At 42.3% G+C, this 57,671-nt stretch carries 46 protein-coding genes and 1 tRNA gene (1 of these 47 running past the window's edge); all 47 read right to left on the reverse strand.

The features are described 5' to 3' along the window. Positions 1-77: 77 nt before the first annotated feature. Positions 78-935: a hydroxyethylthiazole kinase gene (locus EO124_RS05200; protein ID WP_127058644.1), complete on the reverse strand. Its 858-nt coding sequence runs from the start codon at positions 933-935 to the stop codon at positions 78-80. 44 nt (positions 936-979) lie between these two features. After that, positions 980-1,774 carry a bifunctional hydroxymethylpyrimidine kinase/phosphomethylpyrimidine kinase gene (gene thiD, locus EO124_RS05205; protein WP_127058645.1) on the reverse strand — a complete coding sequence of 265 codons (795 nt, stop codon included), beginning with the start codon at positions 1,772-1,774 and terminating at the stop codon, positions 980-982. Between the two features lie 506 nt (positions 1,775-2,280). Then, a complete protein-coding gene (locus tag EO124_RS05210) occupies positions 2,281-4,173 on the reverse strand; it encodes a type I glutamate--ammonia ligase (RefSeq protein ID WP_127058646.1) in 1,893 nt (630 codons plus the stop codon). A 133-nt stretch (positions 4,174-4,306) separates the two neighbouring features. Continuing rightward, the gene (locus EO124_RS05215; RefSeq protein ID WP_021842084.1) at positions 4,307-4,762 is read right to left on the reverse strand and encodes a GatB/YqeY domain-containing protein; all 456 of its coding nucleotides are present in this window, start codon (positions 4,760-4,762) and stop codon (positions 4,307-4,309) included. A gap of 21 nt (positions 4,763-4,783) precedes the next feature. Next, positions 4,784-4,963 carry a 30S ribosomal protein S21 gene (gene rpsU / locus EO124_RS05220; RefSeq protein WP_004695751.1) on the reverse strand — a complete coding sequence of 60 codons (180 nt, stop codon included), beginning with the start codon at positions 4,961-4,963 and terminating at the stop codon, positions 4,784-4,786. Positions 4,964-5,171: 208 nt separating this feature from the next. Beyond that, positions 5,172-5,519, reverse strand: a complete 348-nt coding sequence (locus EO124_RS05225; RefSeq protein ID WP_021842083.1) for a histidine triad nucleotide-binding protein — start codon at positions 5,517-5,519, stop codon at positions 5,172-5,174. 119 nt (positions 5,520-5,638) lie between these two features. Beyond that, positions 5,639-6,937 carry a tRNA (N(6)-L-threonylcarbamoyladenosine(37)-C(2))-methylthiotransferase MtaB gene (gene mtaB / locus EO124_RS05230; RefSeq protein ID WP_127058647.1) on the reverse strand — a complete coding sequence of 433 codons (1,299 nt, stop codon included), beginning with the start codon at positions 6,935-6,937 and terminating at the stop codon, positions 5,639-5,641. A 142-nt stretch (positions 6,938-7,079) separates the two neighbouring features. Next, on the reverse strand, positions 7,080-7,823 hold the full coding sequence (locus EO124_RS05235; protein WP_127058648.1) for an RsmE family RNA methyltransferase: 744 nt from the start codon (positions 7,821-7,823) through the stop codon (positions 7,080-7,082). A gap of 267 nt (positions 7,824-8,090) precedes the next feature. Further along, the gene (locus EO124_RS05240; RefSeq protein WP_127058649.1) at positions 8,091-8,939 is read right to left on the reverse strand and encodes a 50S ribosomal protein L11 methyltransferase; all 849 of its coding nucleotides are present in this window, start codon (positions 8,937-8,939) and stop codon (positions 8,091-8,093) included. Between the two features lie 41 nt (positions 8,940-8,980). Next, entirely contained in the window at positions 8,981-10,159 is a 1,179-nt protein-coding gene (gene dnaJ, locus EO124_RS05245; protein WP_021842079.1) for a molecular chaperone DnaJ, read from the reverse strand. Between the two features lie 18 nt (positions 10,160-10,177). Next, on the reverse strand, positions 10,178-12,034 hold the full coding sequence (dnaK, locus tag EO124_RS05250; RefSeq protein WP_127058650.1) for a molecular chaperone DnaK: 1,857 nt from the start codon (positions 12,032-12,034) through the stop codon (positions 10,178-10,180). A gap of 117 nt (positions 12,035-12,151) precedes the next feature. Then, on the reverse strand, positions 12,152-12,691 hold the full coding sequence (gene grpE / locus EO124_RS05255; protein WP_438873615.1) for a nucleotide exchange factor GrpE: 540 nt from the start codon (positions 12,689-12,691) through the stop codon (positions 12,152-12,154). A 76-nt stretch (positions 12,692-12,767) separates the two neighbouring features. Continuing rightward, positions 12,768-13,790 (reverse strand): heat-inducible transcriptional repressor HrcA, encoded by a 1,023-nt coding sequence (gene hrcA, locus EO124_RS05260; RefSeq protein WP_127058652.1) that lies wholly within the window; start codon positions 13,788-13,790, stop codon positions 12,768-12,770. Between the two features lie 306 nt (positions 13,791-14,096). Further along, a complete protein-coding gene (locus EO124_RS05265; protein ID WP_127058653.1) occupies positions 14,097-16,028 on the reverse strand; it encodes an OPT family oligopeptide transporter in 1,932 nt (643 codons plus the stop codon). A gap of 396 nt (positions 16,029-16,424) precedes the next feature. Continuing rightward, positions 16,425-17,075 (reverse strand): potassium channel family protein, encoded by a 651-nt coding sequence (locus tag EO124_RS05270; protein WP_127058654.1) that lies wholly within the window; start codon positions 17,073-17,075, stop codon positions 16,425-16,427. 64 nt (positions 17,076-17,139) lie between these two features. Next, complete coding sequence (locus EO124_RS05275) at positions 17,140-18,513, reverse strand: TrkH family potassium uptake protein (protein ID WP_241230675.1); 1,374 nt, start codon at positions 18,511-18,513, stop codon at positions 17,140-17,142. Positions 18,514-18,762: 249 nt separating this feature from the next. Next, positions 18,763-19,386, reverse strand: coding sequence for an NAD(P)/FAD-dependent oxidoreductase (locus EO124_RS05280; RefSeq protein ID WP_127058655.1), 624 nt, complete (start codon positions 19,384-19,386; stop codon positions 18,763-18,765). Between the two features lie 252 nt (positions 19,387-19,638). Then, the gene (locus EO124_RS05285; RefSeq protein WP_127058656.1) at positions 19,639-20,364 is read right to left on the reverse strand and encodes a hypothetical protein; all 726 of its coding nucleotides are present in this window, start codon (positions 20,362-20,364) and stop codon (positions 19,639-19,641) included. Between the two features lie 226 nt (positions 20,365-20,590). Beyond that, a complete protein-coding gene (locus tag EO124_RS05290; RefSeq protein ID WP_127058657.1) occupies positions 20,591-21,175 on the reverse strand; it encodes a hypothetical protein in 585 nt (194 codons plus the stop codon). A 150-nt stretch (positions 21,176-21,325) separates the two neighbouring features. Continuing rightward, positions 21,326-21,401, reverse strand: a tRNA-Ala gene (locus tag EO124_RS05295). Between the two features lie 152 nt (positions 21,402-21,553). Continuing rightward, positions 21,554-22,732, reverse strand: coding sequence for a radical SAM family heme chaperone HemW (gene hemW / locus EO124_RS05300; protein WP_127058658.1), 1,179 nt, complete (start codon positions 22,730-22,732; stop codon positions 21,554-21,556). Positions 22,733-22,826: 94 nt separating this feature from the next. Continuing rightward, positions 22,827-24,629, reverse strand: coding sequence for a translation elongation factor 4 (lepA, locus tag EO124_RS05305; RefSeq protein WP_021841011.1), 1,803 nt, complete (start codon positions 24,627-24,629; stop codon positions 22,827-22,829). A 281-nt stretch (positions 24,630-24,910) separates the two neighbouring features. Then, positions 24,911-25,972: a tRNA 2-thiouridine(34) synthase MnmA gene (gene mnmA, locus EO124_RS05310; protein WP_127058659.1), complete on the reverse strand. Its 1,062-nt coding sequence runs from the start codon at positions 25,970-25,972 to the stop codon at positions 24,911-24,913. 339 nt (positions 25,973-26,311) lie between these two features. Beyond that, positions 26,312-27,559: a methionine gamma-lyase family protein gene (locus EO124_RS05315; RefSeq protein ID WP_127058660.1), complete on the reverse strand. Its 1,248-nt coding sequence runs from the start codon at positions 27,557-27,559 to the stop codon at positions 26,312-26,314. 37 nt (positions 27,560-27,596) lie between these two features. Further along, a complete protein-coding gene (miaA, locus tag EO124_RS05320; protein WP_127058661.1) occupies positions 27,597-28,529 on the reverse strand; it encodes a tRNA (adenosine(37)-N6)-dimethylallyltransferase MiaA in 933 nt (310 codons plus the stop codon). 83 nt (positions 28,530-28,612) lie between these two features. Further along, a complete protein-coding gene (locus EO124_RS05325; protein ID WP_127058662.1) occupies positions 28,613-29,290 on the reverse strand; it encodes a class I SAM-dependent methyltransferase in 678 nt (225 codons plus the stop codon). A 136-nt stretch (positions 29,291-29,426) separates the two neighbouring features. Next, positions 29,427-31,610, reverse strand: coding sequence for a DNA mismatch repair endonuclease MutL (gene mutL / locus EO124_RS05330; RefSeq protein ID WP_127058663.1), 2,184 nt, complete (start codon positions 31,608-31,610; stop codon positions 29,427-29,429). After that, entirely contained in the window at positions 31,610-34,342 is a 2,733-nt protein-coding gene (gene mutS / locus EO124_RS05335) for a DNA mismatch repair protein MutS (protein ID WP_127058664.1), read from the reverse strand. The genes mutL and mutS overlap by 1 nt, the downstream gene beginning before the upstream one ends. Before the next feature lie 113 nt (positions 34,343-34,455). After that, positions 34,456-35,766, reverse strand: coding sequence for a tRNA (N6-isopentenyl adenosine(37)-C2)-methylthiotransferase MiaB (gene miaB / locus EO124_RS05340; protein ID WP_127058665.1), 1,311 nt, complete (start codon positions 35,764-35,766; stop codon positions 34,456-34,458). 131 nt (positions 35,767-35,897) lie between these two features. Next, entirely contained in the window at positions 35,898-36,746 is an 849-nt protein-coding gene (locus EO124_RS05345) for an Asp23/Gls24 family envelope stress response protein (RefSeq protein WP_021841019.1), read from the reverse strand. A 111-nt stretch (positions 36,747-36,857) separates the two neighbouring features. Further along, on the reverse strand, positions 36,858-37,679 hold the full coding sequence (locus EO124_RS05350) for a PHP domain-containing protein (RefSeq protein WP_164726556.1): 822 nt from the start codon (positions 37,677-37,679) through the stop codon (positions 36,858-36,860). A gap of 81 nt (positions 37,680-37,760) precedes the next feature. Further along, positions 37,761-39,479, reverse strand: a complete 1,719-nt coding sequence (locus EO124_RS05355; RefSeq protein WP_127058667.1) for a proline--tRNA ligase — start codon at positions 39,477-39,479, stop codon at positions 37,761-37,763. 4 nt (positions 39,480-39,483) lie between these two features. Then, on the reverse strand, positions 39,484-40,563 hold the full coding sequence (ispG, locus tag EO124_RS05360) for a flavodoxin-dependent (E)-4-hydroxy-3-methylbut-2-enyl-diphosphate synthase (protein WP_127058668.1): 1,080 nt from the start codon (positions 40,561-40,563) through the stop codon (positions 39,484-39,486). 14 nt (positions 40,564-40,577) lie between these two features. Beyond that, the gene (gene rseP, locus EO124_RS05365) at positions 40,578-41,597 is read right to left on the reverse strand and encodes an RIP metalloprotease RseP (RefSeq protein WP_127058669.1); all 1,020 of its coding nucleotides are present in this window, start codon (positions 41,595-41,597) and stop codon (positions 40,578-40,580) included. Between the two features lie 8 nt (positions 41,598-41,605). Beyond that, on the reverse strand, positions 41,606-42,751 hold the full coding sequence (locus tag EO124_RS05370) for a 1-deoxy-D-xylulose-5-phosphate reductoisomerase (RefSeq protein WP_127058670.1): 1,146 nt from the start codon (positions 42,749-42,751) through the stop codon (positions 41,606-41,608). A gap of 161 nt (positions 42,752-42,912) precedes the next feature. Continuing rightward, a complete protein-coding gene (locus EO124_RS05375) occupies positions 42,913-43,725 on the reverse strand; it encodes a phosphatidate cytidylyltransferase (protein ID WP_021841027.1) in 813 nt (270 codons plus the stop codon). 1 nt (position 43,726) lies between these two features. After that, positions 43,727-44,503 (reverse strand): undecaprenyl pyrophosphate synthase, encoded by a 777-nt coding sequence (gene uppS, locus EO124_RS05380; RefSeq protein ID WP_127058671.1) that lies wholly within the window; start codon positions 44,501-44,503, stop codon positions 43,727-43,729. Next, positions 44,481-44,741, reverse strand: a complete 261-nt coding sequence (locus tag EO124_RS05385) for a hypothetical protein (protein ID WP_021841029.1) — start codon at positions 44,739-44,741, stop codon at positions 44,481-44,483. Before EO124_RS05385 ends, uppS begins: the two co-directional genes overlap by 23 nt. Continuing rightward, entirely contained in the window at positions 44,741-45,301 is a 561-nt protein-coding gene (frr, locus tag EO124_RS05390) for a ribosome recycling factor (protein ID WP_021841030.1), read from the reverse strand. The genes EO124_RS05385 and frr overlap by 1 nt, the downstream gene beginning before the upstream one ends. After that, positions 45,301-46,029: a UMP kinase gene (gene pyrH, locus EO124_RS05395; RefSeq protein ID WP_021841031.1), complete on the reverse strand. Its 729-nt coding sequence runs from the start codon at positions 46,027-46,029 to the stop codon at positions 45,301-45,303. The genes frr and pyrH overlap by 1 nt, the downstream gene beginning before the upstream one ends. Positions 46,030-46,098: 69 nt before the next feature. Next, positions 46,099-46,779, reverse strand: a complete 681-nt coding sequence (tsf, locus tag EO124_RS05400) for a translation elongation factor Ts (protein WP_021841032.1) — start codon at positions 46,777-46,779, stop codon at positions 46,099-46,101. A gap of 271 nt (positions 46,780-47,050) precedes the next feature. After that, positions 47,051-47,833, reverse strand: coding sequence for a 30S ribosomal protein S2 (gene rpsB, locus EO124_RS05405; RefSeq protein ID WP_127058672.1), 783 nt, complete (start codon positions 47,831-47,833; stop codon positions 47,051-47,053). A 544-nt stretch (positions 47,834-48,377) separates the two neighbouring features. After that, the gene (locus EO124_RS10175) at positions 48,378-50,327 is read right to left on the reverse strand and encodes a YadA-like family protein (protein ID WP_164726557.1); all 1,950 of its coding nucleotides are present in this window, start codon (positions 50,325-50,327) and stop codon (positions 48,378-48,380) included. A 307-nt stretch (positions 50,328-50,634) separates the two neighbouring features. Next, on the reverse strand, positions 50,635-51,954 hold the full coding sequence (locus EO124_RS05425; RefSeq protein ID WP_127058673.1) for a gluconate:H+ symporter: 1,320 nt from the start codon (positions 51,952-51,954) through the stop codon (positions 50,635-50,637). A gap of 54 nt (positions 51,955-52,008) precedes the next feature. After that, the gene (locus EO124_RS05430; protein WP_127058674.1) at positions 52,009-53,565 is read right to left on the reverse strand and encodes a gluconokinase; all 1,557 of its coding nucleotides are present in this window, start codon (positions 53,563-53,565) and stop codon (positions 52,009-52,011) included. A 43-nt stretch (positions 53,566-53,608) separates the two neighbouring features. Continuing rightward, entirely contained in the window at positions 53,609-57,289 is a 3,681-nt protein-coding gene (locus EO124_RS05435) for a PolC-type DNA polymerase III (protein ID WP_127058675.1), read from the reverse strand. Positions 57,290-57,325: 36 nt separating this feature from the next. Then, positions 57,326-57,671: the final stretch of a VanW family protein gene (locus EO124_RS05440; RefSeq protein ID WP_127058676.1), read on the reverse strand. It continues 1,058 nt past the right edge of the window; only the last 346 of its 1,404 coding nucleotides appear in the window; its start codon lies beyond the right edge, outside the window — the gene reads right to left on this strand; its stop codon occupies positions 57,326-57,328.

Genomic DNA, 57,671 nt, shown 5'->3' on the forward strand with positions numbered 1-57,671 from the left:
TTGCGGACTTAAAATCTTGTGTACCACAAATAAAATATACCTTTAACTCTTCGGCCTTAAAACTATTTTTCATCAGTTTACGCCTCCACATCCGAATCCTGAATCCGATACAAAGCATTCAAGAATTCAATCTGAAAACTACCCGGTTCAACCTTGTTATATAAATGTTGACATTCTGTCTCCGCCATTTCACCGGCTATTGAATAGGCTTTGAGCCCCCATAAGGCAGAATTAAAGATCTCATCGTCTTGTAGTTGTGTAGAACCAATAAAGGCGCCTAAAAAGCCGCCCAATAAGCAGCCTGTGCCGACAACGAGCGGCATCATGGATGAGCCATGTTCAAATTCTACCGTCCTATTGCCGTTCGAAATACCGTCAACCGGCCCCGTGGCAATGCTTGTTACGCCAAATAACTTAGCGCATTGTTCAGCTAGCTTACCCGGATTAGCTACGCCTTCACTGTCGACGCCCTTAGTCGCTATTGCTTGTTCTTCTGATTCCATGTCAGCAGCATCATTCGTTGCTAACGGGTCAGTTTTTAATTTTTTCAACTTTTCACTGACTAAAGAAGCAATCTCACCGGCATTGCCGCGAAGCAAAGTAATCGTATGCTGCTCCAATAAATCCATAGCAATTCGTTTGCGAAAAGCACCGGCACTGCACGCTACTGGGTCTAATACAACGGGCACATTTAGTTTATTGGCTAATGCTACTGCTTTTTTATAAAAAGCCGCTAACTCCGGATTTACGGTCCCAATATTTACCAATAACGCCTTAGCATATGGCAATAAGTCTTCCAAATCCTCCATGCATGAACTCATGGCCGGCGACGCGCCCACAGCCAATAAGCCGTTGGCGGTAAAGTTTTTTACCACATCGTTGGTTAAACAAATTACGAGCGGATTTTGCTCCCGTAATAATTTAATATATGACATAACTCTTCATTCCTATATATTAATCAATAGTTAAAAGGATTTTCTTACACAATAACCATGTGATTTACCGGCCCATGACCTTTGCCAAGACCCGGATTTTCTTTGATGGCTTTGCTGATGAAATCCTTGCCGATGCCAACGGCCTCTACCAAAGATTTTCCTTTAGCAAGTTCCGCCGTAATGACAGCGGAGAACGTGCAACCTGTGCCATGGGTATTCGGCGTATCATAGCGCGGACTTTCAAAAGTAACGAGTTTTTCACCCTTAATATACAGATAATCCTTCGCTGTTTCGCCAAAATGGCCACCTTTGATAATAACGGCTTTAGGACCCATTTCATTCAAAACGAACTGCGCTGCTTTTTCAACATCAGACTCGCTTTCAATGGCAAAACCTACCAAATATTCTGTTTCCGACAAATTAGGCGTCACCAATGTGGCTACCGGCATTAATTCCGCTTTAAATTGGTCGCGTGCCTGTGCATCAATAAGATGATCGCCACTGGTAGCCACCATAACCGGATCCATTACATACGGTACGGAACCGTCCACATATTTGCGAATAATGCGCATCATATCCACATTCGAAATCATGCCTGTTTTTAGAGCTAATGGTGGAATATCTTCAAAAACACAAGCAAGCTGCGCTTCGAGCATTTCCAAATCCACATTCTGAATGAGACGAACGCCCTTTGTATTCTGTGCCACCACACTCGTTACAGCCGCCATGCCATACACCTGACGAGCCTGAAACGACTTCAAATCCGCCATAATACCGGTACCACCGGACGGATCCGTGCCGGCAATCGTTAACGCTGTAGGAAAGCTATTCTTATTCATGTTGTCCTCCAATACGTGAGCCCGGGACTCTCCTTAATCCCGAGCCAAATACGAATACGGTACAACCCAATACTTACTACTATTTTACGTTATTCAGAGAAATAATTCAAAACAATTTATCTTCGGTTCTATATTCAGCCATCTCCCTTAATACTCCTTTTGATAAAGTTAATCCTCTAACTCACCCCTAACCTTTATTTGCCCAACGCCTCCCCCTCAGCCCCGATATTCTTTCTGCCCTGCCCCTTGTTCGCAAGAACTTAGGGCGTGTTGCAAGGAGATATTTTAGGATGTTGCGACTTTCACTGAAGTTGATGCACTATTATTAAGGAAAACAATACAGGTCCTCTAAGCAGCGACTTTGTTCGTAAGAACTCGGAACTGCGAGAGGACCTGTATTGCTTTCCTATATATTGTTGATTCTCATAGAAAGTCGCAACAAACGACTAACTTACTTCTTGCTCACGCCCTAAGGAATACGAACCCAGCGCCGGCAAAAGAATATTTTATAATACGTTGCGTGTATATTCCGCATATTTCGCTTCCAAATCAAGCATTTTTTCATTCATTTCCATCTGCAATTTAGAAGCTGTATCATAGTCACCTTCAGCGATAGCCTGACCGATGCGAGTGAATAAAGATGTATTGGAACCGGTGTCTTTCGCTAAATAGTAACGCATATCATTAATTGCATCCCAACGGGAGATGTCTAAACCGTCATCACCATGGATTGGTTTCATAGCGCGGATTGTGTTGATGTTAGCCGGAATCAAACGATTGATTAATTCTAATTTCCAACGGTTCAAAATACCGGCAATAAAGGATTCCATAAGGTCTTTGGCAAAAGCACCGCCATTAACCAAAGCTTCTACTTTAGCAGGATTGTTTTTGAAGCCTAAGATGTTTTCCCAAACAGTAGCCGGTGGCACACCGTAGCGGCTGTTACGTTCTTCTTCGGTGTAATCTTCAAATACATTCTTTTCAGAACGATATGCACGACCTGTTTCTAAGTAATCTGCCGAATCTTCCGGATTCTTGGACAATTCAGCCAATAATTCATCCGGTGTTTTGCCGGAGGTAATTACATAGCGCAAACCGTCAAGCACGGCGGAATAAATCAAGGCAATGGCTGTATAAGTATTGGTATAAGGGTTTGGCGAACGAAGTTCGAAACGAGTGGCCATAGGGTTACCGATATCGCGAATCAAACCGCAAAGGATAGTACGGTTACGGCTAGGTTCATCCGGCTGATTACCTAAGGATGTAACGATACAAATCGGTGCTTCAAAGCCCGGTTTTAAACGATTCAAGGAGTCGGTTGTGGACGTAATGAACGGGTTAATAACCTCGTAGTTTTTAAGAAGCCCCATAATAGCTCCGAGACCGAGTGGGCTCAAGAAAGCTTTTTTCATATCTTCAGGAGAGAACAAGTTAACCATTTTGCCGTTTTTCATTTTAGCCATCAAGCCGAAATGAGTATGTTCCCCGGAACCGGCTACGCCGATAATAGGTTTTGCCTGGAAGGTAACATCAAGGCCGTTTTCACGGAACACTTCGCGCACGATGATACGAGCTTGTAATTCGTTATCGGCTGTCTGTAATGGATTACCGGTGTATTTCCAGTCGATTTCGAGCTGTTCCAATACATGGTCCATATGGCCTTCGTCGTCGATTTTACCTTTAACGCCGCCAACTTCTTTATGGCCCATTTCAGCGTTTAAGCCGTATGCATCAAGCATTTCAACGGCCTGTTCCATAGCGGTACGAACGGTGCCATGCGTACGCTGCCAATACTGTTCCTGTAATTTTTGAGAGGTGGACAATTCTTTGGTGCTTACTACTTTGGATGGTGTTTTTACCCAAAATTCCAATTCCGTAGCGGTTGTGAAAACTAAGTCCGCAATGTCATCCACGTTCACATGTTCCATGCCTTTAACTTTGTTGTTTTTCAAAAGAGCCATCACTTCAGCTTTAACAAAGTCTAAAGTTTCTTTCAAAATGGAACGGGAGTCTACATAACGTTCATTGTGCATCAAGAAAGCCGGAATACGAAGGGTACCGGTTGGTAAACCTGTTGCCGGATCGATGTTTTCATAGTTGTAATCGATGAACCAGTTAACACTTGGATCGCCCCAAATATCTACGCGGGCGTTGTTCAAGGTAGCAATCCCGGTCAACACAACGGAGGAACCGTCAGTTTGTACGGCACGGCCTTCAAAGAATGATTCATAGTCATCGAAGAACATAGCGATAGGAATTTTTTCATCCGTATCATTACCGGCTAAATCTACGCCTACCAAGGACACGAATTTAATTTCCGGATGCTGTTCCAAGAGGGCCAGCACCCCTTCTTTACCATACTGACCTGCGGGAATGTAATACAACAATTCATTTACCATAAGAATTCCTCCTTCTAAAAATGCAAAAAGACCCCTCGACACTGTCATACAACAATGTTCAAGGGGTCTTCATTGACCTAATATTATCTTTAAGGGTATATTAACATACTCACTTTAGTATGTCAACAAAAGGTTAACCGTTAACCTTTGCAATTTCTTCTCGTACAATCGTATTAACTAATTTGCCATCCGCTTTGCCTTTGGTTTCAGGCATTACCTTACCCATTACGTCACCCATTTTCACAGGTGCCGTTAAGCTGCTGATAGCATTGACTACGATAGTTCGAATCTCGCTTTCACTCAGTTGAGCCGGCAAATATTTCTTCAATATTTCCATTTCTTCTTTAGTCTGGGCCACGAGATCGTCACGCTGACCTTTTTCAAACTCAGCCAGTGAATCTTGACGCATTTTCATTTCTTTGGCCAAAATTCCCAGTATATCTGTATCGCTAAGCTCACGCTTTTCGTTAATTTCTGTATTTTTAATTGCACCGTTAACCATGCGGATTACCGATAAGGCTACTTTACCCGCTTCGCGAGCTTTCATAGCTTCTTTCATGTCCGCCTTTAACTGTTCTTTTAAGGACATACCGTGCCTCCAAGATAAATCTTACGCTCTGAATTTGCGCTTACGTGCAGCCTCAGATTTTTTCTTTCTTTTTACGCTTGGTTTTTCGTAGTGTTCGCGTTTTCTTACTTCAGATAAAACACCCGCTTTTTGGCAGGAGCGTTTAAAACGGCGAAGAGCACTTTCAAGCGTTTCGTTTTTACCGACTTTAATTTCAGACATCTATATCCCTCCCTCCAATTATTCGATGGAAGTGCAGGTATTTACTATACGCACATAAAGATATTATAATGTTTGACACTATGTTTGTCAATATTTGAACATCATTATGCACTGTATTTATGCAACTTTTTTACAATAAATCGGTATAAAAAATCATGATATGTAAGTCTGAAATTCATATACCTGTTACAAGTTTGATTGTTATTCGTTAAATTTCAGGCCAACCTAATTCCTGACCACCTAAAATGTGAGCATGCAAGTGGAATACGGACTGACCTGCTTTGGCGCCGGTATTGAATACAACACGATAACCATCAGCAGAAAGACCCGCTTCTTTAGCTACTTCTTTGATGAATGGCAAAATACCTTCCACATAAGCTGCTTTTTCATCAGTCAAATGAGCGATGTTGGCTACATGATTTTTAGGAATCACAAGAATATGTACCTTGGTTACAGGGTTAATATCGTGAAAAGCTAAAAATTTATCGTTTTCCAATACTTTGTTGCAAGGAATTTCACCTTTAATAATTTTACAAAAAATACATTCGTCGCTCATGCGTCATCGCTCCTTTGGTAAGAATACGGATTTAAATTTGATAACTGCCTACACAAAAACTTCGCTGGTTCAATCTTAATCATGACTATCAATAATCATGGTATACAGGCTAAAATCGATTATTCAATAATTAAAGTTTCACCGTCAAAATCTGTAACGGTGCCGCCTATGATTGTCCCTACGTCGTGTGCAGTTGTCCCTTTCTTTATTTTACCGTGAATATATTCATTCGTAAAGCCCAGATAATAACCGTCTTCTTCACGTTCAATGAGGATTTGGGCCGGTTTGCCGATCATTTGTTCCGCAAAGTTTTGCAAACCTTTTTGTCCAAGACTATTCAAAAGAGCCACACGCGTCTTTTTAACCGCTTCCGGTACCTGGTCTTCCATGGTAGCGGCCGGTGTACCTTCGCGCTTAGAATATGGGAACGCATGAATATGGGTGAAGCCGATTTCTTCTACAGTTTTCATAGTTTCTTCGAAATCTTCGTCCGTTTCACCAGGAAAACCCGCAATGATATCGGTTGTAATGGCAAGGCCCGGAATACGACTGCGTAAACGGGCAATTAGATCTTTAAATTCCTGAAGATTATAATGACGGTTCATGAGTTTTAAAATATGGTCGGAACCGGCTTGGAGCGGCAAATGTAAATGCGTACAGAAGCGTGGTTCGTTTGCCATTAAGTCAACCAACTCTTCCGATACTTCCACCGATTCAATAGATCCCAAACGAATACGTTCTAAGCCCGGAATGTCCAGCAATGCCTTCACAACGCTTGCTAAATTAGGTTTTTCAGGCAGTTCAATACCGTAATTGCCGAGATGAATCCCGGTCAGCACAATTTCATGGTAACCATGTTCTACCAATCGTTTAGCTTCTTTTACAATATCTTCTATGCGACGGGATTTCAATTTACCGCGGGTGTACGGAATGATACAAAAAGTACAGTAGTTATTGCAACCTTCCTGGATTTTCATAAAAGCACGGGCCTTGTCGATTTCATTACCGTAAAGCGGCATTTCTTCAAACGTAGCCTGTTCCATGATGTTACGCACGATACTGATTTGTTTTTCAGTAGATTCGAGCTGTTCTACCAACTCTACTACGCGATGACGGTTATTCGTACCGATAACGAGATTAACGCCGTCAATGGCAGCAATGGCTTCCGGTGCCAGCTGAGCATAGCAGCCGGTAACGATAATATATGCATCTTCGTTAGTACGTTTAGCTTTACGGATTAACTGACGGGATTTCCGTTCCCCCATGTTCGTAACGGAACAAGTATTAATAACGTAAATATCCGCTTTTTCATCAAAATCTACCGGCGTATAGCCACCTTGTATAAATAAACCACGCATGGCATCCGTGTCGTACTGATTAACACGGCAGCCTAAGGTAGTAAATGCTACTGTTTTCATATCTTTTTGCTCATTCTCCTATCTATTATGCTAAAAAAGTTCATACTTAGAACATCTCTAGTAAAATTAAAATATATTAGTCCACACTTAGAACATATTTAGTCCTAATTCAGAATATACTCAATCCCAATTTAAAATCTATTTAGTCCATATTTAGTGCATATTGCAACATGCTTACAGCACCTACAGCAGCCGTTTCGGCACGCAAAATAGTATTTCCCAATGTCACCACACGGGCGCCGGCTGCTTCAAATTGCGTCAGTTCATCGTTGCTTAAGCCGCCTTCCGGACCGATAAAAATAACGACGCGCTGAATCACATCTTCCGATTCCACTTGTTCTAAAGCTGCTTTTAAGGTCAAACTATGTTCATTTTCATAAGCAACCAACAAAAGACTGCCATTAGCTTGTTCTCGCGCTAAAACATCGGCTAAGGTAATATCAGCCGTGAATTCCGGCAATTTAGAACGACCGCATTGTTGGGCCGCCTCTTTCATGATTTTCTCCCAACGCTGTACTTTTTGAGGTAATTTGTCCATTTTATATTGTACTACACAATTTCTCATCGGCACAGCATAGACTGTATGAACATTAAGCTCTGTTGTTTTTTGCAAAACCCATTCCAATTTATCGGCTTTTAGAAAGCCTTGTACAAGCACCACTTCAACTTCACCGGCTACCTCGTCTTGAATATGGCCGATAAGTTCAGCTTTAGCCTCCCCATCAACGACTTCCAATAATTTATATACAGCCGTTTTACCGTCACTCCCGCCAATCATAACGGGCTTTTCCATTTTATGACGAAATACTGTCAATAAATGATGAGTTGTGTCTTTTGGTATGGTTATCATTGTGTCTAAGGGCGCATCGATAAAAATTTTCTTCATGAGCTGTGCCTTTCGTGATTAATGTTAGCGTAATCTTATAAAAACAACCTATTTATAATATATGAAGTCATCAGACAATTCAAGCATCATCTAAATAATTCTATGTATTATTATATCATAAAAAGAGTAATTTTCCGGATGAACTGGTCAGCGAAGTACATCATAAGTGCGAAAATTACTCTTTATGCTTCTACTATTTAATTATTACTGCTTTATGTTAAGCTGTCTATTTATCGACTTCTTATAGCATTTTTTAAAACACTATGCTTACTGCTTCAAAGCCAAAGTGTGCCATGACCCTTTAACCAATTCTTCTTCAATTTGCCAATGTTCTTTAATATACGGCATGATTTCATCGTACCGGTCATCGATGATACCGCTGATAATTAAAACGCCGTCAGAGGCTAATTTGGTACTTATAGTAGGCAATAGAATCTTTAATGGATCTACCGTAAGGTTGGCCATGATTAAATCCGCTTTACCGTCAAAATCCTTAGCTAAATCACCACAGATTATCTTGGCCGCTACCTTATTCGTTACACAATTAAGCTTAGCCTGTTCAGCCGCATTTTCATCGATATCTATACCAATTAAACAGGGAATCCCCAGCGTATGAGCAACGAGGAGCAAAATACCCGTGCCCGTGCCAATATCAAGGCAGGTTGCCTTATTTTGCCCGTATTTGGCCATGAGTTCGGCACAAGCCTTCGTTGTTTCGTGCGCCCCCGTACCGAAGGATAAATCGGAGTCAATAGTAAGCACCGTCTCATTGCCCTTCGGTGTATACTCTTTCCAGGCCGGACGGATTACTACATTCGGTAAAATTTCCGTCGGCTCAATATACTGTTGCCAATTGTTATACCAATCTGTATCGGTTACTTCTTTAGCATAAAGGTGCTTGTAGTTGAATTGAGCCGTTTTTAGAGCCCCTGCAATTAATTCTTCCCATTCCCGGGGCGTTTTTTCAGTATCACCATACAAAGTAAGCTGCACCCAAGCCGGTTCATTAGGAATATCTTCTTCTATAAAGCCGTTGCTACTATATGTATCAAAAAGAGTAGTCACCTCTTCAATGACTACTCTTTCGATGGCAACGGATATTTCTATCCATTTCATTATATACCTCCGGTCCCGAACAAGAAGTTCAGGCGAGCTTTTCAATCACCACATAAGGCATCTTTGAATTTATCACCGATTTTTTCCAAAATGCTCTTGCTCTCTTTTAACACGGTTACATCTTCTTTGCCTTCTTTGGCAAATTGTACCAAAAGTTCACGCTGTTTCTGGTTTAACTTCTTAGGTGTTACAACCGTTACACGAACATGTTGGTCACCGCGCTGGCTTGGGTTACGTAAGTACGGAATCCCCTTGCCTTTCAAACGGAAGATTGTGCCGGTCTGGGTTCCCTCAGGAATCTTAAGTTCAACTTTGCCGTCCAAAGTGTTGACCATAATAGTCGCACCGATTGCAGCTTGGGCAAAAGAAATCTTAGCTTCGCTTACTACTTCGTTGCCTTGACGTTCGAACTCACGACTTGGTCTTACGTAAATGTATACGTACAAGTCGCCTTTAGGACCGCCTTTAATCCCCGGTTCGCCTTCATTGGCTACACGCAAACGGGAACCGCTGTCAACGCCGGCCGGAATTTTGATTTCAATCTTCTTACGGCCCACGGTTTCACCACTGCCGTGACATACCTTACAAGGTTTTTCAATCTTTTTACCGGAGCCGTGGCAAACGGAGCATGTACGAGCGGAACGCATCTGACCGAATGGGGTATTTTGTACCACTGTTTCCTGACCGCTGCCGTGACAACGAGGACAAGTTTCAACCTTGCTACCCGGTTCACCGCCGGTACCGTGACAGTGATTACATTCTTCATGACGCTGTACATCAATCGTCATTTTACGACCGAAAGCGGCATCTTCAAAACTGATTTCCACATCATGACGAAGATCGTCACCTTTTTGCGGACCGTTATTTTGTTGACCGCCACCGCCGAAGAACATGTCAAAAATATCTCCAAAGCCGCCGGCCTGGCCGCCAAACCCACCAAAACCGCCTTGACCGCCAAAGCCGCCGAAACCACCGGCCCCGGCGCCACCACCTTGAGTGAAGGCGTCGTGACCGTACTGGTCATATTGGGCACGTTTGGTTTCATCAGACAATACTTCATAGGCTTCGTTAGCTTCTTTAAACTTTTCTTCTGCCTCTTTAGGATTGTCGCGGTTTACGTCAGGATGGTATTGGCGCGCTTTTTTTCTAAACGCTTTTTTTATTTCGTCTTGAGAGGCGTTTTTATCGACCCCTAAGACGTCATAATAATCCTTCGCCATCAGTTACTTACCGTCCTCTTAGTCTTTTTTATCGTCTTTTACTTCAGTGTATTCAGCGTCAACTACATCATCATTCTGCTGTGCGCCGCCTTGAGCACCTTGAGCGCCCTGAGCATCACCACCGGCAGTTTGCTGAGCAGCCTGAGCTTGTTCATACATCTTAGTGGACAATTCGTACAATGGTTTAGTCAATTCTTCGCTCTTAGCTTTGATATCTTCTACATTGCCGGATTCGATAGCGGCTTTCAAAGCATCTTTAGCTTTAGTAACTTGTTCAAGAGTTGCTGCATCGGCTTTACCTTCGAAGTCTTTAACAGCTTTTTCAGCTTGGTATACTAAAGAATCGGCGTTGTTTTTAACTTCAATTTCTTCTTTTTTAGCTTTATCTTCAGCTGCATGTGCTTCTGCTTCTTTTACCATGCGGTCAATTTCATCCTGTTGTAAACCGCCGGAAGAAGTAATGGTAATAGCCTGTTCTTTACCGGTGCCCATGTCTTTAGCTTTTACGTTAACGATACCGTTAGCATCGATGTTGAATGTAACTTCGATTTTAGGTACCCCACGTGGAGCTGCCGGAATGCCGGTCAATTCAAAACGACCAAGTGTTTTGTTGTCAGCAGCAAAGTCACGTTCACCTTGTAATACATGAATATCTACTGCCGGTTGATTATCGGCTGCTGTGGAGAATACCTGGCTCTTAGATGTAGGAATCGTAGTGTTACGATCGATAATGCGTGTGAAAACACCGCCCAAAGTTTCGATACCGAGAGACAATGGAGTTACGTCGAGAAGTAATACGTCTTTAACTTCACCAACAAGTACACCGCCCTGGATAGCAGCACCAACGGCTACACATTCGTCAGGGTTAACGTTTTTGGTAGGTTCTTTACCAAGAACGCGTTTGATAGCTTCTTGAACAGCCGGAATACGGGAAGAACCGCCAACGAGTAAGATTTTATCAATTTCGCCTACGCTGAGACCAGAGTCAGCCAACGCTTTACGAGTAGGTTCAATAGTAGCTTCAACTAAGTCGTGAGTTAATTCTTCGAATTTGGCACGAGTCAAAGTCAAGTCCAAGTGTTTAGGGCCGGTAGCATCAGCTGTGATAAATGGTAAGTTGATGTTCGTGCTCATAACGCCGGACAATTCAATTTTAGCTTTTTCGGCAGCTTCTTTTAAACGTTGATCCGCCATTTTATCCTGAGACAAATCAATGCCTGTATCTTTTTTGAATTCTGCAATCATCCAATCCATGATGCGTTGGTCGAAGTCATCACCGCCCAAGTGGTTGTTACCGCTGGTAGCTTTTACTTCAAATACACCGTCGCCGAGTTCAAGGATGGATACGTCGAAGGTACCACCGCCAAGGTCGAATACGAGTACTTTACCTTCTTCGTCTTTATCTACACCGTAAGCCAAAGCAGCTGCTGTCGGTTCGTTGATGATACGAAGAACGTCAAGGCCTGCAATAGCGCCGGCATCTTTAGTAGCCTGACGTTGGCTGTCGGTGAAGTAAGCAGGTACGGTAATTACGGCCTGAGTTACTGTTTCACCAAGGTAAGCTTCTGCATCGGCTTTCAATTTCTGAAGAATCATAGCAGAAATTTCTTGCGGCGTGTACTGTTTGTCGTCAATTTTTACCTTGTAGTCACTACCCATGTGACGTTTAATGGAAGAAATCGTTTTTTCAGGATTAGATACAGCCTGACGTTTTGCCAACTGACCTACCAAACGTTCACCATTTTTTGCAAAACCTACTACGGAAGGTGTTAAACGGGAACCTTCCTGATTTGTAACAACGACCGGTTCGCCGCCTTCCATTACAGCGACTACAGAGTTTGTTGTACCTAAGTCAATACCAATTACTTTTGCCATTTTAAATGACCTCCTATTTTTATCTTATGCCATCTATTGTCATGTTAATTTCTAATATAAGCTGCGACTCGGATTACTCACTTGGAATGCGTCCGCTATCGCACGCCTTAGGCGAAATTAATCATTATGTACTACTTTAACCATGGCCGGACGCACCGTTTTACCATCTACGGTATAACCGGTTTGCAATACTTCGCAAACTGTGTCGTCTTCATATTCATCAGACGGCACACGCATGATTGCTTGATGATAATTCGGATCGAACGGTTTGCCTACAGCATCAATTACCGCTAAGCCGTGTTTGCTAAGCATGGCCATCAAGTTTTGATGAATCATTACAAAACCGTCAAGGAATGCTTTTGTTTCGGCATTAGTCGGTGCCTGTAAAGCACGTTCAAAATTATCCAACACGGAGAATAAATCTTTCATTACATCCGCTTTTACAAAACCTGCCAATTGATCTTTTTCCTGCAACGTGCGTCGCTTGAAATTATCAAAGTCGGCTTGCAAACGAACAAATCTTTTTTCCGCTTCCGCCAATGCTTCTTTCACGGCATCAGCTTCGGCTGTTACTGTCTCACCTGCCGCTTTTGCTTCAGTAGCAGCTACGTCTTCAGCGCTTTCTACCATCACGTCAGGTTCGCCGGCAACGTTCATTTCATCAGTTACTGTTTCCTGTGTAAAGTCTTCAGTCTGTTTCATCTCGTCTGCTCCCATCGTGAGTATCACCTCATTACTTTCTATTTTTATTTTCCGCTAATGCACGCATAAAATCTTGCATATACGATAAAATACCAATGATTCGGCCATACTCCATACGAGTAGGTCCTAATATAGCCAACGTACCGATACGCTCATCCTTATCACCGAAATCAGCTTGAATAACGCTTAAATCTTTAAGCGGTTCCGCCTGATTTTCACTGCCGATGGTAATGCCGATACCGTTCTTCTTAGACGCCGCCAAGAGCTGATTCAGTTGATCTTGTTCTTCCAACATCGACAGAATCGGTTGAACCTTCTTGATGTCCTTGAATTCCGGTTGCTCTAACAGCTCGGTTGTACCAACTGAGTAGAACAACTTACGTTTGGCAATGGCGCGATACAAGGCCTCTGCCAGTATAAGTAATACCGCTCGTGGCCCTTCAATAAGCTGAACCGTAGCCTCCAAGTTCTGTAAGGTCATGCTTGACAAGCGCACGTCTTTTAACGCATTTGTCATGCGAATAGCCATACTTGCCAAAACATCATCGGCTACAGCCTCTTTGAAATACATCGGCTCGTTATCCAAAGCACCTTGGTCGGTTACAACAACCATGATAGCTCTGTTTTCACCAATCGGTAACACATGAATAAATTTCAACACCGACGTGTCATGAGCCGGCGCCAGGAATAAACTCATGTTATGGCTGATTTGTGAAATCAGTTTGGCTACATTTAAGAAGAAATCTTCAAAGTTAGCCGGTTTGTCTTGCCATATTTTATTGATTTTTTCTGCATCTTCGCGCTCTGTGCCGTTCGAATGCAACATAGCGTCTACATAAAAGCGGTAGCCCTTGGCTGATGGAATACGACCCGCTGATGTATGCGGTTGTTCCAAAAAGCCCAGGTCTTCCAAATCGGCCATTTCATTGCGGACCGTGGCCGGGCTGACGCCCAAATTATAATTCTTAGCCAGAGTCCTCGAACCTACCGGTTCAGCCGACTTTATGTAGTCCTGTATGATAGCGTGTAAGATGCGCTGTTTACGTTCATCCATATTCACACCTCATTGTTAGCACTCATTAACATCGAGTGCTAATCACAGCTATAATGTTATCATAAAACGTCAAAATGTCAAGCAAATATTTCATACAGATTTCGTAAAAACTCGCTTATTTACTGTTTAGTCAAAAAATCAAAGGGCCTTTAAAGATCATTGACCTTTAAAAGCCCTTATGTAAAACTTTTTAAATTAACTTATAAATCTCCGGTCATTTTACAAAATGACTCATCACCGTTCACATCGGTAGCAATTAGTTAGCTACTCGTTTACGATGACTCATCAACCGCTACATCGCCGTAATTAATTGGCAGCGCGTTTACGGGTAGCAATTTTATAAATCATTACACACAAAGCGAGATAAATCACAATACCGAGGTATGTTGCTTCCGGAGTTTTTTCCCACGCATCCAAGAACCAGTCAACACCGGCAATTTTAAGAACCGCACTGATTAAGGAACCGATGGCACCACCGGCTACGAAACCGGAAGCTACGGTACCGCCTTCAGCTACACGTGCTTCACTTTCAGCTTCATCTTTGCTGCTGCGTTTAACCAAATAAGAAATGAAACCGCCCACTAAGATTGGCGTGTTGATTTCCATTGGTAAGTATGCGCCGAGGGCAAAAGCCAATGGCGGAACACCAATCATCCAAAGCAATACGGCGAAAATAGCGCCGAGAATATATAATTCCCATTGAGCACTGCCGCCGGTCATCAACGGTTCAACAATAGCAGCCATAGCATTGGCTTGTGGCGCATTTAAAGCACCGTCGCCTACGAAACCGTATGCATTATTGAGCAAGATTAAAACGCCTACGCATACAATACCGGCGATTACAACGCCGACTAATTGCCATAATTGCATTTTGGCAGGGGTAGCACCGGTTAGGTGTGCAACTTTCAATTCGGACATGAAGTTACCCGCTACACCGATGGTGGTTGCCAAGAACGCAGCCATCATTAAGATAGCAATGATACCGGTTGTACCGCCCATACCAACACTGGTCATGATAACGGCACTAATTAAAATCATGAAAATTGTCATGCCCGATACCGGTTCATTACCGGTAAAGGCGATGGAACTGATACCTACTACAGACAATAAGAAGGATAAAATCAAAACGATAAAGAATGCCAACACTGTTTGTAGGAATGTATCAGCATAATAAATATGGAAGAAAATAGAGAATAAAACTGTTGTTAATACGATACCTAAGCCCAATACGGAAGAAGGCAAATCAATCTGCGTACGCAATACGTTAACTGTCGTAGTTTTACCACGGCTGAACATATCAACGATAGCGCGTTTCATAATTTTACTTACTACATTGGACATGGTCAATAAGCCGATAACACCGGCCATGGCGAGCATACCGATACCGATATGGCGCACATATGTCTTAAATACATCACCGGTAGAAGCATCGGCAAGTAAGATTTCTTTGCCCCCTACCATCATGATGTGATCGCCACCAATGAAGAAGAATAATGGAACCATTACGAACCAGGCAAAGAAGGAGCCGGCGGCAATAATAGAACCATAACGAATACCGGTAAAATAACCTAAACCTAATAAAGCAATGTCACTGTCTAAGGATAAGTGCATTTTACTGTTCTGCTGGAATACTTGGCCCCAACGGAATGTGGTAGTGGAGAAAACTTCACGCCACCAACCAAGGGAGTTTAATACGAAATCATAGCCTAAGCCCAATAAACCGCTAAGCGCCATGAGTTTAGCCTTACCGCCATCATTACTGCTCAATACTTCGGCAGCGGCACGACCACTTGGGAATGGATACGCATGATGCATTTCTTCACAGAAATACTGACGGAAGAATACGCAAAGGAATACCCCCAATAAACCGCCTAATACGATAGGCACGATCATTTGGGAAACCGATACAGTATGAATATCAAGAATAAAAAGAGCCGGTAAAATGAACATTACCCCTGCCAGTACGTTAGTACCGGAGCTGGCAATGGCCTGAATGTGAACGGTTTCCGGGAAAGCATTTTTACGTTTGAATAAAACCGCCATCCCCATGGATAAAATAGATACCGGTGCAAACGCATCTACGGTCTGGCCGATTTTTAAGCATAAATAACCAACGGCCAAGGCAAATAACGCGGCAAAGAAGAGCCCCCAGAAAATAACATAACTGTTAATTTCCTCATAATTTTTGGTTGGATCCATAATCGGACGAACCTCATTGTGATGCTCATTTGATGCCATAAAATCATCTCCTTAGATAAATAAAACAGAAATACAAAAGTAAAAAATTAAAGATAATTAAAAGATTTACCTAAGGAAATTTCGTTAGCTGCCTACAATCAACCAAGAATCCCACCTGCTCCGAACTACTTCTCGTTTAGTCCACTACACAAAAACTTTTCTCTTTCACTATTACACAACTAAAGGGGCTCTCCACACCGTGGATGCCCCTTTTTTCTCTACTTGAATTATATGTTTAATGTTACTCTTTGTCAACGAGTAGTGTACATAGCATGCATAATCAGTATATTGCCCCTCCAAAAAGACTGCATTACTAACTTTAGTCATATCTCATTTTCAGTTTATTTTTGAGAAAATGAGATATACTTCAAATACCTGTCAAAATAACCACAAAAATTATTGACTAAGCTTAGTAATATCTTCATTACGACCGATAACAATCAACATATCCTCATCTTGTAACGGATTATTCGGGTTTGGCGGCGCAATGACATTTTTATCACGTTTTACAGCCACAATATTTACATTATATTTCTTACGAATATCCAATTCAGTCAAAGTGTGACCAATCATGAACGAAGGAATCCCCATTTCCACGAGGCCAATATCCTGAGATAACTGAAAATAATCCACAATATTTTCACGAGTCAGCATTTGAGCCACGCGTTCGGCCATATCCATTTCCGGAAAAATAATCAAATCGGCCCCTACCTTCTCGAGTAATTTACTTTCCATTTCGGTAGATGCTTTCGCCACAATGTACGGCGCATGTAATTCCTTGAGTACCATGGCGGATAATAATTTAGCTTTTAAATTATCCCCAATGGCAATAACAACTACATCCAATTCCTGCAAATTTAATTGACGAATCGTATCTTCATCACTGAAATCGGCTACAATACTGTGTGTCAAATAAGGCGCCAGTTTTTGTACTAACCCCTCTTCAATATCAATACCTACTACTTCATGTCCCAGAGCCGCTACCTGTTTTGCCAACGTGCCGCCAAAACGGCCAAGACCTATTATACCGATTGTTTTACGCTTCATATTATTACCTCTGTTTTATGAAAAAATAAAAGGCTACACCTGTCATCAACAAGAACTAGTTAAACTATAGCAACACATTATCTTCCGGATAGTATGCCGTAGTCGTAGCACGACGTTTTAAGAAAAAGGCGCCAATCAACGTGAGCACACCGATACGTCCCGTATACATTACCAGGATTAAGGTTAGCTTGCTCACCGTTGAGAGCTCCGGTGTTATCCCGATGGTAAGTCCCACCGTAGCAAAAGCGGACGTTACCTCAAACAGTAAATCTAAAAACGGAAACGTCTCAACACCGGCCAATACGAAAGTAGCCAGCACAACGAGCATGGATGAAAAGAATACAATGCCTACGGCCTTATAAATAACACTCTGGCTTAAGCTGCGCTCAAAGATTTCGACACGTCGTGTATTTGTGAACAACGAACGTGACGTGGCCCATAATACAGCCATGGTACTGATTTTAATACCGCCACCGGTCGAGTTTGGGCCGGCCCCGATAAACATGAGTACCACCGTAATAAAAACTGTAATAGGATGTAAATCTGCGTAATTCAACGTCGGAATACCGGCCGTGCGCGGCGTTATGGCTTGAAACAAAGCGCCTTGAATTTTGGTTGTGAACGGTAAACCGGCTAATGTTTGCGTCCATTCCAAGCCAAGAATACTGAGTGTACCGGCTACAACGAGAATCAATTCACCGACGAGCATCACTTTCGTATGCAATGTTAATTGAGCGAAGCCCCGTTTGCGATTGTTCCAAATATCGAAGGACGCCATGTAACCAAAGCCACCAATAAGGATAAGGCTGCAAGTGGTCAGCGTAAAGCCCCAATCACCCACCATTTTATAAGGTAGATCGTTGTCAAAAAACACAAAGCCGGCGTTACAAAATGTAGAAATAGCCTGGTAAAATCCGTAATATATAGCGCTATACCCTAAATAAGGATATAAATCTAACGTGTAGGCTACCCCGCCGATAAATTCAAAGCCAAATGTGAGAATGGCAATTTGTTTAAGCACGGTTTGTACCGAAATATTATCTTGCCCAATATCTTCTTGAAGTAATAATTTATTTTCCAAACCAACGCGGCGCCTTAAGACGATGAAAATAAAGGTGGTAAAGGTCATCGTCCCCAAACCGCCGATCTGAATTAATAAAATCATAATAGTTTGACCAAAGATGCTCCAATGGTGAAACGTATCTACCGTCGTAAGTCCTGTTACAGACACGCAGGATACGGCCACAAAAAGAGCATCAATAAACGGTGTACGGCTACCGTCAAGGGTGGCCCACGGCATAGTCAGTAAAAAACCGCCAAACAACATGAGTAGAGCAAAGCTTAATGCCAATAAACGCTGCGGATTGGTCATTAAAGCATTTCTGAATTTTTCTCGCCACGTCAGTGGACGATGTGTAAAATTCGGTCCTAATATCATAATTTCCTCGAATCACCGGCTATGTAGATTGATACTCTGCCTTAACCCCATAATATCACTATATAGTCGTCTCAATGCATGTAAAACACCAATAGCCAAAAACGCTATTTTTCATATCCATATTATACATCAATCGTCTTATTAAAAGGAAAACTCTTTTAAGGGAAATCATAATTCCACCTTAAAAGAGTTCATAAATTTATTGCTATATAAATTTAAATCAAGTGTATTTCAAAGGCCGGTTTAGTTTTATTCAGCATCTGCCTGCGGCGCAACTTCGGCGTTTTCAAAGGGATTGCCTAAGCGAGCCAACATATGATCAAATTTTTCTTTCGGCATGGCATTATCTTTGTACCACTGTAATAAAAACTCGATTTTGTCTTGTGCTTCTTCAGGCGTTAGTTTTTTGGCCAAAACTTCGCCGCCTTTAGGTCGATTACCGCTTTTACCGCCGGCCACCAGCACATAGCCATCCGGCAAACCGTATAATCCGATATCCTTAATCATCGGTTCGGCGCAGCAACGAGGGCAACCGCTGATGCCGATACGAAGTTTATTAGGCATATCTTCACCGAAATGATGTTCATCAATATATTTAGCTACCGGAATCGTCTGCATAAAGGCGTGGGAACAACCGTCCGTACCACGACAAGCCGTCACCGAATTAACCGCCGCATGCTTAACCTGCTGCACCCCTTCCGGCAATTGTTCTAAAATAGCTGCCTTGTCTTCCTTGGTAATGTCATAAATCTGAATACCCGTAGCTACGATCCGGAAATTTCCCTTATATTTATCAGCCAAATCAATAATGGCATGTAATTGGTCGCGTGAAAACTCACTGAATAAAGAATGTAAAATAACGGATGTTTTCATGTGTACTCCTTAGTCATTTGATTAACAATAAACGTATATTGTTGTACCTCGATTCGATACAAACGGATACCATATCGGCACGCCTTACATCATATGCCGTTACCTATAATTCACTATTATATTTGTATCATATTATTATTTTATCGAGTTGTGACATATATCACAAAATAACTAAAAGTTATGATTAAACTAGCTAAAAATTTTAAAAAAAATCCCGGTTCAATTAAACCGGGATTAAGTCGTAAAAAAGCATTAAATCGAGCTCTTAGAGCCTTCCACTTCCATGGCTTTGTCATCTGCAGTATGTACATCGGAATCAGCGTTATAAACCGTTTTACCGGTGGCGCTTTGGACCTTTTCTTTAAAATCATCCACATCGCCCAGTTTCTTTAGACCACTGTTATCTAAACCTGACTCACCGGCTTCAATAATGGCTGTTACTACATCGGTAGCATCCACCGTATCTTTAGCTGATTCCGTTTGCAATAAGGCAAGATTTTTTTGTAAAAAGCGGCGCCACACGTATTCTACGCTGGCTGTTGTATAAAGAAGAAAATAAAAATATGTGGCTGCGGAAGCCCCCATATAAAGAACATAAATATTAATACCGTTATAGGTGTCTGCCAACTGCCCCGACTGCATTTCCTGCATCAAAAGAACCATAATGAGCATAGCTATAATCCCCAACACAATAGCTATCGTCAAGGCTACCCCATACAAAATAAAAAGAAAGGCACTGTTTGATACATTGGTGTCGGGAAAACGTTTTGTCAGTCCTTTAGTATATAAATTGCGGCATAAGAGCCCTGCAATAGTAATTACCGCAAACAATACAACACCGGAAACGAGGTAGAATCTGTCACCCGTTACATATCCGTAAATACCTTTACTCACTAAGAATACGGCACATAAACTTAACAAATCAAAAATAATGCCGGCAAAGCAGGCTCGCCAGCCAAAATTTACATAATCTTTCATATTTAATCTTCCTTATTTTATAAGTTTAACATATTTAATAACAGTAAAAGCATACCACGAATGTATATCTATGACAAGTTAAGTTGGATTCCCAATGAAAACTACAAATAAGTCAGTTACGGCAACGACTCTAATGATTTAATTATTTGTTTCTCTCCATTATGCGCGCCTTAACCATTATATTATAAAAAAGAGTAGCAGCTCTGAGGCTACTACTCTCCACAATTTACTCTTTAATTTCCTTTATAAAATTTCCTTGCGCATCAAACCTTAATGCATATCTTTCCTTGGCGCCGTTTATTTTTATAGTGGCTTCAAAAACGCCTCGATTAATACGATAATCGTACCATATAACTTCTTCTACTTTGCCGCCTTCAATGCTCTTAGCTTTTTCTTCGGCGACTTTATAGATATCAGTCACTTTATTAAAATCAATACTGTTTAAATCGCCTAAATTTTCATCTAGTTTTCCCGGACCGATTAATTCGAGTGGTTTTGCATCAGACCATTTTCCGTCCTTATAATCATATCGGACAACCTGATTGGCTGTGCCCGGTTTTAAGACATCAATCCTGGCCGTCATTCCTGTTTCCTTGTGATACATGAAATAAATATCGTCCATAGCTCTCAAATTATGGCCCTTAAGTTCAGGTTTGTTTTTAAGATCATCCATCATTTTATTGGCTAAGCCTTGATCGGTAAATACATTCGCGTTCTTGTCGCCACCGATTAAACTATCGATCGAATTACTACAGCCACCCACAATAATGCCAAACACTAAAACTACTAACATTAACACTAACTTTTTCATTATCCAACCTCCCAGCTCAAGCAATAATATAAAAAATAATGATATAAAACCATTTTCATTATTTTATCATATTAATCAATAATTTAATAATATCTGAACTGCAATTGAAAGCTGAAAATAAAAAAACCGCACCTCTGTGCGGTTTCCATGTGGTGGAGATAAGCGGGATCGAACCGCTGACCTCTTGAATGCCATTCAAGCGCTCTCCCAGCTGAGCTATACCCCCGTGCATTACAGATAACATAATACTAAAACACTCACCTGTTTGTCAATATAAATTTTAAATTTCATATTGCAATTTAAGAATCATATACTGAATGTAAGACTCTTAAAAGTCTTGAGTTTACTAAAACTTCTAAGAGTCTTTACACCTTTTACTTAGCGTATAAATTGACTGAACACATAATTACCGTGTTTAGCGCCGTCACGCGTGAGTCGCCAACCTTCTGCGGTTGCTACCAATAACCCTTGCTTTATTAAGTGCTCTATTTCATCACCGAAAATATCCTGAACGGACTCATTAAATCGCTCCTTAAAGGCTTTTTCAGAAAGACCCCACTTGGTCCGCAATGCTAAGAAGCAAAAGTCCTCAACGGCACGGTTTTCACTAATAGTCTCTTCAAATACAATGGGCAATAAATTCTGGCGCAGCCGATTAATATAAGGCACCACATAAGGCTCATTATTGCGACGCATATCTCTATAAAAAGAATAGGCACCGGCACCAAAAGCCAAGTACTCTTTATACTGCCAATAGCGTAGATTATGATAGCTATAGGAACCGTTATTGGTAAAATTGGAAATTTCATACCGTTCGAAGCCATGAGCCTTCAATTCATCAAGCATACAATCGTACATAGCTTCATTTTCATCATCCGATGGCAAATCAAGCTGACCAAGTTCCACCTGTTTATGAAGATTGGTCCCCTCTTCGAGCTGTAAGCCGTAAATAGATATATGACTGACACCTAAATTAAGTAATGTTGCTACATTGGTCTTTATGTCTTTTAACGTCTGTCCCGGCAAGGCATAAATCAAATCACCGCTTACCGACTGAAAACCTACCGACAGTGCATCGGTAATCGCTTGTTTGGCCATATGAGAATTATGACCACGTCTCAGCAGCTGCAACAAATCATCATCAAAAGTTTGTACGCCGTAGCTAAGGCGAGTAACGCCCAAAGATTTCAGTCCTTTTAAATATGCAATGTCGATCTCACCGGGATTGGCTTCCATGGATAATTCGCGCACCGAATCACAAGGATAATAGGTATATAGGGTATTTAAAATCTGTTCCAACTGACTGAGTGATAACTGTGTAGGCGTTCCACCACCGAAGTAAATGGTATTCACAGGTATCTTGGCACTTTCCGGATATGTCGAAGCCCACAGTTTAATTTCATCGCACAAGGCCTCAACATAGTCGTCATAATACGCCTCTAAGCCTTCATAGGAGGCAAAGTCACAGTAGGAACATTTTTTACGACAAAACGGGATATGAAGGTACACCCCCATATCCCGAGTCGTCGCAAAAGAGGGTGTGAATGAGGAATCCATACACAATCTCCTTTATCTTTTTTGAAAAATCTTTATCTGAATTAAATGCAATCAAATTAAGCCATTAAGACTATTTAGGAATCGGTCTAATTAATTACTTGTCATCAACTTTAAGAATGGCCATAAACGCTTCTTGCGGGATTTCTACGCTACCTACCGCCTTCATGCGCTTCTTACCTTCTTTTTGTTTTTCCAACAATTTGCGTTTACGACTGATGTCACCGCCGTAACATTTAGCCAAAACATCCTTACGCCATGCTTTAACCGTTTCACGGGCGACGATTTTATTACCGACAGCTGCCTGAATCGGAATTTCAAACATTTGACGCGGAATTAATTCTTTAAGCTTTTCAGCCAACGCACGACCGCGAGTGGCTGCTCTATCCTTATGAACAATGATGCTCAACGCATCCACCGGTTCACCATTCAAGAGAATATCCATTTTAACCATCGGCGATGCCTGATAACCGATGAGTTCATAGTCTAAGGATGCATAACCCTTAGTAGCCGATTTCAACTTATCGAAGTAATCGTAAATAATTTCGCCCAATGGCAAGTGATACACAATGGAAACACGAGTTTCATCCAAATATTCCATAGACTGATATTCACCGCGTTTATCCTGGGACAGTTCCATAATAGCCCCGACGAAGTCCTTAGGCACGATGGTCGTAGCCTTGACATACGGTTCTTCGATAAAGTCAATTTCTGTAGGTGGCGGCAATTTGGACGGATTGTCGATTTCTAAAATCTCACCGTTCGTTTTATGCACTTTGTAGTTTACACTCGGTGCCGTCGTAATTAACGTTAAATTGTATTCACGTTCTAAGCGTTCTTGAATAACGTCCATGTGCAAGAGGCCGAGGAAGCCGCAACGGAAACCGAAGCCCAAAGCAATAGATGTTTCCGGCTCGTATTCGAGGGCCGCATCGTTAAGATTAAGCTTTTCAAGAGCATCACGAAGATTGTCGTAATCTTTACTGTCAGTCGGATAGAGACCGCAATACACCATGGATACCGCTTTACGATAACCCGGTAACGGTTCTGCCGCCGGATCGTCAGCCTTGGTAATAGTATCCCCAACATGACAATCGCCTACATTCTTAATGCTCGCGGCCACGCAACCTACGCTGCCACAAGTTAACTCATCCACAGGTAACAAGTTCGGTGTGAAAACACCGAGTTCAGTCACTTCAAAGTCTTTTTGATCGTGCATCATGCGGATAATATCACGTTTTTTAAGAGAACCTTCTTTAACGCGTACATAGGCAATGGCACCTTTGTAGGAGTCAAAGCGGGAGTCAAAAATAAGAGCCCGTGTCGGCTGATCGGATTTATCTTCAGGCGCCGGAATGCGTTCTACGATGGCTTCCAAAATATCCTGAATGCCGATGCCCGATTTCGCGCTGGCCAAAATAGCATCGGATGCATCGAGCCCGATAATATCTTCAATTTCTTTTTTTACTCGATCCACGTCCGCACTCGGTAAGTCGATTTTGTTAATAACCGGAATAATTTCTAAATCATGTTCCAATGCTAAATAAACATTGGCCAAGGTTTGCGCTTCTACGCCTTGCGCGGCATCCACAACGAGCAAGGCACCTTCACAAGCAGCCAAGGAACGGGATACTTCATAACTGAAGTCTACGTGCCCCGGAGTATCAATCAAGTTTAAGGTATATTGTTTACCGTCTTTAGCCGTATGCAGTAAACGAACGGATTGCGCTTTGATTGTAATCCCACGTTCTCTTTCCAAGTCCATGGAGTCAAGCACCTGAGCTTCCATTTCACGCTTTGTGAGCGTTCCCGTTGCTTCTATTAAACGGTCAGCCAAGGTGGATTTCCCGTGGTCTATATGGGCAATAATGCAGAAATTGCGAATATGTTCAGTTACCATGTTCCATTCTCCTCATAGTTAGCTTAACCACGTCATTCTCAATAATTTAGGATGAGCAACGGTTGAGCAATCAATAAATCTAAACCAATATAAAAGAACTAAAATTATTGAATAATTCTAGTTTAAGTGTGCTTACTATATACATATAATATAATCTATCATAATATTATAACATTACTATGGCATATCGTCTATTAGTGCAATGAGAAAGCCTGTAACCCCTCTCGGTTACAGGCTTTTTGACTAGTTATCAGCTTCTTAAGTTCCCGCTTTAGCTTAAACTAGCAAACAGTTTCAATAACACCGCCGCCAAGTAATTGGGTACCTTCGTAGAAAGCTACCGATTGGCCCGGTGTAATTGCGCGTTGCGGCTTTTCAAAAATAACTTCCATTGTTTCATCATCAAGAATACGGGCTACACATGGCGAAGGTTCAGCTGCATAGCGAATCTTACCGGATGCATGTAATTCTTGAGGAATCGTGCCGGATAAGAAGTTGTAATGTTTACAAATCATACGGTTTGTAAACAAGCTTTCGTCCGGTCCTACAATGACTTCATTCTTTTCACCATCAAGACGAACTACGTAAAGCGGATATTTATAGGCAACACCAAGACCTTTACGCTGGCCGATGGTATAGTTGAATAAACCGTTATGACGGCCTAAAATCTCACCATTTTCATGAACAATATTGCCTGATTTAGCAGGTTCAGATAATTGTTTCTGAATAAAGCCCTGATAATTATGGTTAGGCAAGAAACAAATATCTTCGCTGTCCGGCTTATTCGCTACCGGTAAATCACGGTCATTAGCCATGGCGCGAGTCAAGGTCTTCTTCTGCGCACCTAATGGGAACATCAAATGGCTCAAAATGTGCTGATTTAAGGTATACAATACATAACTCTGATCCTTGGACGGATCCGCACCTTTGTGAAGTTCATAGAGCTTCGTTGCTTCATTATAACGCACTTGTGCATAATGACCGGTTACCATATGGGAAGCGCCCAATTCAAGAGCACGATTTAATAACAAATCAAATTTTATATTTTTATTACAGAATACACAAGGATTCGGTGTGCGCCCGGCGGCATACTCATTAACAAAATAATCTACGACATTATCGTAAAAAACATCTCGAGCATCGACTACATGATGCTCAATGCCAAGAAAATCACACATTTTCTTAGCGTCCGTTACGGCGAGTGGCACATCATCAGGATCCGTGTCACTTACCCATAAACGCAAGGTAATCCCAAAAACCTTATACCCTTGTTCTAACAGCATCGACGCTGTTAAGGAGCTATCTACGCCCCCACTCATTGCAACTGCTACAACGTTTTCCATGCTTTCTCCTTCTGTGGTCGCTTGACCTGGTAAACTCAATAATACATCATACAGAGTGAAAGTCCGAATATGTATATACCGACAATAAAAATATAAAATACACAAATGCTTTAAAATGATTGCTAATTCATATAAAAACCGAAGCTCACAATTATAAAAATTAGCAGTATCACTATACTAAAGCAACAGTTAGTATACCATAAAACAGGCGTAATATATAGAGATATCTTAATCTTATGATTTTTAGAATCACATTACATCCTATATTACGCCTTATTTTACGTCTTAAATTTACAATTATACTAAAACTTAGGGATAACCCTCACAGGCTCTGAAAGCTTAATCGGCTTTACGATTAGCTAAGATTTCTTCCGCAGCGCCCAAAATGCCGAGCATGGAATGCTCAAAAACAAGGCCGCCCTGCATAAAGATAGTATACGGTGGACGAACCGGACCGTCCGCACTGAGTTCGATGGATGAACCCTGTACAAAGGTACCGCCGGCCATAATAATTTGATCCGTATAGCCCGGCATATCCCCCGGTACGGGGCGCACATGCGCATCTACCGGCGAATAAGCCTGCATACCGCGGCAGAATTGCTCCATTTCATCCGCATTATTCAAATTAATTGCTTGAATTAAGTCAAATCGAGGGGAATCTACTTTAGGAAATACTTCATAGCCAAGAAGTGTACCCACCGCTGCCGTATATACAGCCCCTTTCAAGGCTTGCAATACAACATGAGGTGCCAAGAATAAGCCTTGGAAGAACAAACGATAGCCCGGCGAATAGGAACCCATGTGGTCACCTAAGCCCGGTGCGGTCAATTCATAAGCCACATCTTCAACCAACGATTCTTTACCGGCTACATAACCACCGGTCGGTGCAATACCGCCGCCGGCATTTTTAATCAAAGAACCGGCCATGATATCGGCACCATGTTCGAGCGGTTCCGACATTTCGGTAAACTCGCCATAACAATTATCTACGAAACAAATTGTCTTAGGATTCTTTGCTTTTACAACCTTACAGATTTTTTCAATATCCGTAACGGAAAGCGGCTCACGGGTACTGTAACCGCGAGAACGTTGAATTACGACTACCCGGGTATTTTCGGTTACGGCTTCGGCAATACCGTCTAAATCATAGGTATTGTCTTTTAACGGTACTTCTTTATAAATAAAGCCCCGTTCTACTAAAGAATTGCGCACAGGATGCGGTACACCGATGACAGACTGCATCGTATCATACGGGGCGCCTACAGCATACACAAACTCTTTACCTTGCTTACCGCTGCCGAGCAATGCGATTAGTGTCGTTGCCAAAGCATGTGTACCTGACACGAAATGGGCACGTACTAAGGCCTTTTCCGCTTTAAACACATGTGCGAACACTTCGTCCAATTTTTCACGACCACTGTCATTATAACCGTAACCGCTGGAGCCGTTGAAGTGATAATCACTGAGCTGACATTCTTTAAAAGCTTCCAACACTTTCTTGGTGTTGTGCAAGGCAATTGGTTCAAACTGTTTAAATTGAGGCTCTGCCATACGCAAAGCTTCGTCCCGTATACTATCTAAATTCATTATCTCAAAACATCCTAACTTAAAAATTAAATTCAACTTATACTATGATGCCCGATTTTTGAATTAAACTCATCGCTTCTTCAAAAATCGAATCACCACTGCGACCATTATCACAATCGATCCAAACTATATAGGGCATGCGTTTATACCAAGTAATTTGACGTTTGGCAAAACGGCGCGTATTTTGCTGTATGGCGGCGATGGCTTCGTCTTTTGTGCATTCACCGTTAAAATATGCCACCACTTCTTTATAGCCGATGCCTTTAAACGCCTGACAGTCAGGCGATACACCGGCCGCTAACAGTCGCTCCACTTCTTCAAAAAGGCCCTGCTCTACCATGATGTTGACCCGTAAATTAATACGCTCATACAGTTCCTCTCGATTACGGTGCAAACCAATAACCGGACCTTCAAAGGATAAGCCTGCTTTCGTCTGATTAGTCAAGGCCTCATAGTTCCCCTGCTCCATCAATTCAATGGCACGGAACAAGCGATGTTTATCGGTGAAACGAAGCTCAATACCGCCTTTTTTGGCTAATTCTTCGGCATAGGCCAACAGGCCTTCATCGCCCTTTGTTTGCCATAATTCATCGAGCCGTTCACGAATGCCTGTATTCGGTCCTTCTACTGAAAAATCAAAGCCTTCCAACAAAGATTGTACATAAAAACCGGTACCACCTGACAGAATCGGCATATGGCCTTCTGTATGAGATTTGGTAATTTCCCGACGAGCTTCTAACTGAAAATCGGCGGCACTATAAGATTCATCGGCAGACCGAATATCAATCAAACGATGTGGCACCGCTTCGAGCTCTTCACGAGACGGTTTCGCTGTACCGATATCAAGACCTTTATAAATTTGGTAGGCATCGTCGGAAATAACGATTCCATTAAGTTTCTTTGCGAGTCGCAAAGTTAAATCGGTTTTGCCCACAGCCGTCGGCCCTAAAATAGTAATCAATTGTTCCATACGATACCTCCTTCCCATAAAAAAACTATTGGTTAGCCACCTTGTACGATTCAAACTGTTTTATTATATAAACTGAATCACGGCTACCCCTCTACTTTATAGACGCCATAAGCTACGCGGCTATATTTACCGCCTAACAGCTCATCAGGCTCCATAGTTTGAAAAATCGAACTGAATGGTCGTTCTTTTACAATAACTCTTTGTTTGGCTACACGTTTCGCTTCGCATAATATTGCTTTGGTAAAAACGCTCTCCACTAAATGGCCTCGCAGACTTAAAAACTGCGGACTTTCCGTAACGGGCACTTCAAACATAGGATCAAAATAGACAACATCAAAGCTATTGTCTTTGGCTCTTTGTAAAAAAGTTTCAAATCGCACGGCGCAAACTTGAATACGCCGTAACGCCGCCGTTACAGCGTCATTTTCGTGGACGAAATGACGTAAGCCGTAATTTGTAATATACGCCAGTAAAGGATTACCTTCAAGGGCTACCATCTTTTTACATGACCGTTTAGCATAGGCTACCACCAAACTATCACTACCAAGGCCGGCCGTACAATCTAAAAACGATGTGATCGCTTCGGGGCCGAGAGCTTCCACCAAATGATCTGTTTCGCCTCTGTCATAAGCGATGAGGCGAAGTTGTGCCATAGATAGGTGGAATTCATGGGCCTTACCCTCGCCTGTGAAAAGCTGTGGCCCCTTTTGACTGAAGATTAAAATATCTTTATCTTTATGATTAGCCTGTAAATTAGCCAAGGACAAGCGCTTCCGCTCTACATAAGGAGAATCCTAAGCAGTTTGGCTGCCCCTTTAGCTCGGGGAATCAAATCACCTTTACCTTTTTGCGACGTCGTCACAATGGCTCCACAATTCAATGTTTCACTAATCATCATTAACTCCGTAAGAATAATTTGCCCAGTTCTTCCGGCGTAAATTTTATAATCGTCGGACGACCGTGTGGGCAAACATACGGTTTATCCGTATGGAATAATTCCTCAATCAAAACGGACATCTGATAGGTATTCAAGGTATGACCCGCTTTGATGGCACCCCGGCACGATGCATAGGCGAGCATTTCATGACGAAGCTGCGCTTTTGTGGGCGTCTGATAATCTTTTAACAATGAAAAAACATAACGCAAGATTTCTTCGCCCTTGCTTTCCACCAAATCGATAGGCAGTCCTTCAATTTTTAACTGGGTAGGTCCGCCTTGCACAACTTGGAAACCTAAGTTAAGAAGGGTGTTATTTTGTTCTTCCGCAATAATTAACTCTTCCTCATTGGCTTCAATATATTGTGGAATCAAAAGTTCCTGCATTGGAATAGCTTCAGCGGATTTACAAAGTTGGTCATAACGAATCCGTTCATGCGCCGCATGTTGGTCAATGATGTACAGATTATCGCCTTTCTTTGCCAAAATATAACAAGCCGCAACCTGACCCAAAGGCAAGAGACCGGTCGTATTGACGTTGAAACTATTGCCATTTGCTGTACTGCCAAGCGCAGCATCGGTTGCTGAAGCCATGGCTGCTGTACCGGAATCATTGGGACCCGATCCGACTGCGTCATTAGCAACATAACTGATTGTACCATTAGAACCATAACCGGCGTTTCCCCGTAAGGATGAAGCTAACTGACGGAATTTCTCTTTATCTTCTTCCGTATAGCTTTTTGGCACAACAGCATCGTTAAAATCGCCCGACTCAATCCAAGAACTTTGTTCATAGGTCGCCCGTGTTGGCGCTTCAAAACCTTCCCGGCGAATTCGATTCACAAATTCATTTGTTTTTTCACGAGCCTGCTGAGAAACTTCCGCGAACGGATAAGCTGCCGAACCGGTGGAATTAACAATACCTATTTGACCCGTACTACTTCGATTGGCTGAGGCATCATTAAAGCCGACCGTATCGAACTCAAGATTGATGGCCGAACCACCGTCGGAAGTGATATCAATGTCATTGATTTTTGCCAAATCATGATTGGTAAAGGCTTTTTCATAATTAACGGCGGTAGTAATACTGTCATCACCGCCGACAAAACCGCCTAAACCGTCCATGCCGGAATTATCACGGCCGATTACCTGTTGCATCGGATTTTGCAAAGCTTGCAAAATCGCATGATACACGGCTTTAAATACGGGCTTATCATCTTCGAATTTAACTTCGCTCTTACGAGGATGCACATTAATATCAACAGTGCCCGGTGGTACCGTAATCGTTAGCAACACCAAAGGATAGCCGCCCTTTGGCAACAACGCATGATACGCATTGTCAATGGCTTTCGTAATGGCTTTATCGCCGATAACGCGATTATTAACTACTACAGTCTGCCAAATACGACTGCTTTTTAATAAAGTCGGCTTACTTACTACACCATGAATCGTAATGCCTTCCGACTCATAAGCAATGGGAAAAATATCATCACTAACTTTATAGCCGTATAAAGCGGATACCGTATCCACAAGATTACCATTTCCCGGCACGACGATACTCACTGTATCATTATTAATCAATTTGAAGGCCACATGGGGATTGCTGAGGGCTAATTTACCGACAATATCCTGAATCTTAGCCGCTTCCGTACGCTCCGTTTTTAAAAACTTACGACGCGCCGGTGTGTTGTAAAATAAATCACGCACTTCAATGGTTGTGCCCGGTTGCGCCCCAAAAGGCAGACAATCAGTAAATTTACCGCCATCAATTAGGATGCGTGTACCCAATTCCTGATCAACTTTACGAGTAGTTAAACTGAAATGTGACACGGAAGCAATACTGGCCAAGGCTTCACCACGAAAGCCTAAGGACGCAATATCAAATAAATCATCCACCGAACGAATCTTGCTGGTAGCATGACGTAAAACCGCCAAGCGCGCATCTTCTTCGGTCATGCCTGAACCGTTATCGGTAACACGCATATACGTCGTCCCGCCATTGGCGATTTCGACTTCAATGGAAGTGGCGCCGGCATCAAGGGAGTTTTCCAATAACTCTTTAATAACCGAAGCCGGCCTTTCTACTACTTCACCGGCCGCTATTTTATTGATTGTAACTTCATCAAGAACATGAATCAAAGCCATTAACGGCCACCTCCCTTACGGGCCTCTTCCTGTAATTTATAGAGTACGTTAAGTGCTTCAATCGGGGTCAAACTCATTACGTCGACTGCCAATAAATCATCCAACACGGACGTAGTGAATAAATTGGCATTAGTAGGCATGGCAAAGGTTGTATCATTAGCTCCATTGCCCTTACCATTTTCATTGTCGGAATTATGGCCAGCGGCATTAACCAAGGCTCCCGTACCGTTTAACGGCATAGCTTCTTGAGAACCACCGGAAGTACTCATGCGAGCTTCCCGCACAGCTCCTCTGTTACCACGTGATGTGGCGGCTTCTTCAACGGCCGAGCCTTCTAAAGCAGCTAATATAACTTCTGCTCGTTTTAATACGGAATTTGGCAAACCTGCCAATTTGGCAACATGAATACCGTAGCTGCGGTCCGCCCCGCCCCGTACAATACGACGGAGGAATACAACATCTTTCCCCTTTTCTTTAACGGCTACCGTATAATTTTTAAGCTTTTCATACTGTTCTTCCAAGCAAATAAGCTCGTGATAATGGGTAGCAAACAAGGTTTTGCCATGAATGTGTTTACAAATATATTCCACTACAGCCTGGGCAATACTAAGTCCGTCAAAAGTACTTGTACCACGACCAATTTCGTCGAGAATAAGCAAACTATTTGCCGTCGCATTATTCAAAATGTAAGCTACTTCTTTCATTTCCACCATGAATGTACTTTGACCGGTGGAAATATCATCGCTCGCACCGACACGGGTAAAAATACGATCAACCGGAGAAATAACGGCTTCACGAGCCGGAATAAAAGATCCGATTTGGGCCATAATCATAAGGACCGCAACTTGACGCATATACGTTGATTTACCGGCCATATTTGGCCCTGTAATGAGCAAGAATTCTTCACCGCTATGGTTCAAAGTAACATCATTCGGTACAAAGACTTCCCGTTTCAAATATTTTTCAATAACCGGATGACGACCGTCACGAATTGTGATTTGGCCGTTCATGGTCATAGTCGGGCAAATGTAATTTTCTTCGTAAGCCACTTGAGCCAAGCCCGATAAAACATCAAGATTAGCTAAAGCCCTCGCCGTTGCCTGAATCGGTTTTACCGCTTCTTTAACGGCTTCACGAAGTTCTTGATATAGTTTTTGCTCTAAGGAAATAATCTTGTCCTTAGCGCTTAATATATTAACTTCAAACTCTTTAAGTTCCGGTGTGATATAGCGTTCCGCATTAGCTAATGTTTGTTTACGAATAAAATAATCCGGTACATCAGCTGCATTAGCATGAGATACTTCAAAATAATAGCCAAACACTTTATTGTAACCGGTTTTTAGACGGATACCGGTTTTGGAACGGGCTTCTTCTTCCAAGCGATGCAGCCATTCCTGACTATTTGTCGCCATAGAGCGAAGATCATCCAATTCCTGATTAAAACCATCGCGAATAACGCGACCGTCTTTTAAAGTAAGGGCCGGTTGCTCGGCAATAGCACGATTTAATAAGTCATACACATCGGCATGGCAGTCAATCTGACTCACCACTTCTTGCAGTAAAGTGCTTTCAAAAGCACCGGCAATATGTACTAAGTCAGGCAAAATACGGAGTGATTCACGAAGTGATGTGAAATCACGGGGTGATACGGAGCCGGTCTCTACACGGGCCAAAATACGTTCAAAGTCAAAAATTAGTTTTAACAATTCCCGTAAGCGGCCCTGTTCCGTAGGTTTAGCAATCAATTCCGTAATGGCACGCTGACGTCGTTCGATATGATGAATATCCATGAGCGGACTTTCCACCCATTGTTTCAAAAGACGCGCGCCCATCGGCGTCAAGGTTTTATCCAATACCTGTAAGAGAGTACCCTTAACACCGCCATCACGAAGATTATGGGTTACTTCCAAATGACGAAGGCTCGATGTATCAAGCACCATACGATCGCCGATATGGAGCGGATGGATATAGTTGATATGAGAAATGTCAGTTTTAATTACGGTGGAAAGATAGGTCAATAAATAGCCCAAACCCTCCAATACATCTTCTTCCAATAAACCGGCATCGGCAAAGTGAATCATGCCCTGCTCGCGCACATCAGCTACCGGTAAGTTCGGCATAAACGGCGATAAGGCTACATTGTCTAATTGAACGTCGATAAAATCCTGTAATTCTTTACCCAAAGGCAGGCTACCGACGGTAACGATTTCCGAAGGACGATACATGGACAAAGCATCCTGAATGGCGCTTTGACGCTGACCATGACTGATTCTATCCCATATCACTTCACCGGTGGAAACATCGCAAAAAATCTGAATTAACGCCTCATCGGTGCGATAGAAGAGCGCCAGGAAGTTGTTTTCACGCGCTTCCGTACCGTTTTCCGTAAGTACCGTGCCCGGCGTAATTACACGAATTACATCGCGTTTAACGATGCCCTTCGCTTCTTTGGGGTCTTCCACCTGCTCGCAAATCGCTACCTTATAGCCTTTTTTTATTAATTTTTCAATATAGCTTTCCGCTGCATGATACGGCACGCCACACATGGGCGCTTTCTCCGCTTCGCCGGAGTTGCGTCCGGTAAGGGTAATGTTGAGTTCTCGCGAGGCTGTTAGAGCATCGTCATAAAAGAGCTCATAAAAGTCACCGAGACGGAAAAACAGCAACTCTTCTTTGTATTTATCTTTTATGGAAAAATACTGATCCATCATGGGCGTTTGTTTTTTGCTCATAGACGCCTCCACTTTTTTAAAAACACTGTATAGTAACTTATTAATCAAACCCTAAAACTTCATAAAATAAGCTGTTAAGGTTTGATTAAATGATAAATCTGTTAGAAATTAAATTATACGATAGTGCCGTATAAAATCCAAGTTTGCGCACGGTCAACACGAGCATTTACAGTTTGGCCAATCTCTAAGGATTCATCCTTAGGGAATAAAATCATCTTGTTACCGGACGTACGACCGAACCAAACGTCCTCATCGTTACGGCTTGGGCCTTCCACGATAATTTCATAGGTCTTGCCTTCCATTTCCTTATTAAGTTCCAAGGAAATTTCATTTTGCACGTCCATCAAAGCTTGTAAACGTACGCGTTTTACTTCTTCCGGTACTTGGTCTTCCATGGTAGCTGCCGGCGTGCCGGAACGTTTGGAGAAGATAAATGTATAGGCCATGTCATAGCGAATATCTTTTAATAATTGCAAAGTTGCCTGGAAATCTTCTTCCGTTTCACCCGGGAACCCAACAATTAAGTCCGTTGTCAAAGTAAGTCCGTCGATTTTTTCACGACAATAGTCAATTAATTCTTTATAATGTTCAACCGTATAACGGCGATTCATCTTCTGTAAAATGCGATTGGAGCCGGATTGAATCGGCAAATGAAGCTGCGTAACTACGTTCGAGGAACGACCGAGAGCATCAATCATTTCTTTATTCATATCCTGCGGATGACTCGTCATGTACCGAATGCGTTCAATTCCCGGAATTCCGTCAAGGGCATCAATTAAGTCGCCAAAATGCGTCCCATCTTTGAAGTCTAAGCCGTAAGAGTTAACGTTTTGCCCAAGCAAGGTAATTTCCTTATGACCGCTGGCACCGAGTTTTTTAACATCTTCCACAATCGCTGCGATAGGACGACTGATTTCGCGGCCGCGTACATGAGGTACGATGCAATAGGTACAGAACTTGTTACAACCGTTCATGATTGGCACCCAAGCGGAGAATGTCCCCATTGGTTTGGCTTCCAATTCATGAAGCACGGAATTATCCATTTCAATATTAATCTGATGTTTATGCGTGCGTTGTACTTCTTCAACCATTTCATTGATATGACGCAAGTTATGAGTCCCCAATACGATATCGATATGAGGTGCTCGTTTAAACATATCCGCCTGGTTTTTCTGAGCCATACAACCGGTAATAGCGATGATTAAATTTTTATTCTTCTCTTTTAAATGCTTGAGTTCACCGATACGACCATAAATCTTATGTTCTGCAGTTTCACGTACACAACAAGTATTTAAAATAATCAAATCCGCTTCTTCAAAGTTTTCTGTATTGGTATAACCGGCTGTTTCTAACTGATGGGCCAAACGTTCCGAATCACTTTCGTTCATTTGGCAACCATAGGTAAATATATAATACTGCTTCATATCGTCTCCTTAGATGTCTTTCCTGTATTTCTTTACTTCTTACTTCTTCTGCTGCTTTACAGCTTATACTGCTTAATTTATCTTACTACGCTTATACTTTTAGTAAAATTATTTCAAACCTTTTATACGTATTAGGCTCGTTTAGGATCTACCATATTATCCACTACAATGGCCAGTCGCTCCACCGACATGCCTGTAATATATTCGATTTCATTGCTGATAGCTTTGTGCATTTCACTCATTATTTTTTTCACCGGACGACCGCGATAAATAGACACGCCCATTTCAAGTTTCAAAGCATTAGTCCCCTTCGTCGTCTTTTTGATTTTAATATCTTCGCACCCCGCAATGCCCGGCACTTTAATGAGACTGTTTTTAATCAATGATTCAATGACTTGGTCTGAAAAAGTTAAGCGACCATAATAACTGAATACCGGACGAATGACTGATTTTTCAAAATCTTCGGCACCGGTGCCATTCGGTTTATTCGTACGGGTGCGGCGCAGGATAGATTTAATCGGATCAATCAAATAGCCTTTAAAATGAGGTTTCAGTTCCATCGTCGGTACCGGAATGATATGCTTACCTTCTTTCAGACGTGCATTTTGCGCTTTTTCAATCTCGCGGGTAGATGCCACGTCTTCAATATGAATATAACGGGATGGCTTGCCGATACCTAAGGCGGTAGAAATTTTGCTAACCATATTTTCGGACGTACCCAAAATAAGAATACGAGCCGGTTTTATTATATCCAATTGTTCTTTAACCGAACGAATTTGTTCCGGATCCTGAAAAATAGCGCGACGCACCGCTTTTAGACGACTGGCTTCTTTTTTGGCGGAAAAGCCGGCTACAATTTTATTATTATGTATCAAAATACCATCATCAATGATGCATTCTGCATTATTTTCATGAGCAACCACAAGGGCACGATGACTTTTTCCTGTACCGCTCGGGCCTACAAAAGCAATAACTTCCATAGCTGTCTCCGATTTCTCAATACTTAACATGATTCTAAAATTTTTAAAAAATCAGCCATATTTTCGCCTTGAATTTTAAATTCACCAACGGTCAATGGCGGTTAACTTAGCTTAGTGTGCTTGCAGCACATGTAAAAAATCAGCTACGCTTTCGCTCTGGATCAAATAATCACCGATAGCTTTAGGTAATTTTGTTTCAATGCCGTGGAAATCGGAGCCGCCCGTAATTAACAATTTACGCTGAATGGCCATTTTACGATAACGAGCTTCATCTTCTTTTTTATGAATAATATGATACACTTCGATACCGTCAAATGGTAATTGCAGCAGTTCTTGAACATAGTCATCGTTTTTAATTAATTTCGGATGGGCCATAACTGCTAAACCATTGGCATCGTGAATCAGATTAATTACATCTAACGGATCGGCTTTAAATTTCGGAACATAATAAGGGCTACCTCTTCTTAGCAAGGTTTCAAACCCTTCATCAACAGTTTTTAAATAGCCTTTTTTAATCAAAAGCTGTGCCAACAGCGGACGGCCCAAGGAGCTGGCATTTGGAAAGGTTTCTTTAAATTCTTCTACCGATACATCGTAACCGTCTTTAGCCAATAAATCAATCATTTTAAAAATACGATTTTCCCGGGATTCTTTGAAAAATGTTAAATAATCATTCAATTCTTTATTCGTATAGTCAAATGCATAACCGAGGATATGAACGTCTTTGTCTTTGTAAGTAGAGCTGAACTCACAGCCCGGAATAACGGCAATATCTAAATCAGGCTCTTTCAACATAGTCATAAAACCATCAATCGTATCATGGTCGGTAAGTGACATCATTTTAATACCCGCCGCCTTGTTAGCCGCCCGTAAATCCAAAGGACGCATTACACCGTCAGACGCCGTACTATGCATATGAAAATCTACTAACATGATAATTACCTCCTTAATTGACACCGAATCAGAATTAATGACAGCAAAGGCAGTCGATAGAATCCCATCGACTGCCATAGATTATAAAGTATTTAACGTATCGATTACCGCTGTTTTTACATCAGCAATTGCGACTTCCACAGCTTCACCGGTTTTACGAGTTTTTAATTCTACAGCACCTGATTCCAAGGTATTTTTACTTACCGTAATACGTAAAGGATAACCAATTAAATCAGCATCTTTAAACTTAACACCGGCTCGTTCTTTACGATCGTCAAGCAATACATCCACACCGGCTGCTTTAAGTTCATCATAAATCTTAGTACTTGCTTCCATAAGTGCTTCGTCTTTAGCATTAATCGGTACGACTACCACTTCGAACGGTGCAATAGCACGTGGCCAAATAATACCGTTTTCATCATGGAACTGCTCGATGGCAGCCGCTAAAGTACGGGATACACCGATACCGTAGCACCCCATAATATATGGATTAGGACGACCGTTCTGATCGAGGAAAGTACCGTTCAGAGATTCACTGTATTTAGTGCCGAGTTTGAATACCTGACCTACTTCAATGCCCTTGGCGATTTCCAAATGACCGCCACAATTAGGGCATACGTCATCAGTAGTAATCAAACGAATCGGAGCTACAATAATATCATCCACATTGAAATCACGTTTAGGATTGATGTTGATGTAGTGGGCGTCTTTCTTATTCGCACCGCCGCAAGCATTGAACATGGCCATTACGGATTCATCCACAACGATTTTGAACGTTTCCGTCTGTTTCAAGCCTACCGGACTGATAAACCCGGCGGTTAAACCGGCTGACTGTAACTCTTCTTCAGAAGCCATTTCCGGTTCGATATTACTGTTAACGGCATGTTGTACGGCAACTTCATTCACTTCATGGTCACCGCGTACGATAGCCAACACGACAACACCATCCGTAGACAAAACAACGGCTTTCATAGTTTTAGCCAATGGTAAAGATAACTGCTCAGCTACCGCTTCAATGGTTTTCGCATCAGGCGTTGCTACTTCCGTAAGTTCCAACAATGGTTCTTCAGCCTGTGTCATTACTCCCGGTTTACCGATTTCAATATTGGCTGCATAATCACAGCTATCACAATAAATAACATCAGCTTCGCCGGAATCGGCCAGTGCCATAAACTCATGACTGTTGCTGCCACCAATAGCGCCGGAATCGGCTTCTACCGGTTTACAATGAAGGCCACAACGACGGAATACATTTTCATAAGCATGATACATATCCCAGTAAGATTTATCCAAACCGGCTTCGTCGATATCAAAGGAATAAGCATCTTTCATGATGAATTCGCGACTGCGCATCAAACCGTAACGCGGACGACGTTCATCACGATATTTATTTTGAATTTGATATAAAGTCAAAGGCAACTGACGATATGATTTAACTTCGTCCTTAATAAGCGTCGTAATCATTTCTTCGTGAGTCGGCCCTAAGCAATAGTTACGATCATGACGGTCGGTCAAACGAATCATTTCCGCACCGTACACATTCCAGCGACCGGACTCCTGCCAAATTTCAGCCGGTTGTATAATCGGCATCATAATTTCCTGGGAGCCGATAGCTTGCATTTCTTCATGCACAATGGCTTCGATTTTACGAATACTCTTCCAAGCTAATGGTAAATAGGAGTAAATCCCCCCTGCCATTTTGCGGATCATACCGGCACGCAACATATATTGTTGACTGACTACATCTGCATCAGCAGGTGTTTCTCGTAATGTAGGGGCATATAACTTACTGGCTAACATTGAATTACGACTCCTTTGCTTTTGACTCTAAATACATTTCTATTTCATGGAATAAAGCATCCACTAATTCATTTTCATCAACGGTTTTAATGACCTCTCCCTTGCGGAATACAATTCCGCGGCCGTCACCGCCGGCAATCCCAAAATCAGCTTCACGCGCTTCTCCCGGTCCGTTTACGACACAGCCCATAACGGCGACGCGAATCGGCTCTTTAATACTCTTAAGACGCGCTTCCACAGTTTCCGCCATGCTGAATAACTCCACACGACAACGTCCGCAGGTCGGACAGGAAATCATGGTCGCTCCGTAAGTCCGAAGGCCTAAAGAGCTCAAAATAGTTTTACCTACTTCAACTTCATGAATCGGATCCCCCGTCAAGGAAACACGTAGTGTATCGCCGATACCTTGAGCTAACAAGGCACCAATACCGATGGAAGATTTAACTGTCCCCTGCGTAATGGTACCGGCTTCCGTAACGCCTAAATGAAGCGGATACGGTACTTTAGCAGACAGCTTCTGATAGGCTTCAATCATGAGCGGCACATCGGTTGCTTTAATGGATAACTTCATTTCGCGGTAATCCAAAGACTCCAAAATTCGCACATGTTCCAAAGCTGCTTCCACCATGCCGTCGGCACAAGGATGGCCGCCATAGGCTTCTAAAATATGAGCCGGTAACGAACCGGCATTAACGCCGATACGAATAGGAATCTGTTTTGGTTTAGCTTTTTGAATAACAGCCACCACATTGTCGATACCGCCGATATTCCCCGGATTGATACGCAGCCCGTCAACACCACTGTCGATAGCTTCAAGCGCCAAGGTATAGTCAAAATGGATATCCGCAATAATCGGAATCTGAGCACCCGCTTTGACTGCTTTAATGGCCTTAGCGGCCGCCATATCAGGCACGGCGAGGCGTACTAAATCACAGCCCGCTTCGGCAAGGCGATTAATTTCGGCAATGGCCTTCTCCGTTTCTACCGGATTCGTAGTTATCATGGATTGAACACTGACCGGTGCAAAATGACCGATTGGTACATTACCCACTTTAATTCGAGTTGTTTCTTTTCTGTTAATCATAGGTAACTCCTATATTACAGACGGCTAATGTCATGAGTCGTAGCATATACAAAGAGAGCCAATAAAATGAAAACTCCCGTCATTTGTATATAATACAATGCTTTCGCCGGCAAACGTCGTCTCGTAATTCCTTCAATGATTAAAACAATTAGGTGACCACCATCCAATGCCGGAATCGGCAATAAGTTGATGACGCCTAAATTCAAACTTAACAAGGCGGTGAATTGAAGCAAGTTCCAAAAACCGCTTTCAGCCACTTGACCGGCCATTTGGGCAACCCCGATAGGTCCGGCAAGTTCCGCATTGGCATGGCCTGTAATCATGGACCAAATGCCATCCACCATACTAACTAAAACAAAACCGGTTGTATGAACGGCCTGTATAGCAGACTCACCAAGACTTAACGGCTGGGAATGCATAACCGGATTAATACCGATGACGGCACGTCCGTCATCGCCTACCGCTTCCGGAATAGCCGTCAATTCTTGATTGACACCATTACGGTTTACTACAATCGGCACAATCGTATTAGCCGTTCCCTGTAGTGTTTTTGAAATATCCGTCCATTCATTTACGGGCTTACCGTTGATCGATACGATACGGTCATTAAGCTCCATCTGAGCATTAATAGCCGGCGAGCCATTCATCATATTCCCTACTACCGGTTCCATAGAAGGTGTTTGAATGCCATTGGCCACATAAACTATAAAAAATAAAACTAATGCCAATAAGAAGTTAAATACTGCACCGGCAGCAATAACGACAAAACGTTTCCATACCGGTTTATTTAAAAACGAACGGTCATCGAGCGGCTCTTCCGGGTCCATACCGGCGATTTTATTATAACCGCCGAGAGGAATGGCTCGGATAGAATACAATGTTTCGCCCTTGCGTTTTTTAGCAATAGCTGGACCAAAACCGATGGCGAATTCATCAACTCGCATGCCACTTGCTTTGGCCGTAATAAAATGACCAAATTCATGAATAAACACAATAATGCCAAATACGAAGATTGTGGCAACAATAGTTAACATAATCTCTCCTATTTAATCAAAGCTTTGGCTGTTTCACGAGCCCATAAATCAATTTCACGTAAATGTTCCAACGTAAAGTCCGGTTCTGTTTCCATTTTTTCTAAAACAGCCAACACCGTTTTATAAATATCGGCAAATTTTAACTTACCGTCAAGGAACGCATACACCGCAATTTCATTGGCTGCATTAAATACAGCCGGTTTAAAACCACCTGCACGACCGACTTCATAGGCGAGGTTAAGCGCCGGAAAGTCATCATAACGAGGCGGGAAGAATTCTAATGTCAATGCATCGGCAAAAGTAAGCGTATCCATCTTGAGCGGTTTACGTTCGGGATACGTCAAAGCATACTGAATTGGTTCACGCATATCAGGATTACCTAACTGCGCCAAAATCGCGCCGTCTTTCATCATAATCATGGAATGAACTATACTTTGCGGATGAACAGTCACTTTAATATGATCAAAATCAAAGCCGAACAGCCAATGAGCTTCTATCACTTCAAGCCCTTTATTAAATAAAGTGGCCGAATCGATGGTAATTTTGTTGCCCATATTCCAAGTCGGATGACGCAAACAATCAGCTGCTGTTGCTGTTGCAATTTTTTCAGACGGCCATGTACGCAATGGTCCGCCCGATGCGGTTATGAGCAAGGAATCTACATTTTCACGAGTTTGGCCTTCCAAGCATTGAAAAATTGCACTGTGTTCACTGTCAATCGGTAATAATTGAACACCGTATTCTTTGCATAACGCCGTAATAAGCGGCCCACCGGCGACCAATGTTTCTTTATTGGCCAGTCCAATGGTCTTCTTCGCTTTAATAGCCTCTACAGTCGGCTCGATACCGGCTGCACCGACTACGGCGGTGACCACAAGTTCAGCACTTGGCAAAGTGGCGGCAACAATTAATGCGTCTTTACCGCCTACCAACTTTGTGGGGCCCTGATAGCGTTTTTTTAATTCTAAAAAGGCCGTTTCATCTACCAGACCTGCTACTTCCGGCTGAAATTCCTTAATTTGAGCTTCCAATATATCCACATTGCGGTATGCTACCAGCCCTTTTACCGAAAATAAATCGGGATGCTGTCTAACCACATCCAAAGTTTGCGTGCCGATAGAACCGGTACTCCCAAGAATACTCAGTGTTTTCATAGAAACTCCTTTGCTTATCTTTGTACTACTACTATATGTATATGACTAACCGGTTAAGTATTACCAACAACTTAACTATTGCTAAGTGTTTTCGTATTGCTGACTGTTTAAGTATTGCAGACTTAACACGGTTATACAGTTCTCTACTTATTATATCGCGATTATAAAAGGTAAACCAATACCATTGGCGCTGAAAATAACAAACTATCAAAACGATCGAGTACACCGCCATGGCCCGGCAATAAAACACCGGAATCCTTAACACCGCAAGCGCGTTTTAATTTAGATTCAAACAAATCACCTAAAGGCGCTGCAATACCGGTTAAAAGGCCGGCACCAAGACCTAAGGAGAACGGAATACCTACGATTACAGCATAAATAATACCGGTTAATAAACAACCGATAAAACCGCCCACATACCCTTCCAATGATTTATTAGGACTAATATTGGGTACAATCTTACGTTTACCCCATTTAACACCTGCAAAATAAGCAAAAGTATCACTGGCCCATGTGGTAAGTAACAATAACCAAATAACAAGTTCACCTATATGAGCATTAGCCAAGCCAATCGGTAATAAATCATAGAGAGAGTTTTCACGTAATGCCATGAAGGCAGCAAAGCCGCCGTTTATGTAAAAGAACCCTAACAGGGACGTACTGATAACGGACAAATCCAGTCTGGCCGGCCCAAAAATATACAATAAGCCTATTACCAATACTGAAGCTGCACCCGCAATAATTGCCCATTTATATAAGCCAAAAGTTATGGCCCCCATCATAAGAAGTGTAAATAAATAGCCCCACCGTTCCGGCAATACTATTTTAATATTACGAAGTATGCGCACATATTCTCGCCAACCCAATAAGGCCAGTAAAAGAATAATGCCATTAAAAATATAACCGCCTGCCGTAATAGCAATAATAGCTATTACTAGGCCAATCAATGCCGTAATCACACGAGTTTTCAGCATATTATTCCTCCGTCTTTAAACCGCCGAAGCGCCGTTCTCGTTGCTGGTAGGCATACACAGCATCTAATAAAGTTTGAGCTGTAAAATCAGGCCAATGAGTTTCGGTAAACCAAAACTCGGCATACGCCAATTGCCATAATAGGAAATTACTGATTCGATAGTCATTACTTGGACGAATCAATAAATCTACATCACTGAATTCTTTTGTAAATAAATGTTCACCAAAAGATGTTTCATTAATATCATCAATTGCCATAGTGCCGGCAGTCACTTCAGCTACCGTAGCTTTAACAGCTCGTACTATTTCATCGCGTCCCCCATAGTTAATAGCTAACTGTAAGGTAAGACCCGTATTATTCTTAGTTAATTGTTCTGCATCAGCAATAATCTGTTGCAATTCTTCGGATAAACCACCGATATAGCCGATAAAACGAATACGCACATTATGTTCATGCATATCGCGTACATTACCAAGCAAATATTCGCGAATTAAACTCATCAGTAAAGACACTTCTGTAGCCGGACGTTTCCAGTTTTCAGTGGAAAACCCGTACACAGTTAATGCTTTAATGCCGATTTCATCAGCGGCAATCACTATCTTCTTTAATACATCAGCACCTGCACGATGTCCCATCGTACGCGGTAAACCACGGCGTTTCGCCCAACGACCATTGCCATCCATAATAATAGCTACATGGTGAGGTATATTGTTAGGATCCAGTGTAACGCCTGACGTTGACGCAGTTCCTTCTTTTTTACGAAGTAAATTCTTTAGCATATTGTACCTCAGTGCAGTTTTCAAAACCGCTTGCTATCATAGGGCGATATAGCAAAACTTGCCATGTGCCCGTTTCCTCTACATAGGTCACTCGGCCTACATAAAAATCATTGTCAGCAACAGTAAAAAATCTATTGTAGTTCTCACCTATAGTCACTGAAAAAGGGATATTGGCAGCCTGCAACATCTTCTGTGCAAGCTGCCAAGGTAATCCAACAATTAAGTTCGGCGTATTCATTATACTTCTAATACGTCCTTTTCTTTCTTGTCTTTTAAGTCATCGATAGCTTTAATTTTTTTATCCGTTAATTTTTGGATTTTTTCTTGACCTTGTTTAGCATCGTCTTCGGTGATAGTTTTTGCTTTTTCTTCTTTTTTAAGAGCGTCATTGGCATCGCGACGAATATTGCGAACGGCAACTTTAGCTTCTTCCGCTTTTTTGCTTACTACTTTAACGAGTTCTTTACGACGTTCTTCCGTAAGCTGCGGAATCGCCAAGCGAATAGTTTCACCGTCATTGCTTGGGTTAAGTCCTAAATCGGATTGCAAAACTGCTTTTTCGATTGGTCCAATCATGGATTTTTCCCATGGTTTAACCAAAATTAAACGCGGTTCCGGAGCCGTTACATTAGCGACCTGGTTGATTGGCGATGGTGTGCCATAGTAATCAACCATAACTTTGTCCAATAAGGCTGTACTGGCACGGCCGGTACGAATGGAAGCAAACTCATGTTTTAAAGCCTCGATGGTTTTGTCCATACGGCCTTCTTCACGGGTTAACAGTTCTTGAATTTCCATTATTCTTCACCTCTTACAATAGTACCAACAACTTCCCCTTTCGCAGCGCGTGTGATATTGCCCGGAATATCCATGCTGAACACTACGATTGGAATATTATTATCCTTACACAAGGTCGTAGAAGTAGCGTCCATAACTTTAAGTTCGCGACTAATTACGTCCATGTATGTAAGTTCATCAAATTTCTTAGCATCCGGATTGGTGCGTGGATCCGAATCATAGACACCGTCCGCAAATTTCTTAGCCATTAAAATAGCATCGGCTTCGATTTCGGCAGCACGTAAAGCAGCCGTAGTGTCGGTGGAGAAATACGGATTACCTGTTCCGGCGGCAAAAATAACGATACGACCTTTTTCCAAATGACGGATAGCACGACGACGAATATATGGTTCAGCCACTTCCTGCATAGCAATAGCAGTCTGAACACGAGTAGCCGCTCCGGCATTTTCAAGGGCGTCTTGTAATGCTAAGGAGTTCATAACAGTAGCGATCATGCCCATATAGTCAGCAGAAGCACGATCCATGCCTTTAGCACTACCGGCAAGGCCACGCCAAATGTTACCGCCACCTACTACGATAGCAATCTGCAAATCGGTAGTGCGGGCAATTTCAGCGATTTCTTTAGCAATTTCTTCTACTACTAACGGGTTAATACCAAAGCCTTGATCACCGGCTAAGGCTTCACCACTCAACTTCAAGACGATACGTTTAAAATTTCTATTACTCATTGCTTTATTACTCCTCTGCTATTACAAAATAAGAGAACACGTGACGGTGTTCTCTTATCTCTTTAACTCTTATTGACCAGCGGCTGCACGAACTTCAGCTTCGAAGTCGTCCTGGCGCTTTTCAATTCCTTCGCCTAAAGCGTAGCGAACGAAACGACGTACGTTAATGTTTTCACCGATTTTAGCAATTTTTTCAGTAATAACATCAGTAATAGTTTTGTCACCATCTTTAATGAAAACCTGTTCCATAAGGCAGTTTTCTTTATAGAATTTTTCAACGCGACCGTTAACCATTTTTTCAAGAACGGCTTGAGGTTTTGGTTTGCGACCTGCTTTTACATCTTCTTCAGCTTCTGCTTTAGCTTGTTCTAAAAGAACAGCTTTTTCGTGTTCAATAACTTCGGCAGGAACTTCTTCACGGTTCAAGTACGCAGGGTTTGCTGCTGCAATCTGCATAGCAATGTCTTTAACGAGAGCTTGGAAGTCTTCGGTTTTAGCTACGAAGTCTGTTTCGCAGTTAACTTCAACAAGAACACCAATACGTCCGCCACCATGGATATAAGAAGAAACTACGCCTTCAGCAGCAATACGACCGGCTTTTTTAGCAGCAGCGGCTAAGCCTTTTTCACGAAGTAAGTCAATTGCTTTCTGAATATCGCCATTAGCTTCGGTTAATACTTTTTTGCAATCCATCATGCCTGCGCCTGTAATTTCGCGCAATTCTTTTACTAATGCAGCAGTAATCGCCATTTAATATATACCTCCTATACAATAATTAAGGTAAGGTCATAAAGCCTTACCTTAATTTTATATCGTTCTACATTTTTTATCAAATAAATTTTTGCCGATTATATAATATTTTATACTTCCAATGACAGCCCACTCTGTGAAAAAGCAATAGCGCTGATTTCACAATTTCGCGTTATCGTCAAAAGTGTATTCATCAAATATTTTTGAGCCGAAATTTATTCAACGTATGATACATTTTAAGTTTGTAAAGCTGTGCTTTAAAAAGCTCTTATTAGCCCTGACCGTCCTGAACCATGTCAACGGAGTCAGAAACCATTTGTGCTAAAGCTTGATCGGCAGCTTCCTGGTGTTCACCCTGGTCATCCAAGGATTCGCCCTGACGGCCTTCCAATACAGCGTCAGCCATTTTGCCGGTTAACAATTTAACGGCACGAATAGCGTCATCGTTTGCAGGGATTGGGAAATCGATTTCGTCTGGGTCACAGTTAGTGTCAACTGTAGCTACCACAGGGATACCCAATTTTTTAGCTTCTGCAATGGCGATGCGTTCTTTTTTAGGGTCAATTACGAATAATGCGCCCGGCATTTTAGGCATATCTTTGATACCGCCGAGGTATTTTTCCAATTTTTCCATTTCATGACGTAAGCCGATTACTTCTTTCTTAGGAAGAAGTTCGAATGTGCCGTCTTCAGCCATTGTTTCAAGCTGTTTTAAACGTTTTACACGAGTTTCGATAGTTTTGAAGTTAGTAAGCATACCACCTAACCAACGTTCGTTTACATAGAACATGTTAGCACGGATAGCTTCTTCTTTAACGGATTCCTGAGCTTGTTTCTTTGTGCCCACGAAAAGAATTACTTCACCGTTTTGAGCAACTTCACGAAGGAAATCGTAAGCTTCTTCTACTTTTTTAACTGTTTTCTGAAGGTCGATGATATAAATACCATTACGTTCAGTGAAGATGAACTTAGCCATCTTAGGGTTCCATCTTCTTGTCTGGTGACCGAAGTGTACGCCGGCCTCCAATAATTGTTTCATTGATACTACTGCCATGTTGGCACCTCCTGTTAATAAACCTCCGCAGCTTCATATCCGAGTAAAAATCAGGAAAAGCCCTGACACAGATGTCGGATCAGATCTACGTGCGTAATTTCATACTTTATGAGTATATCACACAAACTGTTGCTATGGCAAGTGGTTCGATACAGATTCTTTTACCTTTGCTGTTGTTGGTGAACGTGTCGTATAAGTCTCTTGCTCCAGGTTTTGCTACGCAAAAAAAGTCGCTGCGAAACTTATACGACACGTTCTTCTAAACAGCTTTAGTTTAAACTCCGGCATCGGACTACTTGCCTAATAGCAAAGGTTCGCGTGATATAAAAGTATTCAATTTGGTGGGAGTTGGGCTCAGTGCGCACTCCTGGTTTTGCGAAGCAAAAAAAGTAATGCCGTATATGTTTAGTTGTTGTATTCAGTGTGCAAGGTTGGTTGTACTTAAGCAAGGATTTTGGGAGGATATGCTTAGTACGTGTTGTTTCCTTGGCAACACTGAATTGACTTAATACTTATACGGCACTTGTGTAGTTATCAAAAAGAGTTAAACGGAGAGTTTTGTCATTAACAGTTCAAGTTTTTGACGGAGTTCTTCGTTTTCTTGAGCTAGTTGGTCTATTTTCTGATTAGCGATTTGGTTTTCTTTTTCCAACAGGGTCATTTTATCGTTGAGTACATAAACGGTGCTGATTGGCGCCATGCGTTCATCGTTAAGATAAGCACGACGTTTTTCACTCGGACCCACTTTGAAGGTTGCGGACACGTTATACATGTTGTCATTATTCCCCACGCTGGTTCCTACAGCAAAGAGTACGTCTTCATTCGGTTGATAGGACGCACCTAACGCCATTGCCGAAGCCTCACGGTAAAAACCACCGGCCACAGAGAAGTTTAATTTACTGCTTGGATCAAAAGCAAGGTTTCTTAATCCGGCTAAGGCCGCCGACATAGCACCGACTTTGTGCATTTCCCCCTTCATTTGGGTAACATCACGTTCTATGGTGCTAACTTTTCCCTCTAAGTTATCCACTCGATTATCTAATTCATTTATCTGGCTGGTATGATTGTTTATAACAGTTGTAAAACCATCCGTATATTCTTTCACAGTAGTTTCAATGGAATTTTCAACCGAACGAAGCTGCGCCACATTAACGGCATCGCTATCTTCCGAACCGGCCGCCACATTGATAATTTGACGCTTCATATCATCATTACCTACCGAAACTGCCCCCACATTGCCTTTAACTGTGTTGGCAATTGCAATCTTATCGGCATCTTCGGCTTTATCAGCCCCATACACTTGTTCATCGGCTGCAGATGCATCAGATACTACCGATACATCTTTTAAACTATAACGATTGGCTATGGACTGACTGCCTAAGGCTACGCCATCTTGCGTTTCCACGAAAGAATCTGCGCCTATAGCTATACCGCCGGCACTGGTAGAATCAGCTTGGCGACCGATGGCAATGGAGTCGATATTGCGTGCATGGGTATCGGAACCCATGGAAATAGCATAATCGCCACCCGCATTGGCATCGTTATTCGCATTGGCGTTGCGCACCGTATTGGTACCAATTGAAATACCGTGAAGTCCGGAGGTTTGCACATTATAACCTATGGAAGTTGAGAATCTACCATCCGCCTGAGAGTTGGGTCCCAGTGATGTACTTCCTTCCGCAGTAGCAATAGAATGAGTGCCTAACGCTACGGCATAAGTATTCTGAGCTCTTGCATCATTACCGATAGCGGTCGCATTCAGACCGTCAGCTTTAGCAATGGTACCAAATGCCGAAGCGCCCCAACCGTTGGCATGGGCTTGGTTTCCAATAGCCGTATCACTTTCACCCAAAGCTTCAGCCTGCGGTCCTAAAGCTGTGGCTGCAATCCCCATGGCTTTGCTTTTTTGACCTATGGCAATACCTTGTCCGGCTCCTACGTAGGCCGCTTTACCTACTGCAATAGCATTATTCATATTGTAAGTCGTATCAAAATACGTATACGTCTCACTCATAGAGGCACCACCGAGGGCCAAGCTGTTTTCGCCAATAGATTTAGATCCATTCCCAAAAGAGGACGCATTTAAGCCATTAGCTTTTGCCCCCGGGCCGACCGCCGTAGCACCGCTCCATTTTGTTTCAGCATTAACACCTATAGCAACAGAAGTCTGGCCACTTGTTTTTCTTTTATCCGATTTCGACATAGTATCGCTATAGTTATCTGCGGTCGATACTCTGGCGTTGTTTCCAATAGCTACACCATGAGCCGCCACATTAGCGACGCCGGCACCGTTTCCTACAGTAATACTATTTACAGCTTCAGCCGTAGAATTGGGTCCTACCGCTACACTATTAGTACCGTTTGCAACCGGAACTGTATCACTGGAGTTAACAGCTACATAATCTATAGCCGACGCTCCAACTTCATTAACGCCACATACAGTAAACGCCCCCAAAACGAGCAAAGTCAGCATATCTCTTTGTTTCTTCTTCATTAATACCACCTAATCAACCTTGCAAAAATGAAATTAATCACAATATTTTTATATTATAAATTAATTCAAATTGCAAATCAAGTGGTTATATTTTTATTTGATAAATCTATTATTAAGATAGGTTTTTATCATTAAAAGCATTCTACATTATGCGGTTATATTAAACATTTTGTGAATAAAAATAATATAATATATTACACAAATTGAATATAAATTAAAGTAACAATTCATTAATTTTCAGAAGATTTTAACAAAAAAGGTTGCTCCTGAGGAAGCAACCTTTTGATTGTAACTTATATAGTTGTTATTAAACAAATAAATTCAAGATTTCTACACCGATGAGACCGCATACAGCAATCGATGTTTCAACGGCACACCAAGTACGTACTGTTTGTTTAACAGTAAGGCCGAAGAATTCTTTGAAGAGCCAGAAACCAGGGTCGTTTGGTGGGCTGAAGATAACGCTGCCGGCACCTACGGCCAATACCATAAGTTCAGGGCTTACACCGGTAAGCGGAATGAGCGGCGCTACGATGCCGCCTGCGGTAAGAGCCGCTACCGTAGCGGAACCTACAGCAATACGAATAACGGACGCGATGATCCATGCCAACAATAATGGGGACAAGTTAGCACCCATTACCAAGTGACCAATGTAGTCGCCTACACCGCTGTCGATGAGCACTTGTTTTAACGCCCCGCCCGCACCTACGATGAAGAGAATCATGGCAACGGTAAGAATTGCTTTTTCAGAAGTTTCCATAATTTCTTTCGTAGTTTTGCCACGAGCATAACCGAATGTGTAGAAGGCTACAGCAATGGAAATAGTCAACGCAACGCTTGGGTCACCGATGAAGTTGAAGATATGCATGATTGGCGCATCTTTAGGAATGCCCATCATTTTACCTACGGCGCTAATAGCCATCAAGATAACCGGCGTTAAAGCAGTTAAAATACTGCTCATAAAAGAAGGCATTTCTTCATCAGAGAAGTTTTTATCATTGTGAAGGCCTTCAGGAATTTCCGTTTTAATGTCTTTTACGGTGTTGTAAAGTAACGGACCGGAAATAATAACCGTTGGGATACCGATGATTAAACCGTAAATCAAGGTTTTGCCGATATCGGCATTAAAAATAACAGAAATCGCAGTAGGACCCGGATGTGGCGGTAAGAAGCCGTGGGTTACGGATAAAGCGGCAGCCATCGGAATACCTACTTCGAGAAGCGGAATGTCAGCTGCTACGGCAATAGTAAATACCAAAGGAATTAAAAGTACGAAGCCGATTTCGTAAAATAAAGCGATACCAACGATAAAACCGGTTAAACAAACTGCCCATTTTACATTTTGACGACCAAACATATTAATTAATGTGGTAGCAATACGCTGTGCCCCGCCGCTGTCAGCCATGAGTTTACCAAGAATGGCACCGAAGCCGACTACGATTGTTAAGCCGCCTAAGGTTGAACCCAAGCCTTTTTGAATGGTTGGGAAGATTTTGTCAATCGGCAAGCCTTCACCGAATGCCAATAAAATACACACTAAAATAAGGGATAAAAAGCTATTCAACTTCACTTTTACAATAAGGAAGAACAATAGCACGATGCCTAATGCCAATATAACCAGTGGCATAGAAGCGCCTCCTTTCATATGAACCGACACAATAGTTCAAAAAGAAAAAATATATTATAAACGATTGAACGGATGGTTCTGTTGGAAGTTTACCAAGCGAGCTAAATCATCTTTCATATTTACGTATAAAGACTCATAAATCTTGAACAATTCGTCATATACTTCGCGATTAGCTTCTTTTGGTGTGTATACTTCTTGAGCCGTAACGAGTGTAGCTGTATCTTTAATATCTTTCAACGTACCGTCAGAAATAAAACCTAATACGGCTGCGCCAAAGGATGCCCCTTCGCTGTTTGTCGGCAAGGTAATGTTTTCATTAAATATATCTGCCATAATCTGAAGCCATAACTCGGATTTGGTGAAACTGCCGCTTACTCGAATGTCTTTAACTTCTTCAAAGTCACGCAGGGCTTGCAATACGCAAAGAAGACTGTAACAAATACCTTCCATGGTAGCACGAATCATATAGGAACGGCTGTGATTTAAGGATAAGCCGATAAAAGCACCGCGCAAATCGGAGTTCCAATATGGTGCTCGTTCACCGGTAAAGAAAGGCATCAAGAGTAAGCCGCCGGAGCCGGCCGGTACGTGACGAGCTTTCATGGTCATCAAATCGTATGGGTCCACATCGAGTTGTTCCATTTGCGGCCCATGCAAGTGAAGAATACGGTCACGCATCCAACGCATGATGATACCGCCATTGTTAATGGCACCGCCGGCTACCCACATGTCATCGGTTAAGTTATAACACCAAGTACGTTGTTGTTTGTCCATGCGCGGTTTTTCCGTAAGCATGCGAATCGCACCGCTTGTACCAATCGTGCAGCTAAGCTGACCGGCTGAAACAGCACCAATACCAACATTTACTAATACGCCATCGGTTGCACCGATAACAACCGGCAAACCGGCAGGTAAGCCTAAACGGTTCGCTACATCAGGCAACAAGGCACTACTATGAGTCGTAGAAACAACTTCCGGCAAACATTTTTCGGTAATACCGACAAAGTTTAAGATTTCTTCGTCCCAACATTCTTTGTGCGCATTGTAGAGGCCACTGCTGCTGGCAACCGATTTATCGGTCACCCATTCACCGGTTAAATTACAGAAAATGAAATCTTTAATAGAGCCGATATGCGACATTCGTTCAAAAATGGACGGCTGATTTTCTTTAACCCATAGAATTTTTGCCAACGGATAGGTCGCATGTAAAGGACAGCCCGTATTGAAGTAAAACTCTTTAACCTTAGGGTCCTTTTCTAAACGACGAACAATAGCGGCGCTGCGACTATCAGCCCATGTCATCATATTGCCTAAGAGTTGAAACTTGTCATCTTGCGGGATAAAGCTGTGCATAACGGAACTTAAGGCCAAACCGGAAATGGTAACCAATTTGTACTGTAATTCAGCCACGGTCCCCTTCACTACTTCTTCTACAGCATCATAAATCTGCTGCGGATTTTGTTCCGCCCAGTCATACTGTGGCGTTTCCAAGCTGTAAAACGCTTCAGTCGTAGCTACTGCCTTACCTGTAGCTGTATACGCAGTAGCACGCACACCGGTCGTGCCTACATCAACACCAATCCATACCGGATCTTTCACTTTTAAGGTCATAAAAACCTCCTTTTGCTGCTAACATTTATTTTTCTGCTAATATTTAGCCGAATAAACTCATTTGTTCATCTTCCGGTAAATCTTTAAAACAACCTAAATCTCGCATAGTTGCGATAATACTGCCGGAAACCTTACAACGACGTTGTAAATCCTTAACTGATGTAAACGGTTTTTCTTTTCGTTCTGCCACAATCATATCCGCTACTTTTTCACCCAAGCTGTCCACAGCCAAGAACGGCGGCAATAAAGCACCATTATGAATAGTGAAACGACGGGCTTCTGAGTAATTAAGATCAGCCACTAAGAAATCAAAACCGCGCTGCTTCATTTCCATGGAAACTTCCAACGCACTCATCATGTCTTTGTCTTTATTCGAAGCCTTACGGTCCAGTGCTTTCAAACGATCAAATTCGGCACGCTGTTCAATGAGTGAACTTGCCATAATTTTCATGTCATACGCTTTGGCACGAATCGAGAAATAAGCGGCATAGAATGCCAGCGGATAGTTGATTTTAAACCACGCAATGCGGAACGCCATCATAACATACGCTACCGCATGGGCACGCGGGAATAAATAGGAAATCTTATTACAAGACTCAATGAACCATTCCGGAATACCACCGGCACGCATCTGTTCTTCATAATCCGTTTCTTTTTGCCCTAATTTATTCAACTTATCAATCTTCTTGCCCTTACGCACATTTTCCATGACTTTAAAGCAAGTAATTGGCTTAATGCCGCGATGCATCAAAAAGTTCATGATGTCATCACGGGTGGAAATGGCTTCATTCAATTGGCAAGTACCATTTTTAATTAAAGTTTGCGCATTATCAAGCCATACATTCGTACCATGGGAAAAACCGGAAATACGTACTATGTCGGAAAAACATTTCGGTTTGGAGTCTTCCAACATACGCCGTACAAAGCCGGTACCACATTCCGGTACGGCCAAGGAGGCCACTTTATCGCCCATCAGCTGCTCCGGTGTTAAACCGATAGCTTTAGTGGACGAGAACAAGCTGAGTGTTTCCGGATCGTCAAATGGAATCGTTTGAACGTCGATACCGGTTATATCTTCCAACATACGTATAATTGTCGGATCATCATGGCCCAGAATATCGAGCTTCGTCATACAACCTTCAAAGGAGTGATAATCGAAGTGAGTCGTAATAATGCCACTGTCTTTTTTATTGGCCGGATATTGCACCGGTGTGAACTCATGCACATCCATATCGCGCGGACAAACCATGATGCCCCCCGGATGCTGACCGGTTGTATTTTTTACACCCGTTACGCCTTTGGCCAAGGATTCCAAAAAGCCTTGACGAGCTTGAATATCATTTGCTTCCGCATATTTTTTAACATAACCGATTGCTGTTTTTTCAGCAATCGTACCGATTGTGCCGGCGCGGAATACATTATCGCGACCAAACAATTCTTCCGTGTATTTATGAGCACGCGGCTGATAATCACCAGAGAAGTTAAGGTCAATATCTGGTACCTTATCGCCATTAAAGCCCATGAATATGGCAAACGGAATATCATGACCGTTAGTGTGAAGCGGCGTACCACATTCCGGACAATTCTTGCGCGGCAAGTCAAAGCCACCGGCATATTCACCCTTGGTAAAAAATTCACTATGTTTACATTTCGGACAAATATAATGCGGCGGTAACGGATTTACTTCCGTAATATCCGCCATAGTCGCTACAAACGAGGAACCTACGGAACCACGGGAGCCTACCAAATAACCGTCATCCAAGGACTTACGCACCAGTTTATGCGCAATATAATATAACACGCCGTAACCGTTGCCGATAATACGCGTCAACTCATAATCGAGTCGCTCCGCTACTACATCCGGCAAAGGATCGCCGTAGATTTCTTTGGCCTTTTTATAACACATTTCCGTCAATGCATTATCGGCCCCTTCAATCTTAGGGGAATATGTTTTGCCCTGCGGTACCGGTTGCAAAGATTCAATACTGTCATTAATCATGCGTGAGTTGGTAACTACCACTTCATAGGCTTTCTCTTCGCCTAAGTATTTAAATTCTTCCAACATTTCATCGGTAGTACGCAAGTATAACGACGGCGTCCGTTCAATATCTTTAAAACCGGATACAGTCAACATAATTTGGCGATATATTTTTTCATCATTATTCAGATGATGCACGTCACAGGTAGCAACTACAGGCTTATTCAATAATTCGCCAAGTTCTACAACCTTTTTATTAATGTCAATCAGATATTGCTCGTCATGAATTTTTTCACCGGTTTTACGGTCATACATTAAAAATTGATTATTTTCCAATGGCTGGATTTCCAGATAATCGTAGAAAGAGGCTATTTCCAATAATCGTTCCTGCGACTCACCTTTAATGATGGCACGAATCAGCTCACCCGCTTCACAAGCGGACCCGATAATGATACCTTCACGATGGTCTTCAATAACAGCACGCGGTAAACGAGGACGACGTTTGTAGTACTGTAAATGGGAAATAGAAATCATTTTGTATAAATTACGAAGCCCTACCCGATTTTTGGCTAATAAAATAATATGCGCGCGGGTATCATTTTCTTCATCTTCAATCAAATACCCTTCCACGCCGTAAATCACTTTAACGCCTAATTTACCGGCTACTTCCTGCGCTTCCGGGAAAGCCTGAATGACGCCATGGTCGGTAATAGCTACCGCCGGATGACCCCAGGCTTTTACCGTTTGTAATAACTCTTTCACATTAACTAAAGCATCGCGGTCGCTCATTTTCGTATGAAGATGGAGTTCTACGCGAGAATCTTCACGATTTTCCGTGCGTTTAGCGCCGCTTTCCAACTGTTGAATGCTACGCAATACCAGCGTATAATCGCGTTCGAATTTATCATCATAATGAACATCGCCTTGTACGCGAACGGCTTTGAGACCATTCATCGTTTTAAGGAGCTCTTCGCCCTCTTCAGCGGTATCCGTAAACTTGGCAAAACGAATACTGTTTGTGGCATCTACAATATGCCCCTTAATAAGACCTTTACCGGTTTTCGTTTCAATCATTTCAAGGGACACAAAGATGCCTTCAAAAACGACGCCGTTTACTTCTTCATTAACCGAAGAAATACTAACCGGTTCGCCGTGAATAGCCGGTCCCAAAATCATGCCCGGATCGGTCACATCACGTTTAAAGCTACGTCTTCGTTTTCCGCTATACTGAAAACCACCGCCTGCCTGCGCATCTACCGGTGTAGTCTTAGCCGGTACATAGTTGCACTCTACCGGTTCGTCATACATGCTGATAGGCGCATCCTCTTTTAAAGCAAAGGGAAAGTCGTATTCATCAAAGCCCGGCGGCATATCTTCTTCCTGATGGTTAAATTCATCAGGACTTTCATGCTCAGACGCCTGAAAAATTTCATCCCAATACTTTTGATCCAACGCATCCTCAGGGATTTCAATCTCTCCGGGATCATCCATATAGTACTCTTCCGGTGTATGATCATGAATCGGTGCCGTAGCATAGCCATAGAATAAAGTATCAGCATCATCGGAAGCCAGTTGCCTTACGGGAATCTGCTTTATCTGATACCATTCTTCCAGTTTATTCTGTAACTCTTTAAATGCATCCGGTTGGGACAGTACATTTTTAATTTTTACTGTTTTATCATTGATTTCAATCATCAGTGCCGTCCGTTTACGTCGTTTTGGCACTATATGATATCGTACTTTCATGTCTATCCTTCCTTCAAATTTTTAAAACTCATTGTATTACTCCGACTTAGCGGATTCACTGTTGTCGGTTTTTGTTTTTACATCCTTTTTATCAGCGTCCTTTGCCCCATCCTTACCATCTTTAGCGGTTTCTTTAGCCGGTTTTACAACATAAGTCGTTACCGGATCATAGGTGGAGTTAAAGGAGTCAGTTTTGGTGCGGCCGTCTTTGTACGTAATATGTACCGTCGTATCCACACTAAGGCCTGCATGCCCTTCGTTCGTTGTTTCCTTGGTCACCGATGGATCGATACGAGTTTCCACTTTATTCGGAATTGTCTGCTCATTGCCCACTGTAATAGATACTGCTTGCGGTTCATCCGCCGCAAAACCTAAGATACTA

The organism is Veillonella ratti, from assembly GCF_003992115.1.
GTDB lineage: Bacteria > Bacillota > Negativicutes > Veillonellales > Veillonellaceae > Veillonella_A > Veillonella_A ratti.

What these genes read in the sequence shown, in the direction of transcription:
- EO124_RS05200 (WP_127058644.1), bottom strand. Translation starts at nt 935, where the DNA reads ATGTCATATATTAAATTATTACGGGAGCAAAATCCGCTCGTAATTTGT.
- thiD (WP_127058645.1), bottom strand. Translation starts at nt 1,774, where the DNA reads ATGAATAAGAATAGCTTTCCTACAGCGTTAACGATTGCCGGCACGGAT.
- EO124_RS05210 (WP_127058646.1), bottom strand. Translation starts at nt 4,173, where the DNA reads ATGGTAAATGAATTGTTGTATTACATTCCCGCAGGTCAGTATGGTAAA.
- EO124_RS05215 (WP_021842084.1), bottom strand. Translation starts at nt 4,762, where the DNA reads ATGTCCTTAAAAGAACAGTTAAAGGCGGACATGAAAGAAGCTATGAAA.
- rpsU (WP_004695751.1), bottom strand. Translation starts at nt 4,963, where the DNA reads ATGTCTGAAATTAAAGTCGGTAAAAACGAAACGCTTGAAAGTGCTCTT.
- EO124_RS05225 (WP_021842083.1), bottom strand. Translation starts at nt 5,519, where the DNA reads ATGAGCGACGAATGTATTTTTTGTAAAATTATTAAAGGTGAAATTCCT.
- mtaB (WP_127058647.1), bottom strand. Translation starts at nt 6,937, where the DNA reads ATGAAAACAGTAGCATTTACTACCTTAGGCTGCCGTGTTAATCAGTAC.
- EO124_RS05235 (WP_127058648.1), bottom strand. Translation starts at nt 7,823, where the DNA reads ATGAAGAAAATTTTTATCGATGCGCCCTTAGACACAATGATAACCATA.
- EO124_RS05240 (WP_127058649.1), bottom strand. Translation starts at nt 8,939, where the DNA reads ATGAAATGGATAGAAATATCCGTTGCCATCGAAAGAGTAGTCATTGAA.
- dnaJ (WP_021842079.1), bottom strand. Translation starts at nt 10,159, where the DNA reads ATGGCGAAGGATTATTATGACGTCTTAGGGGTCGATAAAAACGCCTCT.
- dnaK (WP_127058650.1), bottom strand. Translation starts at nt 12,034, where the DNA reads ATGGCAAAAGTAATTGGTATTGACTTAGGTACAACAAACTCTGTAGTC.
- grpE (WP_438873615.1), bottom strand. Translation starts at nt 12,691, where the DNA reads ATGAACGTTGCCGGCGAACCTGACGTGATGGTAGAAAGCGCTGAAGAC.
- hrcA (WP_127058652.1), bottom strand. Translation starts at nt 13,790, where the DNA reads ATGGATGAACGTAAACAGCGCATCTTACACGCTATCATACAGGACTAC.
- EO124_RS05265 (WP_127058653.1), bottom strand. Translation starts at nt 16,028, where the DNA reads ATGGCATCAAATGAGCATCACAATGAGGTTCGTCCGATTATGGATCCA.
- EO124_RS05270 (WP_127058654.1), bottom strand. Translation starts at nt 17,075, where the DNA reads ATGAAGCGTAAAACAATCGGTATAATAGGTCTTGGCCGTTTTGGCGGC.
- EO124_RS05275 (WP_241230675.1), bottom strand. Translation starts at nt 18,513, where the DNA reads ATGATATTAGGACCGAATTTTACACATCGTCCACTGACGTGGCGAGAA.
- EO124_RS05280 (WP_127058655.1), bottom strand. Translation starts at nt 19,386, where the DNA reads ATGAAAACATCCGTTATTTTACATTCTTTATTCAGTGAGTTTTCACGC.
- EO124_RS05285 (WP_127058656.1), bottom strand. Translation starts at nt 20,364, where the DNA reads ATGAAAGATTATGTAAATTTTGGCTGGCGAGCCTGCTTTGCCGGCATT.
- EO124_RS05290 (WP_127058657.1), bottom strand. Translation starts at nt 21,175, where the DNA reads ATGAAAAAGTTAGTGTTAATGTTAGTAGTTTTAGTGTTTGGCATTATT.
- hemW (WP_127058658.1), bottom strand. Translation starts at nt 22,732, where the DNA reads ATGGATTCCTCATTCACACCCTCTTTTGCGACGACTCGGGATATGGGG.
- lepA (WP_021841011.1), bottom strand. Translation starts at nt 24,629, where the DNA reads ATGGTAACTGAACATATTCGCAATTTCTGCATTATTGCCCATATAGAC.
- mnmA (WP_127058659.1), bottom strand. Translation starts at nt 25,972, where the DNA reads ATGGAAAACGTTGTAGCAGTTGCAATGAGTGGGGGCGTAGATAGCTCC.
- EO124_RS05315 (WP_127058660.1), bottom strand. Translation starts at nt 27,559, where the DNA reads ATGAATTTAGATAGTATACGGGACGAAGCTTTGCGTATGGCAGAGCCT.
- miaA (WP_127058661.1), bottom strand. Translation starts at nt 28,529, where the DNA reads ATGGAACAATTGATTACTATTTTAGGGCCGACGGCTGTGGGCAAAACC.
- mutL (WP_127058663.1), bottom strand. Translation starts at nt 31,610, where the DNA reads ATGGCTTTGATTCATGTTCTTGATGAAGTTACAATCAATAAAATAGCG.
- mutS (WP_127058664.1), bottom strand. Translation starts at nt 34,342, where the DNA reads ATGAGCAAAAAACAAACGCCCATGATGGATCAGTATTTTTCCATAAAA.
- miaB (WP_127058665.1), bottom strand. Translation starts at nt 35,766, where the DNA reads ATGAAGCAGTATTATATATTTACCTATGGTTGCCAAATGAACGAAAGT.
- EO124_RS05345 (WP_021841019.1), bottom strand. Translation starts at nt 36,746, where the DNA reads ATGGAAGTTATTGCTTTTGTAGGCCCGAGCGGTACAGGAAAAAGTCAT.
- EO124_RS05350 (WP_164726556.1), bottom strand. Translation starts at nt 37,679, where the DNA reads ATGTTAGTAGATTTTCATATGCATAGTACGGCGTCTGACGGTGTAATG.
- EO124_RS05355 (WP_127058667.1), bottom strand. Translation starts at nt 39,479, where the DNA reads ATGTTAGCCAGTAAGTTATATGCCCCTACATTACGAGAAACACCTGCT.
- ispG (WP_127058668.1), bottom strand. Translation starts at nt 40,563, where the DNA reads ATGATTAACAGAAAAGAAACAACTCGAATTAAAGTGGGTAATGTACCA.
- rseP (WP_127058669.1), bottom strand. Translation starts at nt 41,597, where the DNA reads ATGTTAACTATTGTTGCCACAATCTTCGTATTTGGCATTATTGTGTTT.
- EO124_RS05370 (WP_127058670.1), bottom strand. Translation starts at nt 42,751, where the DNA reads ATGAAAACACTGAGTATTCTTGGGAGTACCGGTTCTATCGGCACGCAA.
- EO124_RS05375 (WP_021841027.1), bottom strand. Translation starts at nt 43,725, where the DNA reads ATGCTGAAAACTCGTGTGATTACGGCATTGATTGGCCTAGTAATAGCT.
- uppS (WP_127058671.1), bottom strand. Translation starts at nt 44,503, where the DNA reads ATGCTAAAGAATTTACTTCGTAAAAAAGAAGGAACTGCGTCAACGTCA.
- EO124_RS05385 (WP_021841029.1), bottom strand. Translation starts at nt 44,741, where the DNA reads ATGAATACGCCGAACTTAATTGTTGGATTACCTTGGCAGCTTGCACAG.
- frr (WP_021841030.1), bottom strand. Translation starts at nt 45,301, where the DNA reads ATGGAAATTCAAGAACTGTTAACCCGTGAAGAAGGCCGTATGGACAAA.
- pyrH (WP_021841031.1), bottom strand. Translation starts at nt 46,029, where the DNA reads ATGAGTAATAGAAATTTTAAACGTATCGTCTTGAAGTTGAGTGGTGAA.
- tsf (WP_021841032.1), bottom strand. Translation starts at nt 46,779, where the DNA reads ATGGCGATTACTGCTGCATTAGTAAAAGAATTGCGCGAAATTACAGGC.
- rpsB (WP_127058672.1), bottom strand. Translation starts at nt 47,833, where the DNA reads ATGGCAGTAGTATCAATGAAACAATTATTGGAGGCCGGCGTACACTTC.
- EO124_RS10175 (WP_164726557.1), bottom strand. Translation starts at nt 50,327, where the DNA reads ATGAAGAAGAAACAAAGAGATATGCTGACTTTGCTCGTTTTGGGGGCG.
- EO124_RS05425 (WP_127058673.1), bottom strand. Translation starts at nt 51,954, where the DNA reads ATGCCACTGGTTATATTGGCATTAGGCATCGTGCTATTGTTCTTCCTT.
- EO124_RS05430 (WP_127058674.1), bottom strand. Translation starts at nt 53,565, where the DNA reads ATGACCTTAAAAGTGAAAGATCCGGTATGGATTGGTGTTGATGTAGGC.
- EO124_RS05435 (WP_127058675.1), bottom strand. Translation starts at nt 57,289, where the DNA reads ATGAAAGTACGATATCATATAGTGCCAAAACGACGTAAACGGACGGCA.